Origin of the sequence: Sporobacter termitidis DSM 10068 (assembly GCF_900130065.1) — a bacterium.
Lineage (GTDB): Bacteria > Bacillota > Clostridia > Oscillospirales > Oscillospiraceae > Sporobacter > Sporobacter termitidis.
Genome location: NZ_FQXV01000001.1, coordinates 92,572 through 149,440, shown reverse-complemented (window position 1 = coordinate 149,440; position 56,869 = coordinate 92,572). Strand labels below are relative to the sequence as shown.

General features: G+C 57.0%; 59 protein-coding genes and 1 pseudogene (1 of these 60 cut by a window edge). 51 read left to right on the top strand and 9 right to left on the bottom strand.

Translation table 11 applies throughout. The annotated features are described in order from the left end of the window. Positions 1 to 773, top strand: partial view of an FtsW/RodA/SpoVE family cell cycle protein gene (locus tag BUB60_RS00695; protein ID WP_242941105.1) — the final stretch only. The gene continues 997 nt to the left of window position 1, outside the view; 773 of the gene's 1,770 nt are visible here — the last part of the coding sequence; its start codon lies off the left edge, out of view; it ends in the stop codon at positions 771 to 773. Between the two features lie 33 nt (positions 774 to 806). Continuing rightward, positions 807 to 2,153, top strand: a complete 1,347-nt coding sequence (locus BUB60_RS00690; RefSeq protein ID WP_073075726.1) for a penicillin-binding transpeptidase domain-containing protein — start codon at positions 807 to 809, stop codon at positions 2,151 to 2,153. A gap of 183 nt (positions 2,154 to 2,336) precedes the next feature. Here BUB60_RS00690 and BUB60_RS00685 read toward each other — a convergent pair whose 3' ends face one another. Both BUB60_RS00685 and BUB60_RS00680 read right to left on the bottom strand, forming a co-directional pair. Continuing rightward, positions 2,337 to 3,287, bottom strand: a complete 951-nt coding sequence (locus BUB60_RS00685) for an LCP family protein (protein WP_207650756.1) — start codon at positions 3,285 to 3,287, stop codon at positions 2,337 to 2,339. Between the two features lie 347 nt (positions 3,288 to 3,634). Continuing rightward, on the bottom strand, positions 3,635 to 4,516 hold the full coding sequence (locus BUB60_RS00680; protein ID WP_242941104.1) for a rhomboid family intramembrane serine protease: 882 nt from the start codon (positions 4,514 to 4,516) through the stop codon (positions 3,635 to 3,637). A gap of 294 nt (positions 4,517 to 4,810) precedes the next feature. Between BUB60_RS00680 and rplS the strand changes: the two genes are divergently transcribed. From rplS to thrC, 7 genes are all read left to right on the top strand, one after another. After that, positions 4,811 to 5,152 (top strand): 50S ribosomal protein L19, encoded by a 342-nt coding sequence (gene rplS, locus BUB60_RS00675; protein ID WP_073075724.1) that lies wholly within the window; start codon positions 4,811 to 4,813, stop codon positions 5,150 to 5,152. 112 nt (positions 5,153 to 5,264) lie between these two features. Continuing rightward, the gene (gene lepB, locus BUB60_RS00670; protein ID WP_073075723.1) at positions 5,265 to 5,876 is read left to right on the top strand and encodes a signal peptidase I; all 612 of its coding nucleotides are present in this window, start codon (positions 5,265 to 5,267) and stop codon (positions 5,874 to 5,876) included. Positions 5,877 to 5,998: 122 nt separating this feature from the next. Then, positions 5,999 to 6,709 carry a signal peptidase I gene (lepB, locus tag BUB60_RS00665; RefSeq protein WP_242941103.1) on the top strand — a complete coding sequence of 237 codons (711 nt, stop codon included), beginning with the start codon at positions 5,999 to 6,001 and terminating at the stop codon, positions 6,707 to 6,709. 2 nt (positions 6,710 to 6,711) lie between these two features. Beyond that, positions 6,712 to 7,593, top strand: a complete 882-nt coding sequence (gene ylqF, locus BUB60_RS00660) for a ribosome biogenesis GTPase YlqF (protein WP_073075722.1) — start codon at positions 6,712 to 6,714, stop codon at positions 7,591 to 7,593. 57 nt (positions 7,594 to 7,650) lie between these two features. Continuing rightward, positions 7,651 to 8,259: a ribonuclease HII gene (locus tag BUB60_RS00655; RefSeq protein WP_073075721.1), complete on the top strand. Its 609-nt coding sequence runs from the start codon at positions 7,651 to 7,653 to the stop codon at positions 8,257 to 8,259. 36 nt (positions 8,260 to 8,295) lie between these two features. Next, on the top strand, positions 8,296 to 8,655 hold the full coding sequence (locus BUB60_RS00650) for a YraN family protein (protein WP_073075720.1): 360 nt from the start codon (positions 8,296 to 8,298) through the stop codon (positions 8,653 to 8,655). Between the two features lie 23 nt (positions 8,656 to 8,678). Continuing rightward, positions 8,679 to 10,166, top strand: coding sequence for a threonine synthase (gene thrC / locus BUB60_RS00645; protein ID WP_073075719.1), 1,488 nt, complete (start codon positions 8,679 to 8,681; stop codon positions 10,164 to 10,166). 88 nt (positions 10,167 to 10,254) lie between these two features. Here the strand turns inward: thrC and BUB60_RS00640 are convergent, their stop codons facing one another. After that, positions 10,255 to 10,434 (bottom strand): DUF1540 domain-containing protein, encoded by a 180-nt coding sequence (locus BUB60_RS00640; RefSeq protein ID WP_073075718.1) that lies wholly within the window; start codon positions 10,432 to 10,434, stop codon positions 10,255 to 10,257. A 97-nt stretch (positions 10,435 to 10,531) separates the two neighbouring features. Between BUB60_RS00640 and BUB60_RS00635 the strand changes: the two genes are divergently transcribed. From BUB60_RS00635 to rsgA, 40 genes are all read left to right on the top strand, one after another. Next, positions 10,532 to 11,221: a metallophosphoesterase gene (locus tag BUB60_RS00635; RefSeq protein ID WP_073075717.1), complete on the top strand. Its 690-nt coding sequence runs from the start codon at positions 10,532 to 10,534 to the stop codon at positions 11,219 to 11,221. Between the two features lie 91 nt (positions 11,222 to 11,312). Then, on the top strand, positions 11,313 to 12,803 hold the full coding sequence (gene tig / locus BUB60_RS00630) for a trigger factor (protein WP_073075716.1): 1,491 nt from the start codon (positions 11,313 to 11,315) through the stop codon (positions 12,801 to 12,803). Between the two features lie 109 nt (positions 12,804 to 12,912). Beyond that, the gene (gene clpP / locus BUB60_RS00625; protein ID WP_073075715.1) at positions 12,913 to 13,494 is read left to right on the top strand and encodes an ATP-dependent Clp endopeptidase proteolytic subunit ClpP; all 582 of its coding nucleotides are present in this window, start codon (positions 12,913 to 12,915) and stop codon (positions 13,492 to 13,494) included. Positions 13,495 to 13,505: 11 nt separating this feature from the next. Continuing rightward, positions 13,506 to 14,792, top strand: coding sequence for an ATP-dependent Clp protease ATP-binding subunit ClpX (gene clpX, locus BUB60_RS00620; RefSeq protein ID WP_073075714.1), 1,287 nt, complete (start codon positions 13,506 to 13,508; stop codon positions 14,790 to 14,792). A 108-nt stretch (positions 14,793 to 14,900) separates the two neighbouring features. Then, complete coding sequence (lon, locus tag BUB60_RS00615; protein ID WP_073075713.1) at positions 14,901 to 17,330, top strand: endopeptidase La; 2,430 nt, start codon at positions 14,901 to 14,903, stop codon at positions 17,328 to 17,330. A 4-nt stretch (positions 17,331 to 17,334) separates the two neighbouring features. Next, positions 17,335 to 17,922, top strand: coding sequence for a ribosome biogenesis GTP-binding protein YihA/YsxC (gene yihA / locus BUB60_RS00610; RefSeq protein WP_073075712.1), 588 nt, complete (start codon positions 17,335 to 17,337; stop codon positions 17,920 to 17,922). Positions 17,923 to 17,953: 31 nt separating this feature from the next. Further along, a complete protein-coding gene (locus BUB60_RS00605) occupies positions 17,954 to 18,619 on the top strand; it encodes a site-2 protease family protein (RefSeq protein ID WP_084726137.1) in 666 nt (221 codons plus the stop codon). A 13-nt stretch (positions 18,620 to 18,632) separates the two neighbouring features. After that, positions 18,633 to 19,433 carry a segregation and condensation protein A gene (locus BUB60_RS00600; protein ID WP_073075711.1) on the top strand — a complete coding sequence of 267 codons (801 nt, stop codon included), beginning with the start codon at positions 18,633 to 18,635 and terminating at the stop codon, positions 19,431 to 19,433. Between the two features lie 70 nt (positions 19,434 to 19,503). Further along, complete coding sequence (gene scpB / locus BUB60_RS00595; protein WP_073075710.1) at positions 19,504 to 20,106, top strand: SMC-Scp complex subunit ScpB; 603 nt, start codon at positions 19,504 to 19,506, stop codon at positions 20,104 to 20,106. After that, on the top strand, positions 20,103 to 20,675 hold the full coding sequence (locus BUB60_RS00590) for a DUF2953 domain-containing protein (protein ID WP_073075709.1): 573 nt from the start codon (positions 20,103 to 20,105) through the stop codon (positions 20,673 to 20,675). The genes scpB and BUB60_RS00590 overlap by 4 nt, the downstream gene beginning before the upstream one ends. Positions 20,676 to 20,677: 2 nt before the next feature. After that, positions 20,678 to 21,058, top strand: coding sequence for a GerW family sporulation protein (ytfJ, locus tag BUB60_RS00585; RefSeq protein WP_073075708.1), 381 nt, complete (start codon positions 20,678 to 20,680; stop codon positions 21,056 to 21,058). A 135-nt stretch (positions 21,059 to 21,193) separates the two neighbouring features. Then, positions 21,194 to 22,393, top strand: a complete 1,200-nt coding sequence (locus BUB60_RS00580; RefSeq protein WP_159435316.1) for a D-alanyl-D-alanine carboxypeptidase family protein — start codon at positions 21,194 to 21,196, stop codon at positions 22,391 to 22,393. A 49-nt stretch (positions 22,394 to 22,442) separates the two neighbouring features. Further along, positions 22,443 to 23,168: a pseudouridine synthase gene (locus BUB60_RS00575; protein ID WP_073075707.1), complete on the top strand. Its 726-nt coding sequence runs from the start codon at positions 22,443 to 22,445 to the stop codon at positions 23,166 to 23,168. 88 nt (positions 23,169 to 23,256) lie between these two features. Next, positions 23,257 to 24,120, top strand: coding sequence for a MurR/RpiR family transcriptional regulator (locus tag BUB60_RS00570; RefSeq protein ID WP_073075706.1), 864 nt, complete (start codon positions 23,257 to 23,259; stop codon positions 24,118 to 24,120). Beyond that, a complete protein-coding gene (locus tag BUB60_RS00565; RefSeq protein ID WP_073075705.1) occupies positions 24,113 to 25,345 on the top strand; it encodes a BaiN/RdsA family NAD(P)/FAD-dependent oxidoreductase in 1,233 nt (410 codons plus the stop codon). The genes BUB60_RS00570 and BUB60_RS00565 overlap by 8 nt, the downstream gene beginning before the upstream one ends. A gap of 49 nt (positions 25,346 to 25,394) precedes the next feature. After that, positions 25,395 to 26,072, top strand: a complete 678-nt coding sequence (gene cmk, locus BUB60_RS00560; protein ID WP_073075704.1) for a (d)CMP kinase — start codon at positions 25,395 to 25,397, stop codon at positions 26,070 to 26,072. Next, complete coding sequence (locus tag BUB60_RS00555) at positions 26,069 to 26,677, top strand: lysophospholipid acyltransferase family protein (RefSeq protein ID WP_073075703.1); 609 nt, start codon at positions 26,069 to 26,071, stop codon at positions 26,675 to 26,677. The genes cmk and BUB60_RS00555 overlap by 4 nt, the downstream gene beginning before the upstream one ends. After that, the gene (locus tag BUB60_RS00550) at positions 26,674 to 28,719 is read left to right on the top strand and encodes a bifunctional 4-hydroxy-3-methylbut-2-enyl diphosphate reductase/30S ribosomal protein S1 (RefSeq protein ID WP_073075702.1); all 2,046 of its coding nucleotides are present in this window, start codon (positions 26,674 to 26,676) and stop codon (positions 28,717 to 28,719) included. Before BUB60_RS00555 ends, BUB60_RS00550 begins: the two co-directional genes overlap by 4 nt. A 263-nt stretch (positions 28,720 to 28,982) precedes the next feature. After that, a complete protein-coding gene (locus tag BUB60_RS00545) occupies positions 28,983 to 29,459 on the top strand; it encodes a CarD family transcriptional regulator (RefSeq protein WP_073075701.1) in 477 nt (158 codons plus the stop codon). Positions 29,460 to 29,525: 66 nt separating this feature from the next. Further along, on the top strand, positions 29,526 to 30,290 hold the full coding sequence (gene ispD, locus BUB60_RS00540) for a 2-C-methyl-D-erythritol 4-phosphate cytidylyltransferase (RefSeq protein ID WP_073075700.1): 765 nt from the start codon (positions 29,526 to 29,528) through the stop codon (positions 30,288 to 30,290). Then, complete coding sequence (ispF, locus tag BUB60_RS00535; protein WP_073075699.1) at positions 30,268 to 30,741, top strand: 2-C-methyl-D-erythritol 2,4-cyclodiphosphate synthase; 474 nt, start codon at positions 30,268 to 30,270, stop codon at positions 30,739 to 30,741. The genes ispD and ispF overlap by 23 nt, the downstream gene beginning before the upstream one ends. 217 nt (positions 30,742 to 30,958) lie before the next feature. After that, a complete protein-coding gene (locus BUB60_RS00530; RefSeq protein ID WP_073075698.1) occupies positions 30,959 to 31,213 on the top strand; it encodes a putative Se/S carrier protein in 255 nt (84 codons plus the stop codon). Continuing rightward, positions 31,210 to 32,334, top strand: a complete 1,125-nt coding sequence (locus BUB60_RS00525; protein WP_073075697.1) for an aminotransferase class V-fold PLP-dependent enzyme — start codon at positions 31,210 to 31,212, stop codon at positions 32,332 to 32,334. Before BUB60_RS00530 ends, BUB60_RS00525 begins: the two co-directional genes overlap by 4 nt. A gap of 219 nt (positions 32,335 to 32,553) precedes the next feature. Further along, on the top strand, positions 32,554 to 33,372 hold the full coding sequence (gene cdaA / locus BUB60_RS00520) for a diadenylate cyclase CdaA (RefSeq protein ID WP_242941102.1): 819 nt from the start codon (positions 32,554 to 32,556) through the stop codon (positions 33,370 to 33,372). After that, the gene (locus BUB60_RS00515) at positions 33,372 to 34,622 is read left to right on the top strand and encodes a CdaR family protein (protein WP_073075695.1); all 1,251 of its coding nucleotides are present in this window, start codon (positions 33,372 to 33,374) and stop codon (positions 34,620 to 34,622) included. Before cdaA ends, BUB60_RS00515 begins: the two co-directional genes overlap by 1 nt. A gap of 12 nt (positions 34,623 to 34,634) precedes the next feature. After that, entirely contained in the window at positions 34,635 to 35,543 is a 909-nt protein-coding gene (locus BUB60_RS00510; protein WP_073075694.1) for a DUF5685 family protein, read from the top strand. Continuing rightward, complete coding sequence (locus BUB60_RS00505) at positions 35,540 to 36,139, top strand: J domain-containing protein (RefSeq protein WP_073075693.1); 600 nt, start codon at positions 35,540 to 35,542, stop codon at positions 36,137 to 36,139. The genes BUB60_RS00510 and BUB60_RS00505 overlap by 4 nt, the downstream gene beginning before the upstream one ends. A 3-nt stretch (positions 36,140 to 36,142) precedes the next feature. Then, positions 36,143 to 36,664, top strand: coding sequence for a hypothetical protein (locus BUB60_RS00500; RefSeq protein ID WP_073075692.1), 522 nt, complete (start codon positions 36,143 to 36,145; stop codon positions 36,662 to 36,664). 10 nt (positions 36,665 to 36,674) lie between these two features. After that, positions 36,675 to 37,553, top strand: coding sequence for a YicC/YloC family endoribonuclease (locus BUB60_RS00495; protein ID WP_073075691.1), 879 nt, complete (start codon positions 36,675 to 36,677; stop codon positions 37,551 to 37,553). Between the two features lie 19 nt (positions 37,554 to 37,572). After that, complete coding sequence (gene remA / locus BUB60_RS00490) at positions 37,573 to 37,845, top strand: extracellular matrix/biofilm regulator RemA (protein WP_073075690.1); 273 nt, start codon at positions 37,573 to 37,575, stop codon at positions 37,843 to 37,845. Continuing rightward, positions 37,835 to 38,401: a guanylate kinase gene (gmk, locus tag BUB60_RS00485; protein WP_073075689.1), complete on the top strand. Its 567-nt coding sequence runs from the start codon at positions 37,835 to 37,837 to the stop codon at positions 38,399 to 38,401. Before remA ends, gmk begins: the two co-directional genes overlap by 11 nt. A gap of 42 nt (positions 38,402 to 38,443) precedes the next feature. Then, positions 38,444 to 38,647: a DNA-directed RNA polymerase subunit omega gene (gene rpoZ, locus BUB60_RS00480; RefSeq protein WP_073075688.1), complete on the top strand. Its 204-nt coding sequence runs from the start codon at positions 38,444 to 38,446 to the stop codon at positions 38,645 to 38,647. Between the two features lie 83 nt (positions 38,648 to 38,730). Then, the gene (gene priA / locus BUB60_RS00475; protein WP_341444116.1) at positions 38,731 to 41,037 is read left to right on the top strand and encodes a replication restart helicase PriA; all 2,307 of its coding nucleotides are present in this window, start codon (positions 38,731 to 38,733) and stop codon (positions 41,035 to 41,037) included. A 69-nt stretch (positions 41,038 to 41,106) separates the two neighbouring features. Next, on the top strand, positions 41,107 to 41,673 hold the full coding sequence (def, locus tag BUB60_RS00470; protein ID WP_073075686.1) for a peptide deformylase: 567 nt from the start codon (positions 41,107 to 41,109) through the stop codon (positions 41,671 to 41,673). Next, entirely contained in the window at positions 41,670 to 42,584 is a 915-nt protein-coding gene (gene fmt / locus BUB60_RS00465; protein WP_073075685.1) for a methionyl-tRNA formyltransferase, read from the top strand. The genes def and fmt overlap by 4 nt, the downstream gene beginning before the upstream one ends. Then, a complete protein-coding gene (rsmB, locus tag BUB60_RS00460; RefSeq protein WP_073075684.1) occupies positions 42,575 to 43,906 on the top strand; it encodes a 16S rRNA (cytosine(967)-C(5))-methyltransferase RsmB in 1,332 nt (443 codons plus the stop codon). Before fmt ends, rsmB begins: the two co-directional genes overlap by 10 nt. After that, positions 43,903 to 44,925 carry a dual-specificity RNA methyltransferase RlmN gene (rlmN, locus tag BUB60_RS00455; protein WP_073075683.1) on the top strand — a complete coding sequence of 341 codons (1,023 nt, stop codon included), beginning with the start codon at positions 43,903 to 43,905 and terminating at the stop codon, positions 44,923 to 44,925. The genes rsmB and rlmN overlap by 4 nt, the downstream gene beginning before the upstream one ends. 36 nt (positions 44,926 to 44,961) lie before the next feature. Then, on the top strand, positions 44,962 to 45,696 hold the full coding sequence (locus BUB60_RS00450; RefSeq protein WP_073075682.1) for a Stp1/IreP family PP2C-type Ser/Thr phosphatase: 735 nt from the start codon (positions 44,962 to 44,964) through the stop codon (positions 45,694 to 45,696). A gap of 31 nt (positions 45,697 to 45,727) precedes the next feature. Then, the gene (gene pknB, locus BUB60_RS00445) at positions 45,728 to 47,626 is read left to right on the top strand and encodes a Stk1 family PASTA domain-containing Ser/Thr kinase (RefSeq protein ID WP_073075681.1); all 1,899 of its coding nucleotides are present in this window, start codon (positions 45,728 to 45,730) and stop codon (positions 47,624 to 47,626) included. A gap of 1 nt (position 47,627) precedes the next feature. Beyond that, positions 47,628 to 48,515 (top strand): ribosome small subunit-dependent GTPase A, encoded by an 888-nt coding sequence (gene rsgA, locus BUB60_RS00440; protein WP_073075680.1) that lies wholly within the window; start codon positions 47,628 to 47,630, stop codon positions 48,513 to 48,515. An 86-nt stretch (positions 48,516 to 48,601) separates the two neighbouring features. Here the strand turns inward: rsgA and BUB60_RS00435 are convergent, their stop codons facing one another. Beyond that, on the bottom strand, positions 48,602 to 48,889 hold the full coding sequence (locus BUB60_RS00435) for a hypothetical protein (RefSeq protein ID WP_143162232.1): 288 nt from the start codon (positions 48,887 to 48,889) through the stop codon (positions 48,602 to 48,604). Between the two features lie 32 nt (positions 48,890 to 48,921). Between BUB60_RS00435 and BUB60_RS00430 the strand changes: the two genes are divergently transcribed. Then, a complete protein-coding gene (locus BUB60_RS00430; RefSeq protein WP_073075678.1) occupies positions 48,922 to 50,463 on the top strand; it encodes a DUF3794 and LysM peptidoglycan-binding domain-containing protein in 1,542 nt (513 codons plus the stop codon). A 75-nt stretch (positions 50,464 to 50,538) separates the two neighbouring features. Here BUB60_RS00430 and BUB60_RS00425 read toward each other — a convergent pair whose 3' ends face one another. From BUB60_RS00425 to BUB60_RS00405, 5 genes are all read right to left on the bottom strand, one after another. Beyond that, positions 50,539 to 51,540, bottom strand: a complete 1,002-nt coding sequence (locus BUB60_RS00425) for a tyrosine recombinase XerC (RefSeq protein WP_073075677.1) — start codon at positions 51,538 to 51,540, stop codon at positions 50,539 to 50,541. 268 nt (positions 51,541 to 51,808) lie between these two features. Beyond that, on the bottom strand, positions 51,809 to 52,153 hold the full coding sequence (locus BUB60_RS00420) for an SRPBCC family protein (RefSeq protein ID WP_143162231.1): 345 nt from the start codon (positions 52,151 to 52,153) through the stop codon (positions 51,809 to 51,811). A 141-nt stretch (positions 52,154 to 52,294) separates the two neighbouring features. Further along, positions 52,295 to 53,890: a phosphodiester glycosidase family protein gene (locus tag BUB60_RS00415; RefSeq protein ID WP_073075675.1), complete on the bottom strand. Its 1,596-nt coding sequence runs from the start codon at positions 53,888 to 53,890 to the stop codon at positions 52,295 to 52,297. 367 nt (positions 53,891 to 54,257) lie between these two features. Next, complete coding sequence (gene radA / locus BUB60_RS00410; protein ID WP_073075674.1) at positions 54,258 to 55,616, bottom strand: DNA repair protein RadA; 1,359 nt, start codon at positions 55,614 to 55,616, stop codon at positions 54,258 to 54,260. Then, positions 55,585 to 56,358, bottom strand: a complete 774-nt coding sequence (locus tag BUB60_RS00405; protein WP_073075673.1) for an N-acetylmuramoyl-L-alanine amidase — start codon at positions 56,356 to 56,358, stop codon at positions 55,585 to 55,587. The genes radA and BUB60_RS00405 overlap by 32 nt, the downstream gene beginning before the upstream one ends. 143 nt (positions 56,359 to 56,501) lie before the next feature. Between BUB60_RS00405 and BUB60_RS20015 the strand changes: the two are divergent. Further along, positions 56,502 to 56,869: pseudogene (locus BUB60_RS20015) on the top strand (hypothetical protein); the annotation flags it as partial.

Below are 56,869 nucleotides of genomic sequence, written 5' to 3'. Positions count from 1 at the left end.
TGTTCTTTGTGGCCTACCTCACCATTTCCTTTATCCGCTCCGGCGACCTGGCGACGGTTTTTCTCAGCATCGGGGGCGCCGGACTTGCCGGCTTTATGGCCATCACGCTGAAAGCGCATGTGGCGGAGCGATTTGCCACCTGGGGCCATGTCTGGCAGGAGGTCAACGGCAGCGGCTTTCAGCAGACGCGGACGATGATGGCATCCGCCAGCGGCGGCCTCTTCGGCGTTGGCGCCGGCAACGGCTGGTTTAAGCATATCTTTGCCGCCGACACGGACATGGTTTTCGGCATGGTCAGCGAGGAGCTCGGCCTCATTGTCGGCGTCGTCGTCATTTTCGCGCTGCTGGCGCTGGCGTTCAACGCCGTCCGGGCAGCGTCAACGGCGCGCAGCTCGTTTTATGTGATCGGCGCCGGCGCGTCGGCCGCCATACTCCTGTTCCAGATGATTCTCAATGTCTTCGGTTCCCTGGACATTTTGCCGTTTACCGGCGTTACGCTCCCGTTTGTCTCCAAAGGCGGGTCCAGTCTCATCGCCTGCTGGGGGCTGCTGGCGTTTATCAAGGCCATTGATACGCGCAAAAACGCCAGCTTCGTGGTCAGAACGCCGAACAACGTCAGCAAAAAGGAGCAGCGCCTGCAGGAAAAGCAGCGTCCGGAGGAAGACGATGACGACGGAGAGTTCGATGATTTCGAGCCGGAATTCGACGATGACGACTATGATTTCAGCCGGGACTTTGATTTCGGCGACGTCTTTGACAAAGACGATGAATAGACGTCCAAAACAGAGAAAGGCGGCGGCAGAAAAATGAAAAGGGTCGGCAACCGCTCCCGGGCGCTTTTGCTTCTTGTGCTTATCGTGCTGGCGGGGCTGTCGTTTTACATCTTCAGGCTGCTGGGGAGCGGCCGCACCTGGGCCTCCTATCCATCCAACCAGACGGTATACTCCGGCGGCGTCCTGAAGCTTGGCACCGTCCTGGACAGAAACGGGCTCGTCCTTTCCACGATGACGGACGGAAAGCGGACATACGCCGAGGACAAGACGGTGCGCGCCGCGACGCTGCACGCCGTCGGGGACCTCAGCGGCAATATCGGCACGGGGGCACTGTCCCAATTTGCGTCCAGGCTCATTGGCTATAATTTTCTGACGGGTGCCTATTCCAGGACCGGCGAGGGGAAGGACCTCCGCCTGTCGATCGACGCCGACCTCAATGTGGCGGCGTACAAGGCGCTGAACGGCAGAAAGGGCGCTGTCGGCGTTGTGAACTACAAGACGGGCGAGATCCTCAGCATGGTTTCGTCGCCGTCGTACGATCCGCTGAACGCGCCGGACTTCAGCGCCAATCCCGATAAATACGAGGGCGTTTTCATCAACAGATTCTTGTCCAGCGCCTACACGCCCGGTTCCACGTTCAAGCTCGTCACGCTGGCGGCGGCGATCGAAAACCTGCCCGATCTCTACGACAGGGTATTTGACTGCGAAGGCAGCCTGAAGGTCGGCGGCGACATTGTCAACGACACGGGCAAGCACGGCAAGATCGGCATCGAGGACGCGCTGGCTGTGTCCTGCAACGTCGCCTTCGCCCAACTGGCGCTGGACCTGGGGGCCGACACGCTGAACAAGTACGCGGACAGACTCGGCCTGACGTCCGGCATCGATATCGACGGGATCAAAACGGCTGCCGGCAACTTTACCAAGGCGGTAGCCGGGACGGCGGACCTGGCCTGGTCGGGCATCGGCCAGTATAACGACACGGTCTGCCCGGCCAACATGCTCCGCTACGTTTCCGCCATCGCCAACGGCGGCGTTGCCGTCAATATGAGCCTCATTCATGAGACGGGCCTCAAAGGCCTGCTGCCGGCCGGTTCCCAGCGGCTGCTCAGCAAGGACACGGCGGACAAGATCGCCACCATGATGAACTACGACGTCTACAAGACCTACGGCAAGGACAATTTTCCCGGTCTGGAGCTGTACGCCAAATCGGGCACGGCGGAGGTCGGCGGCGGACAGTCGCCGCACTCGTGGTTCGTCGGGTACATCACGAACAAGGATTACCCCCTGGCCTTTGTCGTCGTCGTGGAAAACGGCGGCTCCGGCGCGCAAAACGCCGGCAAGGTCGCCAACACGGTACTGCAGGCGGCCATCAAAAAGTAGGGCAAGGGCTCTGCCCTTGCCGCAATTGAATAGGGCGAACACAGTTCGCCCCTACGGCATTTTTACAGCGTAGGGGCGAACTGTGTTCGCCTCGTTGTTATGGAAACTCTGTTTTTAATGGTATGTGATCGGACACGGCGGGTCGTTCGGCTTCCCGGATGGGCTGGGTGAGCTACCGCCGCCTCAGCTCTTTTTGCCCGCGTTCGTGACGTAGAGCTTGCCGTTTTCGTCACGTGTCAGGATACTGAGGTCTTCGGCTTTAATATTACCGTCAAAGGGATAGAGCTTTGTGTTAATAACATTGAGCCAATCGCTGACTTTGATGGTGCAGTACGAGCGTCCGTTGAGCTTATCGTTGTAGTTCGCAGGTACGGTTTCAAAATTGATTTTGGCCGCGTCCATTTTGAAAAACTCCTGGGCGAACCATCCCAAATTCAAAGCTGTGAGATCGGTGTCGACGTCATTTATAAAGATATCGATAAGCGCCGATTTCCTAATGGAGGCCTTTTTCTCCAGAATCTGTCCGGCCGCGGCTTTTAAAAATGCCTGCTGCGTCTGGATACGGCCAATATCGCCGGTCGACCAGACGTCTTCGCGCGCGCGTACCAGCTGAAGCGCCTTGTTTCCGTCGAGAAGCTGTGGGCCGGCCTTCAGATCAATCAGGAGATTCTGCGAGGGGTCTTTGTAATACATATCCTTCGGCACATCGAAATAGACGCCGCCGATTCCGTTGACGAGCTTGGAAAACGCGTCAAGGTCTACCTTGACATAAAAATCTACCTCATAACCTAAAATATCCGTCAGGCCCTCGAGGACTCTGTCTATTCCGCCGTTTGCGTATAAGGTGTTTGCTTTCTTTGTAGGCCAGGAGACATTAACGAGCGTGTCGCGCGGTATGTTGACGACATTCAATGTATAGTTTTTATCATCGAAGGTGGCAACCATCATCGTATCCGAGTTGCCGTTGCCGTCGTCCATCCCCAGGATGACAAATGTGTATTTTGTCTTATCTCTGTTCGGTGCTTCCGCCGGATCACCGGAGGCGGCCGCCACCACATTTGGATTACCAGGCTTTGGCGCTGGGTTTACCGGAGGCGGCTTAATGCCAAGCCTGAGCACGACATAAATGATCATCAAAGCAACCCAGATGATAAATAATACCGCAAAAAATATTTTGAAGGTTCTTATCGATCTCTTTCTTTTTGCGGCCGTTCTCGTAGCACTTGGATCTTCATTTATTTCATTACTGCCGCAATTCGGAGAAGGCGTTTGGTTTCGCTGACTGCCCATGGCGTACCGTCCGTTTTTCCTATTGCCGGATATTTTCATATCTTAATCCCTTTTTACTGCGCACGGTAGCCGCGCCGGGTGGCGCGTAAAATCGAGCGTCAGCGAGATTTACGCCGAGGCGAAGTTTATTTGCCCGGCAGATTTAATCATAATTCGCCCCGCGCGGCCTGCGGCGTGGGGAAACGGGTGGGTCACTGAAAATGCACGTGGTTGTTGATGTGGTCGATGCAGAAGCAGTGGTAGCCGTTGCAGCGGGAGCAGTAGCGGAATTCGAGATTCGGGAACTCGGCGTCCGTTTTGCCGCAGACGGCGCATTTGTGCCGGTAGGGGTGCGCGGAGTCCTCCCGCCGCTTTTGCCGGGCGGCCTTCCTGAAATTGATGGCCTGCTTCGAGGACCGGGCCTTATAGGGCCGGATGAGCCGGATCAGATCGTCGCCGCAGAAGAGCAGGACGTTCAGGGTGGCGACGATCGGCAAAAGCGCGCTCCAGTAGCGGCCCGCTATTGCCATGGCGACGATCTGAATGGCAAAATAAGCCGCGTCGATGAGCGCCAGCCATTTGATTTTAATCGGAATAATAAAGAACAAAAGGACGCGCTGCTCTGGAAACAGCACGGCAAAGGCGAAGAACATGGACAGGTTCAGATAGCTTGCGTCCAGCATCGGAAATGTTCTCCCGCCGCTGATGAGCCAGACGGCGAAAGCGTAGACAATGCTGAGCAGGAAACCGAAAATATAAAAAATCGTAAATTTTGCCGTACCCCATTCGCGCTCCAGCGTCACGCCGATGAAATAATAGAAATACAGCATCAGCGCCGTGAAGAACAGCGACGACAGACCCAGGGAGCCTGTGGCCGAGGGTAAGAACAGCCAGGTGACGAGCCGCCAGACTTGTCCGCTCAGAATAGCGCTTGGATCAAAAACCAGAAAATATGCGAAGGTATGCGTCGTATCCAGCGCGGAAAGCAGGTAAACAGCGGCGTTGCCGATGATGATATAGAGCATCAGCCGCGGGATGCCGAAGCGGCGGTGCGTCAGACAAAATTTATCCACTGCTCTGATAAAAGCCCTCAAAATGATTCCTCCATGACGGAATTACAAAGAAATTATTCCCTGTAATTATTCCATTATATAGTATAACATGTTTTCGGCATTTATCGGTACCTGTTCATCAAAAATTTAAGAAAAAAAGTTATTTTAAAAAAGCTTGCAAATCGTGGTATCCCGTGTTAATATATCTAAGCGTCTATCGAAAAGGGGCCGGTTTGGGCCCATGCGTAGACATCTGTTGTATCATCTGGGCGGTCCGCTGCAGACGGAGCAGGAAGGCTCTTTGCAAGAACGTCTTATGTGAAGGGAGGATATAGAATGGATCTCGTCAAAATTCTCAGCGAGCGGTATATGAAGCCCGAGCTCCCCGAAATGAACGTCGGCGACACCGTGCGGGTAACTGTGCGCGTCAAGGAAGGCAACCGCGAGAGAAATCAGGCTTTTGAGGGCACCATCATTGCCAAAAAGCACGGCGGCATCAATGAGACGATCACCGTCCGCCGCATTTCCTATAACGTGGGCTGTGAAAAGGTTTTCCCCGTCCACTCGCCGTCCATCGTCTCTGTCGAAACAGTCCGAAAGGGCAAAGTTAGAAGAGCGAAGCTGTATTATATCAGAAATCGCGTCGGCAAGCAGGCCAAAGTCAAGGAAAGACTCTGAGCCAAAAATCAGAATTTGCAAAAAAAGAGGCTCAAGCCTCTTTTTTTATTTTTACGACAGTGTATAATCACGGGGGAGACCTCCGTAAAATCAGACGGGCGAGGTGAAAGCCATGGACGACGGAGAACTGAACAAAGACACCGGAAAACCAACCGGCGGCGGCGACGCTGTTGCATCGCGCATGGAGCTGTACGACTGGGTCCAGTGCATCGTCACGGCGGTGCTGTGCGGCATTTTGATTTTTGTTTTTATCGGCCGCATCGACGGCATCAAGGGGCCGTCCATGATGCAGACGCTCCAGGACGGCGACAGGGTTATCCTCTCGAACCTGTTCTTTACGCCCAAATACGGCGATATCGTCTTCGTCAAAACGGAGGCCTACGGCGACACGCCCATTGTCAAGCGCGTCATCGCCACCGGCGGACAGACTATCGATATCGATTTTACCCAGGGCGTCGTCTACGTGGACGGCAAGGCCCTGCAGGAGGACTACACAAATACCCCCACGACGCTCCGGGAGGATTTCAGCGGCCCTGTCACCATTCCGGACGGATACGTTTTCGTCATGGGCGACAACAGGAACGACTCTCTCGACAGCCGCAGCGGCGCGGTGGGCCTTGTGGACACGCGCCAGATCCTCGGCAAAGTTCTTTTTGTCCTGATCCCGGGAATAAATACTGACGGTACGCGCCATTGGGACCGGATAGGCTCCGTTTACAAATAGATATCCCCGGAGCGAAGAATGACAAATATTATAAAAAAGGGGCGCGCGTCTCTTTTTTTTGAGCCCAATTTGTGTATAATCATATAAAGGCCTATGGGCAGAGCGAAAAAGGGGTTTAGCGAATGGACGATAAAGACTTGGAAAAAGACCTTGACTATGACCTGTACGAGATGAAGTACGGCATCGATCTGAGGTCCGGGCCCGGGGAAGACGACTCGGAGGCCGACGGCAAGCAGCCGGCAGCGCCCTCGGAGAAGAAGGACAACAGCTCGGCCAGGATGGAGCTGTACGATTGGCTCCAGTGCATTGTCTCCGCCATTTTATGCGGCATACTGATATTCGTCTTCATCGGCAGGGTCATCGGCGTGGACGGCGAATCCATGCTCCAGACGCTGCAGGACAAGGACAAGGTCGTCATGTCGGATATTTTTTACAAGCCCCGGTACGGCGACATCGTCGTTATCAAGACGGAAGCCTTCGGCGGCACGCCGATCGTCAAGCGCGTTATCGCCACCGCCGGCCAGACCATCAATATCGACTTTCAGACAGGGGCCGTCAGCATCGACGGCAAGGTCATAAAGGAAGACTATATCAACGCCCTGACCCACGATCCCGAGGATTTTCAGGGGCCGCTCACCGTGCCGGACGGCTGCATCTTCGTCATGGGCGATAACCGCAACGCCTCCACGGACAGCCGCAGCAAAATGGTCTCGCTGGTGGACACCCGGCAGATTCTCGGCAAGGTTTTGTTCGTGCTGATTCCCGGCGTCAACCAGGACGGCACCCGCTCCTGGGACAGAATCGGCTCAGTCTACAGGACGAAAGCGTCGTAGCCATGCGGGAAGAAATCAACATTCAATGGTTTCCGGGCCACATGACAAAGGCCCGGCGTATGATCGCCGAGCAGGTGAAGCTCGTCGACGCCGTCTGCGAGATCATCGACGCGCGGATACCGATATCCAGCAGGAACCCGGACCTGGACGAGCTGACAGGGGACAAGCCCCGCCTCGTCATCATGAACAGGACGGACCAGGCCGACCCGGAAGCGACGAAACGCTGGTCGGCTTACTACAGGGCCCGGGGGCTCGCCGTTCTGGAGACGGACGCCAAAAGCGGCAAGGGCACCTCCGAATTCGTTTCGGCGGTCAGGACGCTGCTGAAAGAAAAAATCAAAGCCTACGAGGCCAAGGGACAGGCCGGCCGTGTCCTGCGCCTGATGGTCGTCGGAATACCGAACGTCGGCAAGTCGTCTTTTATCAACAGGATCGCCGGGCGCCGGGCGGCGGAGGCCTCCGACAGGCCGGGCGTCACCCGGGGCCGCCAGTGGATCACCATCGGCGCGGGGCTGGAGCTTCTGGATACGCCGGGCATTCTGTGGCCGAAGTTTGAAAGTCAGACCGTTGGGGAAAATCTGGCGTTTACGGGTGCCGTGAAGGACGATATTTTAGACAGGGAAGGCCTCGCCGCCAACCTGATGGCAATACTCCGGGAGACATCTCCCCAAAAGCTGGCCGAGCGGTATAAAATTGAGCTTCCGGCTGAAAAGAGCGGTTACGACCTTTTGGGCGCCGCCGCTAAAAAACGCGGGTTTTTACTGCCGGGCGGCGTACCGGACACGGAGCGCATGGCCGCCGTGCTGCTGGACGAGTTCCGGGGCGGAAAGCTGGGGCGGATCACGCTGGAAAGGCCGGGGACAGAGACGGCGGGCGGCGAATAGCCGCTCCTACGAAACAACTTGCGATTGCATGCGGTTTGAATGTAAGGGGCGAGGCACATGACACAAGAAATGGACTGGTGGGCATTTGAGAGAGTGTTCGCCGCGGACGGCTGGCGCGTTGTGTGCGGTGTGGACGAGGCCGGGCGGGGCTGTCTGGCCGGACCGGTTTTCGCGGCGGCGGTCGTTCTTCCCTTCGGGCTGGAGATCGACGGGCTCAACGATTCAAAGCTTCTGACACCTTTAAGGCGCGAAGCTCTTTTCGACGTCATCACTGAAAAGGCTGTTACATACGCCGTTGCGTCGGCCAGCGCGGCGGAGGTGGACGCGGTAAACGTATTAAACGCCACGTTCTTGGCCATGAACAGGGCCGTGGAAAAGCTCTCGCCCCAGGCGGAGCTTGTGCTGGTTGACGGAAACCAGGCCAAGGGCATACAATATCTCTGCCGGACGATCGTCGGCGGCGACGGCAAGTCGGCTTCCATCGCCGCGGCCTCCATTCTGGCCAAGGTCACAAGGGACAGATACATGCGGCGCCTTTCCGCGGAGTATCCGGAGTATATGTTCGAGCAGCACAAGGGCTACGGGACGGTGCTCCATTACGAAATGCTCCGGAAATACGGCCCGTCGTCCGTCCACAGGCAGACCTTTCTCAAGAAAATGCATTGACGCGCCGGCGAGAATGTATTAAAACGGAGGACCGCCGTGAATACGAAAATACAGGGGCGCTGGGGCGAGGCGCTTGCGCTCGATTATCTCCGGCGGAAAAAATACGAGGCCGTCGGCATGGGCTACAGAACACGGTACGGCGAAATAGACCTCATCGTGAAAAACAGGGAGTTCATTGTTTTTGCCGAGGTCAAGCTCCGGAAAAGCGATAAATTTGCCCAGGCGCGGGAATTTGTCGACAGAAGCAAGCAGGAGCGCCTGAGAAAGACGGCGGCGCTGTGGCTTTGCGAGCACGAGACGGCGCTTCAGCCGCGCTTTGACGTTATAGAGATTTACGCCCCCTACGGCACGGAAACAAGGCTGCCGACGATCAATCATATCGAGAACGCCTTTTAAAAACCGCGAAAGGACTTTTGCCAATGCAGTATCGGAGTACCAGAGACAAATCCATTAAAATGACGTCCGCCCAGGCCATCGCGCAGGGGCTGTCCAGGGACGGCGGCCTGTTCGTGCCGGAATCGTTCCCCTTTTTTCCGACGGGAATGCTGGAGCGTATGACCGTATTGCCCTACGTCGAGCGCGCCGTGACCATCATGAAGCTGTTCCTCGACGACTTCACTGAAAACGAATTGCGGGACTATGCCGCCAAGGCGTACGGCTATCCGAATTTCGACCATCGCGACGTGGCGCCCGTTGTCAAGACGGCCGAGCATACGTCTTTCCTGGAGCTCTGGCACGGGCCGACTTGCGCGTTCAAGGACGTTGCGCTCCAGATGCTGCCGCACCTTTTGTCCGCCTCGCTGGATAAGACGGGGGAGACGAAGGACGCCTGCGTTCTGGTGGCCACCTCGGGCGATACCGGAAAAGCGGCGCTGGAGGGCTTCTGCGACGTGCCGCGCACGAAGATCATGGTGTTCTATCCCGAGGACGGCGTCTCCGATGTGCAGAAGCTGCAGATGACGACGCAGCAGGGCGGCAACGTGGGGGTGGCTGCCGTCACCGGCAATTTTGACGATGCGCAGACCGGCGTCAAAAAGATTTTCTCCGACGAAAAAATGCGCGAGCGCCTGAACGCCCGCGGTTATTTTCTCTCCTCGGCAAACTCCATCAACTGGGGGCGCCTCCTGCCGCAGATGGCGTACTACGTGTCCGCCTACTGCGATATGGTCAAATCCGGGGACATCGCCATGGGGGATAACATCAATTTCTGCGTGCCCACCGGAAATTTCGGAAATATCCTGGCCGGCTATTATGCAAAAAAAATCGGGCTGCCGATCGGCAGGCTCATCTGCGCGTCCAACTGCAACGATGTGCTGACGGAATTTATTGAAACGGGCGTCTATAACAGGAACAGGGCCTTTATGACCACGATCTCGCCGTCTATGGACATCCTCGTCTCCAGCAATCTGGAGCGGCTGCTCTTTGACCTGTCCGGCGGCGACGACGCGCGCGTTGCCTCTTACATGAAAGCGCTGCCCGACGAGGGCCGGTATACTGTTTCCGGGGAGATCATGAACGGCGTCAAAAGCCATTTCAGCTGCGGAAGATGTTCCGACGCGGAGACGAAGGCCACAATCCGCGAGATGTATAAAAAGGAGCATTATCTGATCGACACGCATACGGCGGTGGCCTATAATGTCCTGCAAAGCTACAGAAGCAAAACGGGGGACATGACCAAAACGGTGGTGGTCTCCACGGCCAGCCCCTTTAAATTCTGCGACAGCGTCCTCGAGGCCCTTGGCGAGAACACGACGCTCAGCGGCCTGGACCTTATCGACCGGCTCGCCACGTTTACAGGCGTCCGGGCGCCGGAGCCGCTCAGGACGCTCCGAGGAAAGGCCGTGCGGTTCAGCGAAAGCTTTTCCAAAGATAAAATGCCTGACGTTGTCGAGCAGTTTCTGGCCTGAGGCTGCGCGCCGCCGCGGGCACCGACAAATTCGTCGGGGATGGCGCGCCGCCATCCCCGATTCAAGTCATTCCCTTTATAATATATCGTTAAAAAGCCGTGGGACGCGGCGCGAACGTGCCGCAGAAAGTCTCTGTCTTTTTCACCGCGCTGGGCGCTTCTACACTGATGCTGTCCGCAAAGCACCTGTTGTCGTGGCCGTGAAATTTGCAGTTCACAACCTCGCAGCCCACGCCGTAAAGGACGTCGCTTTTCTTACTGTCGGTCATGTGAATTCTCCTTTTTAGAAAATTTAAGCCGGTCGGCAGTGCGCAATTATAGTATCTTCCGGCCCACGGTCATTTATTATTGAAGGATTTGTTGAAAATGGCACTGTACGCTATTGGCGATCTGCACCTGTCGCTGAGCGCCGATAAACCGATGGACGTGTTCGGCGGCAACTGGGAAAATTACGTGCATAAAATAAAGGAAGGCTTTTCCGTTCTCGGCGCGGCCGACACCTGCGTTATCTGCGGCGATGTGACGTGGGGCATGACGCTGGAGGAAAGTCTGGAGGATTTCAAATACATTGATTCGCTGCCGGGGAAAAAGATCATACTAAAAGGCAACCACGATTACTGGTGGACGACGGTGACAAAGGCAAAGACTTTTTTCAACAAACACGGCATCACGTCGATTGATATACTGAACAACAACAGCTTTATCGTTGACGGCGCCGCGGTCTGCGGGACAAGAGGCTGGTTTTTCGAGGAGGAATCCGGCGCGCCCCATGACAAAAAGATCATGGCGCGGGAGGTTGGCCGTCTCGAAACCTCGCTGTCCTCCGCCGCCGGCCCGGAGGAGAAGATTTGTTTCCTCCATTACCCGCCCGTCTATAAAAATTATATATGCCGGGAGATCATTGACCTGATGAAAAGACATGGCGTCAAAAGCTGCTGGTACGGGCATATCCACGGCGCGGGCCACAGGCACGCCGTGACCGGTTTTTTTGACGGTATCGACTATCATATGATTTCGGCGGATTTCGTGAACTTTATCCCGGCAAAAGTTTGTTAAAAGCAAATGAAATCATTGCAAATTGTTAATCAACCTGATAAAATACCTAAAGTATGCCTATTATGCAACGTATTCGTAGGAGGAAATCATTTTGAACGTAACAAGCTGCGAAAAAAAAGACAACAAAACAGCGGAACTGACCGTCGCCGTCACCACCGAGGAATTTGACAAAGCGCTTGAGGAATCTTACAGAAAGAGTAAAAATCAGATCTCCGTTCCCGGTTTCAGGAAGGGCAAAGCCCCGCGCAAAATTATTGAAAGAATGTACGGCACTTCCGTTTTCTATAACGATGCTTTAGATATCATCCTGCCGTCAGTATGCGGCTTCGGCATTACCGAGTCAGAGCTGAAGACGGTGGGTTATCCGAAAATCCAGGACGTCAGCTTCGGCGACGACAAGTCCGCCACGGTGATATACACCGTCGAGCTGTATCCCGAGGTCACCGTCGAAAATTACAAGGGCATTTCCGCCGTCAAGCCCTCGGCTGTGGTTGAGGACAGCGCCGTCGACAGCGAAATCGCCTCCGTACAGCTCCGCAACGCCCGTATTCAGGCGGCGTCGCGCCCCGCCATTAACGGCGATACGACGATCATCGACTTCGAGGGCTTTGTGGACGGTAAGCCGTTCGAGGGCGGCAAGGGCGAAAATTACGAGCTTGTTCTGGGCTCCAACAGCTTTATCCCCGGCTTTGAAGAGAAAATGCAGGGCATGACGGTAGGCGAGGAGCGCGATCTGGACCTGGAGTTCCCGCAGGAATACCAAGCCAAGGAGCTTGCCGGCAAGGCCGCTGTCTTTAAGGTAAAGCTTAACGAGCTCAAAGAGAAGATTCTGCCGGAGCTGGACGACGAGTTTGCCAAGGACGTCTCAGAATTCGATACGCTGGAGGAATACAAAAACAGCATCAGAGAAAAGCTGACGGCGGAAAAGAAGGAAGAAGCCGAAAAAGGCTTTGAGGACGCCGTGCTGACCAAGCTTGCCGATACTATCACGACCGAGCTGCCCGAGTCCATGATTGAGGAGTTCGTCGACAACCAGGTGGACGGCTTTAAACGGCAGCTGTCCCAATACGGCATGGAAATCGGCATGTATCTCAACATGATGGGCACCAACGAGGAGGGCTTCCGCCAGAGCATGCGCCCCAACGCCGAAAAGCAGATTAAGATCACCCTGGCGCTGGAGAAGATCGCCGAGGTCGAGAAAATCGAGCCTTCGGACGACGAGATCGAGAAATATTACGAGGAAGCGTCCTCGAGATACGGCGTCGAGCTGACCGTTGCAAAGGAGTCCATCGCCAGGGAGTCCGTCGTCCACGAGCTGCGTTTACGCGCGGCGTCAAAGCTCGTTGTCGACAGCGCCGTCGCCGAGGAAGCGCCGGCCGAACCGGCACCCGAAGAAGCAGCCCCGGCGAAGGAGCCTGCCAAGGAGAAGAAAACAACAAAAAAAGCCAAGACAGAGGAGAAACCGGCCGCGGCTGAGGCGGAAGCCGGCGCGGCCCCGGCGGAAGAGGCGCCGGCGGAGAAGAAAACGGCAAAAAAGACCGCAGCCAAGAAGGCTCCGGCCGCCGAAAAGAAAGATGAATAAATTGTAAAACTATGTTTGCGCAGCCCAAGAGTTGGATATTATCATTGACATCACTACAAGATATTGTTATGATACGATTATATTATGTAAACAAAAGGAGTTGAACATCATGAGCTTAGTACCATATGTTGTCGAACAAACATCACGCGGTGAGCGTTCTTACGATATATTTTCGAGACTGCTCAACGACAGAATCGTCTTTCTCGGCGAGGAGGTCAATGACACGACGGCAAGTCTTGTCGTGGCGCAGCTTTTGTATCTCGAAGCGCAGGACCCGGACAAAGACATCCAGTTTTATATCAACAGCCCCGGCGGCTCCGTCTCGTCGGGTCTGGCCATCTACGACACCATGCAGTATATCAAGGCGGATGTTTCGACGATCTGTATCGGTCTGGCCGCAAGCATGGGCGCGTTCCTGCTGGCGGCGGGGGCGAAGGGCAAGCGCATCGCACTTCCCAATTCCGAAATTATGATTCATCAGCCGTCCGGCGGCTTCAGAGGCCAGGCGACCGATATCCAGATCCATGCCGAAAACATTCTGCGCACAAAGGAAAGACTCAATAAGATTCTCGCCGACAATACCGGCAAACCGATCGACGTCATCCGCGACGCCACGGAGCGCGACAAGTTCATGACAGCCGACGAAGCAAAGGAATTCGGCCTCATCGACAACGTGATTTTTAAGCGTTAGGAGTTAAACCCATGGCAAAATATGACGATAACAAGATCGTTCGCTGCAGCTTTTGCGGCAAGCGGCAGGATCAGGTGAACCGCATCATCGCCGGTCAGGGCGCGTCCTATATCTGTAACGAATGTATCGCGCTCTGCACGAGCATCCTCGGAGACGAGTTCGTCCCGATGAAAATCGTCCGTTCGGGCGAATCCGGAGACACCGTGGAGCGCCTGCCGCGCCCGCAGGAAATCCGTGCTGTGCTGGACGATTACGTCATCGGTCAGGAATTGGCAAAAATATCACTGTCCGTCGCCGTCTATAACCACTACAAACGGATCTATTACGGCGGCAACAGCGAAACCGAGCTGCAGAAGTCGAACATTCTGATGATCGGCCCCACGGGCGTCGGCAAGACCTTTCTCGCGCAGACGCTGGCCAAGTTTTTGCAGGTCCCGTTCGCCATTGCGGACGCCACGACGCTGACGGAAGCCGGCTATGTGGGCGACGACGTTGAGAATATCCTGCTGCGGCTCCTGCAGGCGGCGGATTTCGATGTGGAGCGCGCCCAGCGCGGTATCATCTATATCGACGAAATCGACAAGATCGCGCGCAAGAGCGAAAACACCTCCATCACGCGCGATGTCTCCGGGGAGGGCGTGCAGCAGGCACTTTTAAAGATTCTGGAGGGCACGGTTGCCAACGTCCCGCCCCAGGGCGGCCGGAAGCATCCCCACCAGGAGTTCATCAGCATTGACACGACAAATATCCTGTTCATCTGCGGCGGCGCGTTCGACGGTATCGAGCGCATCATCGAAAACAGGATGGATAAGAAGACCATCGGCTTCGGCGCGGAGATCAAAAGCAAAAAAGAGAAGAACGTGGGCGAGATACTCAAAAACGTTCAGTCTCACGACCTGCTGAAATTCGGCCTCATTCCCGAGCTTGTGGGCCGGCTGCCCATTATTACGACGCTGCAGTCCCTGGACCGGGCGGATCTGATCCGGATACTCAAGGAGCCCAAGAACTCTCTGACCAAGCAGTATACCGTTCTTTTAAGCTACGACAACGTCACGCTTGAATTCAATGACGACGCGCTGGGCGCCATCGCCGACAAGGCGCTGGAAATGGAAATCGGCGCGCGCGGCCTGCGCAGTGTGATGGAGGGCATTATGATGAACATCATGTACGAGGTGCCCTCGGACGGCAAGATCGAGCGCGTCGTCATCACGAGCGAAAGCGTGCTGGGTCTAGAACCGCCCCGGATCGTCCACCGGCCCAAGCCCCAGATCGATCCGGACGTCAACACCGCATCTTAACGACACTATCAGAGCCGCACATCAGTGCGGCTCTAAAATCATCGCTATTGACAGTATTTAAATTTACGCAGCAACGCGGCCTGTCCTGCGGAAAAGGAGGCTTATACCATGAGCGACAACGATAACGAAATCGTCACCACAGAAAATCTGCCGATGCTCGCCCTGCGCGGGCTGTCGGTTTTTCCAAACATGCTTTTAAATTTTGACGTCGAACGGGCCATGTCCGTGGCGGCGCTCAACGTCGCCGCCGAGGGCGAGAGGAGAATCTTCCTTCTGGCGCAGAAGGACATCTCAAAGGAATCGCCGGCGGAGGCGGACCTTTACAAGGTCGGCACCATCTGCTATGTCAAGCAGCTTCTGCGGATTCCGGGCGGGGGCATCAAGGTGCTCGTCGAGGGCCATCAGCGGGCGGCGCTGAAAAAGGTTTTGAGCGACAGAAAATTCTTTTTCGCAGAGGTCGAACCGATCCTGGAAGAAGTCCCGGAAAAAATTACGCCCCGGACAGAGGCGCTCATCCGCAAAAGCGTGAGCCTCTTTGATTCCTACTCATCGCTTACCGGCAACGTGACGAAAGAGGCCGTCATCGCCATCTATTCGTCGACGGAGCCCGGTTACATCGCCGATTATATCGCGCAGAACATGTACATGAAGCCGGAAAAGAAACAGCTCATTCTGGAGACGGTGTCGCCGACCAAGCGGCTGGAGCTCATCTGCGATATGCTGCTTCGTGAAATCGAGGTCGTCGAGATCGAGCAGCAGATCGACGAGCGCCTGCGCGGCAGGCTTGAGCGGCAGCAGCGCGATCACGTGCTCCGGGAGCAGCTGCGGGTTATCCAGTCCGAGCTGGGGGAGTCTTCCGACGTGGGCTCGGAGACGGACGACTACAGAAGCAAAATTCTGGCGCTGAAGCTGGACGGGGAGATCGAGAAAAAGCTTCTCCGGGAGGTCGACCGGCTGGAAAGGCAGCAGTTCGGTTCCAGTGAGTCCGCTGTTATACGCAATTATCTCGACATCTGCATCGAGCTGCCGTGGAAGACGCTCTCCAAGGAGCGTCTGGACGTAAAGGCGGCCCGCAGGATTCTCGATGAGGACCACTTCGGCCTTATGAAGGTCAAGGACAGGATCATCGATTTTCTGTCCGTCAAGCAGCTGACCCATCAGCACAACGGCACGATTTTGTGCCTGGTGGGCCCGCCGGGTGTCGGAAAGACGTCGGTGGCCATCAGCATTGCCAAAGCGCTGAACAGAAAGCTCGCCCGGCTGGCGCTGGGCGGCATCCACGACGAGGCCGAAATCCGCGGCCACCGGAAGACCTACGTCGGCGCCATGCCGGGCCGGATCATATCGGCCATCAGCCAGGCCGGCACCAGAAATCCGCTCCTGCTGCTGGACGAAATCGACAAGCTGGGCAGCGACTACAGGGGAGACCCGTCGTCGGCGCTTCTGGAGGCGCTGGACCCGGAGCAGAACGCCACCTTCCGCGACCACTATCTTGAGCTGCCTTTCGACCTGTCGGACGTAATGTTCATCACCACGGCGAACACGACCTCCACGATCCCGCGGCCACTTCTGGACCGTATGGAGGTCATCGAGCTGTCCAGCTACACCGATATGGAAAAGCTGGAGATCGCGAAAAGCCACCTGATCCCGAAGCAGCGCAAAAAGCACGGACTCAATCTCCGCCAGTTTAAAATCACCGACGACGCTGTTCTGGAGATCATCGCCGGCTATACGAGAGAGTCCGGCGTGCGCCTTCTGGAGCGCGAGGTCGCCGCAGCCTGCAGAAAAACGGCGTCCAAGATCGTGGCCGGCGATATAAAGAGCGTCATCATCAAGACGGGCATGCTGGAGGAATTCCTCGGCGTGCGTAAATATAAGCCCGAAACCATCGCGGGCAAGGATGAAATCGGCCTTGTCAAGGGACTCGCGTGGACCTCCATGGGCGGCGAGACGCTGGATGTGGAAGTCAATGTCCTCGACGGGTCGGGCAAGCTCGAGCTCACCGGCAATCTGGGCGACGTGATGAAAGAGTCGGCCCACGCGGCCGTGTCCTACATCAGGAGCCGCGCCGTCAAGCTGGGCATCGATCCCGATTTCTATAAAAACCGCGACATCCATATCCATTTCCCGGAGGGCGCCGTCCCGAAGGACGGGCCGTCCGCCGGCATTACCATCGCCATCGCCGTCATCTCCGCGCTGACCGGCGCCCCGGTACGCCGCGACCTGGCGATGACGGGAGAGATCACGCTGCGCGGCAGGATTCTCGCCATCGGCGGCCTGAAGGAAAAGACGATGGCCGCGCTCCGCACCGGCGTCAAGACCGTGATCATCCCGGCCGAGAACGAGCCGGACCTGGAGGACATCGACCAGACGGTGCGGCGCGCTCTGAACTTCGTCACGGCGGCCCACGTGGACAATGTGCTCGACGTCGCCCTCGACTTCACGTCGGTAAAGCTGCCGGTGAAGCCGGACGACGGGGTGCTCCCCATCATCGGAGACGGAGACAGGGCCGACGCCGGCCCGTCTATCCGGCAGTAGCGCCATGAACGTACAGAACGCAAAATTCATCAAATCAGCGGCAGCGCCGAAGGATTTTATATCCAACGGCCTGCCGCAGGTCGCGTTTGCCGGAAAATCGAATGTGGGCAAATCGTCGGTCATCAACAGGCTTGTGAACCGCAGAAATTTCGCCCGCGTAGGTGCTACGCCGGGGAAGACGGCGCATGTCAATTATTTCCTCATCGACGAGCGCGCCTATTTCGTCGACCTGCCCGGGTACGGCTATGCCAAGGTATCCCTTACGGAAAAACAGCGCTGGGCAAAGCTGATGGAAACGTATTTCCAGGACAGCGGCAGGATCGACTGCGGGGTGCTCATCGTCGACGCGCGCCATGACCCGACGGCCGACGACAAACTGATGGCGGGGTGGTTTAAGGGAACAGGCCGCCCGCTGCTGATCGTGGCGAACAAGGTCGACAAGCTTAACGCCACGGGGCTGAAAGGCTGCGGCGAGAAAATCCGGGAAGGCCTTGAGCTCGGGGCGGAGACGCCCGTGATTCTTTTTTCCGCGGAAAAGGGGACAGGCCGAGAGGCGCTGCTGAAAGAGATTGAAAATATTGCTAATTGCTGATATAATAGTCAAATAAGGAGGCGGGCGATTTTTGGCGAATATCTTAAATAATCTGAACTGGGCGACGCTGATCGACATGGCGATCTCGCTCGTCGCCGCACTTGCCTGCATCATTTTTCACGAGCTGTCGCACGGCTACATTGCCTACCGGCTCGGCGACAAAACGGCGAAGGAAATGGGCAGGCTCACGCTCAATCCGCTCAAGCATATCGACCCTATCGGCCTGCTGGCCTTTGTGCTGCTGAAATTCGGCTGGGCCAAGCCGGTCCAGGTGGACCCGAGAAATTTCAAAAATCCGAAGCGGGGCATGGCGATCACGGCGCTGGCCGGGCCGGCGTCCAATTTTGTGCTGGCTGTGCTGATGATGTTTATCCTGGGCTTCGTCCTGCCGTTTCTCAAGCCGGATTCCATAATTTTGGAGCTGCTGTTTCGCGTCGCATCCTTCAGCATCGTCCTCGGCATCTTCAATCTCGTTCCGCTGCCGCCGCTGGACGGCTCGAAAATCCTGTTTGCGGCAGCTTCGGACGAGCTGTGGATGAAGCTGATGCGTTACGAGCGGTACGGCTTTATTGTCCTGCTCGTGCTGGTGATGCTTCCTGCCACGAGCAACCTGCTGGGAAAAGCCACAAATGCCGTGTTCTACTGGCTTTTTGAACACGTTACACTATTTTCCGCGCATCTCGTCGGCTTTTATTAATAGGGTGCGGGTGATGGAAAATCCGATTTTTACGCTGAAAAGCGTCGTCAAGTCAAAGGGCGAGATGGAGGATTTTACGGGGCCGCTGGCTCTGATCCTACAGCTGCTCAGCAAAAACAAGATCGAAATCAAGGACATCAGCATCTCCCTGATTCTTGAGCAATATCTGGCATACCTGGACACCATGGCGGAAATGGACCTGGAGGTCGCCAGCGAATTTGTGGCCATGGCCTCGCATCTTGTCTATATCAAGACGAAAATGCTGCTTTCCGGGGAAGAAGACGTCGAGGAGCTCAATGAGCTCATCAACTCGCTGGAGGACCTGCGTCGGCGCGACGCTTATATCCAGATCAAATCCGTCACCGGCCAGCTGTTGGACATGTTCAGGAGCAGCTATGGCCTGATGGTCAAGCAGCCGGAATATCTTCCGCCGGACAACACGTACAAATACATGCACAGCATCAACGACCTCGCGAGAGCTTTCTTCCAGCTCATCGACAGGGAAGAGCCCGGCGGCGGGAACACGCCAAAGGCCGTTTTGTATCCCAAGCGCATTACGTATTCCGTGACGGAAAAAGCCGCCGAGATACTCGGCGTCGTCAAATCCCACGGCGCCACCCGCGTCAGTCTTTTGATCGGCGACGCGAAAAGCCGGTCCGAGATGGTGGCCGTTTTTATCGCGGTGCTGGAGCTGTGCCGGACAGGCTCTATTTACCTCGTCGGCTGCGACGAGGAGCTGACGATCGTGAGTTCCGGGCCGGACGCCGTCAACGCCGAGGTCCCCGCCGATTTTGACGGGAGCTTTGCGGAATAAAAAGTTCAGGCGCTTAACATCGAAAGCGATCACTTCAGCCGCGCACCCAGCGGCGGGACGGACGAAATAAATGGAAATTCGTGACATAGAAAGCATTATTGAGGGCATACTATTTGCGTCGGGCGAGCCTGTGGGAATCGGCCGGATCGCCACCTGCCTCGGTATTGACGAGACCATCGTGTCGGATGCGGCGGTGAAGCTGCGGGACCGTTACGTTTTTGAACGGCGGGGCATACGGCTTGTCTTTCTGGACAAGGCCATTCAGCTCTGCTCGGCCCCGGAATACGCCGACTATATCCGGCTGACGCTGGAGACGCGCAAGCAGCCGCAGCTGTCGCAGCAGGCGCTGGAGGTGCTCGGCATTATCGCCTATTTCCAACCCGTGACGAAGCTGTACGTCGAGCAGGTGCGCGGGGTCGACAGCTCCTATACCGTCGGGCTCCTGCAGGAGCGCGGTCTTATCGAAACGTGCGGCAGACTTGCCGTGCCCGGCCGGCCGCTTCTTTTCAGGACAACGCCCTCATTTCTCCGGACCTTCGGCATCACCTCGCTGGACGAGCTGCCGGAGCTGCCGGACGGGGAGAACTCGGTCAGTCCGGAAAACCTCATGATTTCGGGCTTTCAGGCCCTCGGAGCATCGGAACCGAAAGGAGTTTCGGAGGCGCAGCCATGATTGCTCTTGCAATAGTGCTCGCAATAGTGCTTCTCGTTTGCCTCCTGCGTGTCGGCGTCGTTGTCGAATACGGCGAGGACGGCTTTACGGCCGACGGGACGGTCGGTCCTGTTTCTTTCCGCCTGGCGCCGCGGAAAGAAAAAAATAAAGGCAAGCGGAAGCAGAATAAAAAAGCGGCGGAGGCAACTGTCAAATTGGGCCGGCTGACCGGCCTGAAGAACCAGCTGCCGTCCATCAGACAGGCGCTGTCCCGCCTCAGACGGAAGCTGCGCGTCAACGAGCTGACGATTTATTATATGGCGGCCGGCAGTGATCCTGCCGCGGCGGCGATGTATTTCGGCGCGGCGTCCGCTGGCTACGGTTTCCTTCTTCCAATTTTGGAGAACAGCTTCAAAATCAAAAAGCGCGACCTGCGCGCTTCGGTGAATTTTGAAGAGACGGAACCGTACATCTACCTCAGGGCAAAGCTTTCTCTCGCTGTCTGGGAAGCGTTTTACGTGGGCTTCGGACTGTTTAAAAATATAATCAAAAGTGAAAACATGAGAGCTAAAATCAGAAAGGCGGTTTAATTATGGATAAACATCCTATTGGCGATTTGATGGAGACAACGATGCAGAAGATCCGCGAGATGGTCGACGTCAATACGATTGTCGGCTCGCCGATCATCACCGCCGACGGCATCACGCTGATCCCCGTGTCGAAGGTCAGCTTCGGATTTGCCAGCGGCGGATCGGATTTCCAGACGAAGCATCAGCAGGCCAATCAGAACAACGCGTTCGGCGGCGGCAGCGGCGCCGGCGTCAACATCGTTCCCGTCGCTTTCCTTGTGGTCAAGGGGACAAATATCAAGCTCCTGAATATCGCGCCGCCGGCGTCGTCAACGGTCGACAGGATCATCGAGATGGTCCCGGAGGTCATCGACAAGGTCAATGAGCTCATGAATAAGGAATAATTCGGCCTGAAAATACAGCTTTTCGGCCTTTTACCGCCGTTTGCCCGGACGGAATTGCGATAATCCGGCGGATAAATGACAGGCACATGTTCATAATAAGCACTGCCTTAACTTAAAATGGGGTGGTGCTTATTTGTGACAAAGAGATCGGTTTCTCTTTTCGGTTATAAAGATTTGAGCGGCGCGGCTTTGCGCGTACACCGCAAAAGACTGACCGTCCTTTTGCTTTTGATATCGCTTTTGACAGCCAATGCCGCGCTTCTTCAGGCGTCGGCGGCGCCCGGTCCTTCGGCCAATGCCGCGATCCTTATGGAGTCCGCCAGCGGCGCGGTGCTCTACGAGAAAAACCCGGACAAGCGGATGCTGATCGCCAGCACGACGAAAATTTTGACGGCCCTCGTCGTCCTCGATAAGGGCGGCGCGGACGAAAAGGTCAAAATCGGCGCCGATTTTCCGGCTGTCGAGGGCTCGTCGATCTATTTGAAGCCCGGGGACGAGCTGACGGTCAAGGAGCTGCTCTACGGTCTTCTGCTGGAATCCGGAAACGACGCCGCGGTGGCTCTGGCCAGGCATGTCGCCGGCGACACCGGCCGGTTTGCGGAGCTGATGAACGCGCGGGCGCAGGCGCTTGGCTGCAAGAACTCTCATTTCGTCAACCCTCACGGGCTCGACGCCAAGGAGCATTATTCCTCGGCACGGGACCTGGCCCTCATCGCGCGGGAGGCGATGAACAACGAGACCTTCCGCGAGATCGTGTCCACGAAACGCCTGAACGCCGCCGGGCGGTATTTCAGGAACCACAACAAGCTCCTCTGGACGTGCCCCGGCGCCATCGGCGTCAAAACGGGCTTCACGGAGAGCGCGGGGCGAAGCCTCGTCTCCTGCGTCGAACGGGAGGGCATGCGCCTCATCTGCGTGACGCTCTCCGCGCCCAACGACTGGAACGACCACACGTCGCTCTATGACTGGGCTTACGGCGCCTACAGATGCGTCAGAATCGCCCGGAGCGAGGCAAGCTTCGGCAGCGTGCACGTGGTTTCCGGCGTCAGTGACGCGGCCGCCGTCCATCCGGAGACGGATTACGCGGCGGTGTTTCCGAAAAAAGACAATGTCGACGTCGTCTGGGAGCTCCCCAGGTTTGTCTACGCACCCGTTAAGGCCGGGAGCCGGGCCGGCGTCGTCAGGATCATGCAAAACGGACAGGCCGTTCAGGAAATCCCGCTCATCTATGACGGGGCGGTAAAGCTTGATACGTCTGTACCGCTGTCATTGTGGGAAAAATTGAAGTGGTCGCTGTCCTCCGGCGACAAGCAGACCTTCGTCCGCAGCGCGTAGCGGCCAAAATGCGGCGGCGCCTTTCCGCCCGCCCGGGAGTATCTGAATTATGCAGGAACGCCTTCAAAAAATACTGTCGGCTCACGGTGTGGCTTCACGCCGTGAGTCGGAAAAGCTGATCGGGGACGGCCGGGTCCGCGTTAACGGCGTGACGGCCGTCCTGGGCCAGAGCGCCGACGAGAGCACCGACCGCATCGAGGTGGACAGGCGGCCGCTGCGCACCGCGCCCGATAAAGTCTACATAATGCTCAACAAACCACGCGGCTATGTAACAACGATGAAGGACGAGCAGGGGCGGAAAAACGTCTCCGAGCTTGTACGGGGCTGCAAGGCGCGTGTTTACCCTGTGGGCCGGCTCGACCTGAACTCAGAGGGGCTTCTCATCATGACAAACGACGGGGCGCTGACGAATCTGCTGACGCACCCATCTCACGAAAAATCGAAAACGTATCTCGTGCGCGTCAGGGGAGACGCGGCGGACGCCGCCGAACGGCTCTCCGCGCCCATGACGCTGGACGGCGTCCAGCTGCGGCCCGCCAGCGTCCGCCTGCTTCGCGAGGCGCCGGACGGCGCCCTTTTATCGATAACCATCCACGAGGGGAAAAACAGGCAGATACGGCGGATGTGCGCCGAGCTCGGTCTTGAGGTGATATCGCTCAAGCGCGTCGGCGAGGGCGGCCTTCAGCTGGGCGAGCTCAGGTCCGGCTGCTGGCGGTATCTGACCGAGGCGGAAATCACGCTGCTTAAAAACAAAAATGCAGGAATACAGGGATAAAATTGCAATATTTTCTTGATTTATCCGCATTTCATCGGTATGATAGTTACAGAGCTTACAAATACCGTACATTACCGGAGGCATACGTATGGACAAGGATATTCTGAGCGTCATTGAGGCGGCGTCGCCCGGTTTTTCCAAGGGGCAGCGCAGCATCGCCAAATATATACTGGAGAACTACGAAAAGGCGGCCTTCATGACGGCCAGCCGGCTCGGACAGGTTGTGGACGTCAGCGAATCGACGGTCGTCCGCTTTGCCGCGGAGCTGGGCTACGACGGTTACCCGGAGATGCGGCGGGCACTGCAGGATATGATCCGCAACTGCCTGACCTCGGTGCAGCGCATCCAGGTCGCCAAGGAGCTCATGGAGAGCGAGGATATCGTATCGCTCGTATTATCCTCTGATATCGATCAGATCCGCCAGACAATGGAGGAAATGAACCGGCGGGATTTCGAGTCCGCCGTGGACAGGATCGTCAAGGCAAAAAACATTTATATTTTCGGGCTGCGCTCCTCGTCGGCGCTGGCCAATTTCATGGGCTTTTACTTCAATCTGATCTTTGACAACGTCCGCGTCATCAACGGCACGTCGGCCAGCGAGGTTTTCGAGCAGATCCTGCGCGTGTCCGAGGGCGACGTGTTCCTGGCGCTGTCCTTCCCGCGATATTCCCGGCGGACGATCAAGGCGATGCGCTATGCCCGGGACATGGGGGCCGATGTGATCGGTATCACGGACACCCCGGCCTCGCCGATCGCCAAGCTGGCCGATATCGCGCTCTTCGCCCGCAGCGACATGGTGTCCTTTATCGACACGCTGGTGGCGCCCTTAAGCCTCGTCAACGCGCTGATCGTGGCGACCTCCGCCAAGGCGCAGGGCGATCTGTATTCCAATTTTGAAAAGCTCGAGCGCATCTGGGACGAATACGAGGTCTACGAGAAAACGGATGTATGATGTCGTCGTCATCGGCGCCGGCGCGGCCGGCATGCTGGCGTCGGGGCTTGCCGCAGCCCGGGGGCTCCGTGTCCTGCTCCTTGAAAAAAATGACCGGCCCGGCCTGAAGCTCCGCATTACGGGGAAGGGTCGCTGCAACGTCACAAACGACTGCCCCGTGCGGGAAGCGCTCGACAATATCCCCACGGGCGGCAAGTTTCTTTACAGCGCTTTTAACGGCTTTACGCCCAGGGCTGCGATGGACTTTTTTGAAAAGCTCGGCGTGCCGCTGAAGACAGAGCGCGGTAACAGGGTTTTTCCGGCCTCTGACAGCGCGCAGGACGTTGTTTCCGCCTTGCGCCGGTATGCGGAAGGGGCCGGCGCGGAGCTCCGTAAAGGGACGGCAAGGGCCCTCCTGACTGAAGACGGCACCGTTTCCGGCGTCAAAACGGCGGATGAGGAGATCGCCTGCCGGGCCGTCATACTGTGCACGGGCGGCAAGTCGTACCCGCTGACGGGCTCCACCGGCGACGGATACAAAATGGCGGAGGCCGCCGGACACAGGATCGCGGCGCCGAAGCCGTCGCTGGTGCCGCTGGAAGCGTCGCCCGAGGTCTGCGCCAGGATGCAGGGCCTGTCGCTGAAAAATATCCGACTCACCGTGCGCGACGGCGGAAAAAAGCCGGTATACGAGGACTTCGGGGAAATGCTGTTCACGCATTTCGGCGTCTCGGGGCCTCTTATTTTATCGGCCAGCGCCCATATGCGGGATTTTGCCAATAAAAAATATGCGCTGTCCATTGATCTGAAGCCGGCCCTGGATGAGCATAAGCTTGACGCGCGGCTTCTGCGTGATTTTGAAAAGTACGCCAACAAAGATTTTGCCAACGCGCTCGCCGATCTGGCAAGCCGCACGATGATCCCCGTGCTTATCGACCTGTCCGGCATCCCGCCGGAGACGAAGGTGCACTCGATCACCCGGGAGCAGCGGCGGCGACTGCTGGCCCTCTTTAAGGATTTCAGACTTACCGTCACCGGCCCGCGCCCCATCGAGGAGGCCATCATCACGTCGGGCGGCGTGGATACGAGGGAACTCAATCCCACGACGATGGCGTCAAAGCTTGTTCAAAACCTGCACTTCGCCGGCGAGATCATTGACGCCGACGCGTACACCGGCGGCTTTAACCTGCAGATCGCCTGGAGCACGGCATACGCCGCCGCCACGCATGTATTGAAAAACGAATGAAGGGCAAGGGCGCCTCTTCGCGGCGCGGGGCCCCGAAAGGAAATAGCGAATGGAAGAAAGAAGCATCGCCATTGACGGCCCCAGCGGGGCGGGGAAATCAACGCTCGCGCGCCTGACGGCAAAGAAATACGGTCTCATTTACGTAGACACCGGCGCGCTGTACAGAAGCGTCGGCCTTTTTGCACTTCAGAGGGGCGTGTCGTCAAAGGACGAGGAAAACGTTGTAAAGCTTCTGCCCGATATTCGTATCGAGCTGCGGTACGACGGGGGCGGGCTGCAGCGGATGTTCCTGAACGGGAAGGATGTGACGGAGAATATCCGCGTCCCGGAGGCGTCCATTTACGCTTCCGACGTTTCGTCCATGGTGCCGGTCCGGGATTTCCTGCTGGCCATGCAGAGGGAGATGGCGGTAAAATACGACGTTGTCATGGACGGGCGCGATATCGGCACGGTCGTCCTCCCGGACGCCGGCTTGAAGATTTTTCTGACGGCCAGGCCCGAGGTGCGCGCCGAACGCCGATATGCCGAGCTGAAAGCAAAAAGCATCTCGACGACATATGATGAGGTGCTCAGAGACATCCTGTACCGCGACAAGAACGACAGCGAGCGCAGCGCCGCGCCCTTAAAGGCGGCGGAGGACGCGATTTTGGTCGACACGTCGGAGATGGATCTGGAGCAGTGCCTCAAGGCCATATGCGCTCTGGCGGAGGAAAAATTGGGGCTATGAATAAAGAATACCGCGCCTTCCGGCGGCTTTATCATTTTCTATATGTCGTCCTGTTCCCGGTGTATAGGGTCAAATGCATCGGCGGGGAGAATATCCCGGCCGGGCCGGCGGTGTTCTGTGCCAACCACTCCAGCAATTTTGACCCGATTCTTTTGTGCATGGGGATCGGGATAGAGCACCATCCGCATTTCATGGCGAAAATCGAGCTGTTCAGGATGCCTGTTCTATCCTCCGTCATCCGGGCCATCGGCTCGTTCCCCGTGGACCGCGACCGCAGTGATATCGGCGCCATCAAAACGGCGATGAAATATCTGAAGGCCGGGGAAAAGGTCGGGATTTTCCCGGAGGGGCGGCGCAATCTGACGGAAGACGGGGATGCAAAGCGCGGCGCCGTCCAGATCGCCGACCAGATGTCCGTACCCGTCATACCGGTGTACATCCCCAGAAATAAAAAACCGTTTCATACGTATACTATTGTCGTCGGTGCACCGTATCTCGTCAATCCAGAGCGCAAAAAGCTCTCCCGCGCCGAATACGACGGCCTGGCGGGGGTTCTGATGGACAAGATCGCGGCGCTCAAGGCTGCGGGGGAGGCCGGGCAATGAAAATCATTCTCGCGAAATCCGCCGGGTTCTGCTTTGGCGTCCGGCGGGCCGTCAATATCTGTGAGGACACCGCGAAAAGCGGCGCCCGCTGCGCGACGCTGGGGCCGATCATTCACAACACAAGCGTCACCCGCGCCCTGGCTGAAAAGGGCGTCCGGGAGCTTGGCGACGTGGGCGACGCGCAGCCCGGGGAGACGGTTATCATCCGATCTCACGGCGCAAAAAGGGGAGAAATCGAGGCGCTCAAGGCGCTTGGCGCCGATATCCTCGATGCCACCTGCCCAGACGTGGCCAAAATCCACGGCATTGTGCGGCGCGAGTCCGACGAGGGGCGCACAGTCCTGATTGTCGGGGAGAAAAACCATCCCGAGGTCGAAGCCATATCCAGTTGGTGCGGCGACTGCAGGATTGTGGAAACGCCGGAAGAAGTCAGGGAATGGCTCCGGCAGTCGCCCAACGCAAAAAGCGCGCCGATTTCCGTTGTTTCCCAGACAACAAACACGCGCGACGTGTTTGAATTGTGCTGTTTGGAAGTAAAAAAAGAGTGTACAAATCTCAAAATATTTGATACAATATGCAACGCCACGTGCAGACGCCAGGAAGAGGCCAAAGAAATCTCTCGTCGAGTTGACGCCATGATTGTCATCGGCGGCAAATCGAGTGCCAACAGCATTAAGCTTGCGGAAATCTGCAGAGCTCACTGCAACAGAGTGTATTTCATTGAATCAGCCGACGATCTTGACATTTCGTATTTCAGTGACTCCGACACTGTCGGTATTACTGCGGGCGCTTCCACACCGGCGTGGATAATTAAGGAGGTCAGTCAGATGTTGAGTGAAGAAATGAATATCGAAGAGTCAGGCGGACAAGCAGGCGAAACAGAAGTCAAGGAGGCGGCGCAGGAAGCTGTCGAATCCTTTGAGGAAATGCTGGAAAAATCAATTAAAACTTTAAATACTGGGGAAAAAGTGACCGGCATTATCGCCGCTATTACGCCGACAGAGATTTCTGTGGATCTCGGCACGAAGCAGTCAGGTTACATACCTCTGGCTGAGCTGACCGATGATCCGTCGGTGAAAGTGGAAGACATCGTCAAAATCGGCGATTCAATTGAGACTTTTGTTCTGCGCGTCAACGACGTGGAGGGCACCGTCATGCTGTCGAAAAAGCGTCTTGACTCCGTCAAGAGCTGGGACGATATCGAAGTGGCAAAAAATGAAAAAACCACTGTTGAGGGTGTCGTTACGGAAGAGAACAAGGGCGGCGTTGTCGTCTCTGTGCGGGGCGTCCGCGTTTTTGTGCCGGCTTCCCAGACGGGCCTGGCGAAGGACGTGCCCATGTCGACGCTTGTGAAAACGAAGGTCAAGCTGCGCATCACGGAGGTCAACCAGTCGCGCCGCCGTGTCGTGGGCTCCATAAGGGCCGTTGCCAACGAGGAGCGCCGCGAAAAGATGGAGCAGATCTGGAATGAGATCGAAGTCGGCAAAAAATACGAGGGCGTCGTGAAATCCATGACGTCGTACGGCGCTTTCGTCGATATCGGCGGCATCGACGGGATGGTGCACGTTTCCGAGCTCAGCTGGACCAGAATCCACCAGCCGTCCGACGTGCTGAATATCGGCGACAAGATCGAGGTCTTCGTCATCTCCTTCGACAAGGAAAAGAAAAAGATTTCACTCGGCTATAAGACGAAGGAAGACAATCCGTGGGAGAAGTTTATCACCGCCTATAAGATCGGCGATACGATCAACGTCAAGATCGTCAAACTCATGCCCTTCGGCGCGTTCGCGGAGATCATCCCCGGCGTGGACGGCCTGATCCACATTTCGCAGATCACCGACCACAGGATTGGTCTGCCCTCCGAGGTCCTGAAGGAAGGCATGGACACCGATGTCAGAATCACGGATATCGATCTGGAGAAGCACAAGGTCTCTCTGAGTATCAGGGCACTGATGACGCCCGATTCCGCGCCCGTCTCCGATAAGGCGCCCACCATCGTTTACGACACGGACTTCCCGCCGGCCGAAATCCCGGAAGAGTAAAAATCATTCCGTGTCGGATCGGGAATAAAATAAGGTAGTTTTGTATACCGGAAACGAGAAAGTATCGTTTCCGGTATATTTTTCTTTAAAACTGCAAAATAATAGAATATCGGCATGTCCCATGGGTTTTCGCTGCGGATTTATCCGGCCGTCGGGAAAAATTTGATGAAAATACTTGCTATACCAAGTAAATTTGGTATATAATTAACTTTGCACTCAAAATGGATCAATCATTTGGGACTTGAATTTAAGGTGAGGAATCTATGTTCAGAGTTGGCGATATGATCGCTCACCCCATGCACGGGGCCGGCATCATTGACAGTATCGAAGAGCGGAAAATCAACGGATGTACCCGCCAGTATTATATTCTCAAAATGCCCGCCGGGGGGATGGTCGTGATGATTCCCACCGAGAGCAGCGAAGCCATCGGCGTACGTCCGATTGTGGACTCCGCCGCCGCCGAGTCTCTTTTGAATTCGATTTCAAAAATTGAGGCCGACATGACGTCCAACTGGAACAGGCGTTACCGCGAGAATATGCAGCGTCTGAAGAGCGGAGACCTTTTGGAGGTCGCGCGGGTCGTCAAGGGCCTCATGGCACGCGACGTTGAAAAGGGGCTGTCTACCGGCGAGCGCAAGATGCTCCATTCGGCCAAGCAGATTTTGATTTCAGAGATCGTCCTGTCGCAGCAGTCGAGTTACGAAGAAGTCGAAATGCGTATCAACAAGGTTCTGGTATAACAGCGGCGGAGGAAAAACCTCCGCTTTTGCATGAGCGCGTTCCGATCATACCGGGAGGGAAATCCAATGGCGCTGAAGCTGTCCGGTCTCGCGAGAAGAGAAAAGGCGCATGAAAACCAGAAAGGCTGCTGCTCCGCTGTCGTCGCCGCCGGCGGGGCATCTTCACGCATGGAAGGGCAGGATAAGCTCTTTTTGGACATTGGCGGCGTCCCCGTTCTGGCGCACACGCTCCTGGCGCTCAACAAGTGCCCGGAGGTCGGCGAAATCGTCGTTGTTACGCGGCAGGACAGGATGGATGACGTGGCGCGGCTTGTCTCCGAATATGGGGTGTCCAAGGCCGCCAAGCTCGTACCCGGCGGTCAGACCCGCCTGGAATCCGTTATGAACGGCGTCCTGCAGGTGTCTCCGCACGCGCGGCTCATTGCCGTCCACGATGGGGCGCGCCCTTTTGTGACGGGAGAAACCGTTTCTCTCGCCGTTGCCGCGGCGCTGAAATTCTCCGCCGCGGCGCCGGCCGTCCCGGTGACATCGACGGTCAAAATGGCCAAAAACAACATGGTCGTCAAAACAGTAGACAGGGACGGGCTGTTTGAGATACAGACGCCCCAGATATTCGCCGCGGAGCTTTTGAAAGGGGCCTTGCAGAATGCCGCTGACAAAAAGCTTTACATAACCGACGACTGCATGGCGGTGGAGGCGCTGGGCTGTTCCGTCTGCCTGACGGCCGGGACAAGAGAGAACATCAAGCTGACGACGGCAATCGATGTTGCGTTTGCCGAAGCTATTCTACAGATGCGGAGGAAAGAAGATGAGGATCGGACACGGTTATGACGTCCATCGCCTGAAGACCGGCCGTCCCTGTATCCTGTGCGGTGTGCTGATTCCAAGCGACTTCGGGCCGGACGGACACTCGGACGCGGACGTCCCGGTTCACGCGCTGATGGACGCGCTCCTGGGCGCGCTGGCATTGGGCGATATCGGCAAGTATTTCCCCGATTCCGATGAAAAATACAAGGATGCGGACAGCGTGGGGCTGTTAAAAATTGTTTACGGGGATATACAAGCAAAGGGGTATAAGCTTTCAAACGCCGATATGACGATTGTCGCGCAGAATCCGAAGCTCTCGCCGCATATCGCCGATATGCGGCGCAATATCGCCGCGGCGCTTGGCTGCGGCGTCGAGCAGATCAGCGTCAAGGCGACGACGGAGGAAAAAATGGGCTTTACCGGCGAGGGTCTGGGCATATCCGCCCACGCCGTCGTGCTACTCGAGAAAATTTAACAAATGACGGCAAGGGCAGAGCCCTTGCCCTACAGAAGATGGAATACAATATCCGTTTCCTTGTAGGGCAGGGGCTCTGCCCTTGCCGCTTCCGCAAAACACGCGGACGGATTTCACAACAAAACCGCACTTACCGAAAATCACTGGGCGGCATATTATGGTTTGAACGGCAGCAGTCTGGATGCCGGATCAATACCAACCGAGAGGAGAGCCGTCAGTGGTCTATTATCTCTTGATCTGCAGGTCGCTTACGTATGCCCAACGCACAGCAAAGGCACTGGAGCGTGTGGGGATCACCGCCATCGTCACCAAGGTGCCTCAGGTCATTTCGTCCGACGGGTGCGGATATTGCGTAAAGGTGTCGGCCAAACATATTTCAAACGCGCTCGTCGCCCTGAAAAACGCGGAGCTTTATCCCATAAAGGTCTTCGTTTTATATGCCGACGGTAATTATAACGAGGTAACCCTATGATATACCTCGACAACGCCGCCACAACGATGATAAAACCGGCGAGTGTCGCCAGAAACGCCGCGTGGGCCGTCGGCCATCTCAGCAGCCCGGGCAGGGGCGGCTACACCGCCGCCATGGACGCTTCCGAAATCGCCTTTGAGTGCCGTGAAAAGGTCTCAAAGCTCTTCAGCGTCGGGGACCCGGAAAGCATCGTTTTTACATTCAACGCCACGCACGCTTTAAACATTGCCATCAAAAGTCTCGTCCGCCGCGGCGACAAGGTGCTCATATCCGGATATGAGCACAACGCCGTCACACGCCCGCTGCATGCCATTGGAGCCCGTGTCATTGTCGCGGCGTCCGAGCTTTTCGAGCCGGAGATGGCGCTGCTTGCTTTTGAGCGGCGCCTTTCCGAAGACACGGCCCTCGTCATCTGCAACCATGTCTCAAACGTCTTTGGGTACATCCTGCCGGTCGAGAGGATCGCAGCGGCCTGCCGGGAAAAGCATGTGCCGTTCATTCTGGATGCGTCCCAGTCCGCCGGCGCGCTCGACATCGATTTTGCAAAGCTCAGCGCGGACTATATCTGTATGCCGGGCCACAAGGGGCTGTATGGGCCCCAGGGCACAGGGCTGCTTCTCTGCGCGCGCCGTCCCGAGGGCATCCTGCAGGGCGGAACCGGCAGCAATTCGCTGTCACAGGATATGCCCGATATGCTGCCGGACCGCCTGGAGGCCGGCACGCACAACATGCCGGGCATCGCGGGGCTCTCCGCGGGACTGGACTATATTGCGAAAAAGGGCCTGAAGAATATCCTGTCGCACGAGCGCGCACTGGTCGCCGAGGCTGCAGACGGGCTTGTCAAAATAGAAAAGGTGCGCGTTTATAAAAGCGAATACGAATACTGCCAGGCCGGCGTCCTCTCGTTCGTGGTGGACGGTGTCCCGTGCGAGACGGTCGGCGAGGAGCTGTCCGCCCGGGGGATCTGCGTGCGCGCCGGGCTGCACTGCGCGCCGCTGGCCCACAAGACGGCCGGGACACTTCCAAACGGGACGGTGCGGATGAGTGTCTCCAGCTTCAACACGAAGCGGGACATATCGGCGCTGGTGAGCGCGGTGGAGGAAATCGTCCGCCGGGGATGAACAGCTCCGGCTTTCCATTACCGAAAGGTTTTTGGATTTGATACAAAATGTTCATAGATATGACATTGCCATTTTTCCATAAATATAATATAATACTTAAATAATGCTCAAATACTACATATGTTTTATATTCATATGCTGGTAATTCATGCGTCAGATAAAACTGTGAGTTAGGATGTATATGCGATGGCCTCTGTGAGGGAAGTTCTTCATATTTTATTGAACTTTATACAGACCGTAAGTATATGGGATATACTGGATATACTCATTGTCGCATATCTGATTTACCGCATCATTACCGTCGTGCGCAAGACAAGCTCCGCCAGCGTCATCAAGGGCATTATTCTCCTCCTGGCGGTCATGTGGCTGTCGAGCCTTTTGAATCTCAATGTTATCAATTACCTGCTGGGGCAGACGATGAAGCTGGGCGTGCTCGTTTTGATCGTCCTTTTCCAGCCGGAGCTCCGGCGCTTCCTTGAGCAGATGGGCAGCAGCAATTTCAGGATGGTTTTTGCCCGGAAGGTCAAGATCGGCTACATGGAAGCCTGCATTTCGAACACGGTGGCCGCCTGCATGGAAATGTCCCGGAAGCGGATGGGCGCGCTGATCGTTTTCGAGAGGGAAATCGCCCTTGTCGATCATATCAAAACCGGCACGAAGCTGGACGCGATCCTGACCGCCGAGCTTTTAAAGAGCATCTTTTTCCCAAAAGCGCCGCTCCATGACGGCGCCGTGATCGTTCGGGACGGACGGATATCGGCGGCGGCCTGTATGCTGCCGATGTCTTCAAACATCAATATCAGCCGCGACCTGGGCATGCGCCACAGGTCCGGCATCGGCATGAGCGAGGTTTCCGACGCCGTCGTCGTCATCGTCTCGGAGGAGACAGGCTCTATCAGCGTCGCCATCGACGGGATGCTCAAAAGGCACCTGGCCCACGAAACTTTCGAAAAGCTCCTGCGCAACGAACTCCTGGCGGAAGAGAGCCGCCCGGATACGAGAACGAAGCTGCGCAACAGGTTTAAGGTGAAGAAATGATGCTGAAGGAAAGAATGCGTAAAATTTTCGGAAGCAAGGTATTTTATATCGTCTTTTCGCTGCTTGCCTCCATGACGATCTGGCTGTATGTGGCTTATGTGGAAAATCCCAACGTCACCGTCAGCGTCCGGGGCATCAAAGTTGAATTCATCAACGAGGACTATCTGACGGACAGGTCTCTTGTCATCACCAAGACAAATTACGACACCGTGTCGCTCAATCTTCTGGGCAGGCGCAATACCGTATCGCAGCTTACAAACTCCAATATCAAGATAACGGCGGACCTCTCGGTCATCAAATCCGCGGGGGTTTACAGGGTTCCGTATACCGTCACATATCCCATCGATATCAATCCGGCGTCCGTTACCATTACGGGCCGCTCCAGCGATAATATCTCCGTCACCGCGGACTCCCTCGTTACGAAGGACATCCAGGTCCGCGCCACCTATGACGGCGGCGTGGCGGAGGGCTACCAGGCCGAGCCCATCGAGGTGAAACCGGACACGATCTCCGTGTCGGGGCCGAAGGAGGTCGTCTCAAAGATATCCAACGCCACTGTCACGGTATTGAGAGAGAATATCTCCAAGACGGTGGAGGATGACCTGCCGGTGATGCTCGTCGATGAAAACGGGCGGCAGGTCACATCGGACAAGCTCGTTTTGAGTCAGAAAACGGTCACCGTTAAAATCCCCGTCCTCAAGGTCAAGACCGTACCGCTGACCGTCAACCTGACGCCGGGCGCCGGCGCGGACAATACGAACACGGTCTGCTCCATCACGCCGTCGGATATCTCCATCTCCGGAGACTCCGAAACGCTGGACAGCCTCAACCAGATCGTCCTCGGGACGATTGACCTGAGCCAGTTCTTGACCTCCACGACCCAGACCTTCAAGATCGCGCTGCCCAACGGCACCACGAATCTGACAGGTACGACGGAAGCGACGGTGAGCGTCACCATCAACGGGCTCGATTCAAAGCATGTGAACGCCACAAACATCCAGGTGTCAAACGTCACCGACGGTTATACCGCCACTGTCGTCACAACGAGTATGGACGTCGTGCTGCGCGGAAAGACGGCGGCGCTGACCAATATCGCGCCGGACAATATCCGCATCGTCGCCGATTTGACCGAGCTCGGCGCGACGACTGGAATATATTCGGTGCTCGCCAAAGTTTACGTCGACGGAGATTCCACCGGCATCGGCGCCGTCGGCGAATATAAGATCACTGTGGCGATGGCGAAAAGTTAACGGGAAGGCACTATGTTTGGATACGTCAGACCCCTGAAGGACGAGCTGAAAGTCCGTGAATACGACCAGTTCAAGGCTTGCTACTGCGCGCTGTGCCATACGCTGAAGTCCCGGTACGGCGCGTTTTCGAGGAATATCCTCAATTTTGACTTCACTTTCCTTACCATGCTGCTCTGGGACGGTACGGACCGGCCGGCTTACCAATGCGCCAGATGCGTGGCCAGCCCGCTGCGGAAGAAGACGTATTGCGCGCCGTCGCCCGCTCTGGACCTTTGCGCCGGCTACAGCGTCATCCTGGCATGGTGGAAGCTGCGGGACTCGGTGAAGGACGAGACTTTTTTCGTCTCGCTCGGGGACAGGCTCCTATCGCTGCTGTTGCGCCGCGCGTACAAAAAGGCGTCCCGCGCCTATCCGGCGTTTGACGAGACGGTCCGGTCCAATCTGGAGGCGCTGGGCCGTCTTGAGTCGGCGGGAGACGCTTCGCTCGACGCGTGCGCCGACAAATTTGCCGCTATCACGGAGGCGCTGGCCGCGCCGCCCGGCGGGGAAGCCGGCAGCGCCGATAAGGCCCGGCCGCTGCGGCAGCTTTTGTATCATACCGGCCGGTATATTTACATCACCGACGCGTGCGACGATCTTGAGGACGACCTCAAAAAGCGCCGCTTCAATCCCGTGGCAAACCGTTTCGGGCTGACGTCCGGGGTCGTGCCGGAGGAGGACAGGACGGTCCTCCGAACGACGCTGATGCACTCCTGCGCTCTGATCGGCGCGGCCTATGAGCTGCTGCCGAAAAATTACTGGGCGCCGGTACTGAGCAATATCATCTACCTCGGCATGCCGGAAACCTGCTTTCGTGTGCTTGACGGCACATGGAGAAAAGGGAAAGGCGCCGCAAATAAAGGAATGGACAGAACAATATGAACGATCCGTACAGCGTCCTGGGCGTGTCCCCGGGCGCGACTGAAGAAGAGATTAAGAAAGCGTACAGGGAGCTTGTCCGCAAATACCATCCGGACAACTATCACAATAATCCGCTGGCGGATCTCGCCCAGGAAAAAATGAAAGAGATCAACGAGGCGTACGATCAGGTGACGAAATCCCGGTCGGGCGGCGGGCAAAGCGGGTCTTATAACGCCGGCGGGGGTTACGCGGGTCCGACAGGCGCAACGGGCGGCAGCGCCGAATTCACACAGGTCAGGGCGGCGATCAACTCCGGGAATCTGGCACTGGCCGAACAGCTGCTGAACGCGTCGCAGAGCAGGAACGCAGAGTGGCATTTCCTGATGGGGAGCCTCTGCTACAGAAAGGGCTGGCTGGACGACGCGCGCCGGTACTTTCAGACGGCGGCCGACATGGAGCCGGGCAACCAGGAATACCTGCAGGCCCTGAGCTTTATCAGCAGGGGCGGACAGCCCTATAACCCTTACGGCTATAACTATAACGCCGGGACCGGAGGCTGCAGCGCCTGCGACGTCTGTACCGCGATGCTCTGCGTCGACGCCTGCTGCCAGTGCTGACGGATGCGTAGGACGACGAGAAACATCACGATATCCGCCGTAATGACGGCCTTCGCCGTCGCGCTTCTCTATCTCGCCTCCATACTTCCGGCCGAGCGAATGGGCATCGTCGCCGTATCCTCGCTGTTCGGTATCGCGGCGGTGATCGAGGCGGGTATTCCCGCCGGCGTTTTTGTGTTTCTGGGCGGCAGCCTGATCGGCTGGCTGCTCGTGCCCTACAAACCCGTGATTTTACTATACGCTCTGTTTTTGGGGTATTATCCCGTTGTGAAAAGCCTGGCGGAAAAGCTGAAAAACAAGGTGCTTCAGTGGGCCGTAAAGCTCGCTGTCTTTAATCTGGCGTTTACCGCTTTATGGTTTTTATTCAGCGCCCTCGTCTTCGGCCCGGCGATACTGAAGCTGGGAACAGGGCTCGTCTATCCGGTCGGAAATCTTGTTTTTATTCTCTACGATATCGGCCTGACACGGCTGATCGGCGTCTATATCGTGCGGATTTCGAAGAATCTCCGAAAAAATAAAGAGTAGCAGGTGTACCATGATCAAAAGCATGACAGGATACGGCACCGCCAAGGGCGCGTCCGGCGCCGTTGATATCACCGCCGAGCTTAAAAGCGTCAACAACAGATATCTCGACTGCAACATCAGGCTGCCCCGTGTCTATGCGGCCATGGAGGATACGCTGAAGGCGGCCGTCACGCGCGTCATTTCCCGGGGAAAGGTGGACGTCTACATCAACGTGGATACCTCCAAGGCCGATACGGTGACCATCCGGCTCAACAAGCCGCTGGCCGACGCCTATATGGAAGCGCTCCGGACGCTGTCGGACGCGTACGGCCTGAAGGACGGCGTCAGCGCCGTGGACCTGACGCGTTTTCCCGACGTTCTGCAGCCTGAAAAAACGGAGGCCGACGTGGAACAGCTGACGGCCGACGTCACCGCCGTCCTGGAGGAGGCGCTCCGCGATTTTGACGGCATGCGGTCCAGGGAAGGCGAGCATCTTGCCGCCGATATCGAGGCGCGGCTTTTTGAAATCGAGCGCCTGACAACAAGGGCGGAGGAGTGCTCCCCGAAAAGCGTGGCGGAGTACAGGGCAAAGTTGGAGGCCAGGATGGCCGAGATATTGCAAAGCCGCGATATCGACGAAGCACGCATTCTCATGGAGGCGGCGATCTTTGCCGACCGCGTGGCCATCAACGAGGAGACGGTGCGGCTGAAAAGCCATGTCTCCCAGCTGCGCGCCATGCTGCAAAGCGGGGAGCCTGTCGGCCGCAAGCTCGACTTTCTGATTCAGGAGCTCAACAGGGAGGCGAACACCATCGGCTCAAAAGGCAACGACGCGGAAATGGCGCGCATCGTGGTGGACCTGAAGGCGGAAATCGAGAAGATCAGGGAGCAGGCACAGAACATCGAATAAGAGTGGGGAGGAAAAAAGGATGAAGCTGATAAACATCGGATTCGGCAACATGGTGTCGTCGAGCCGGCTTATCGCTATCGTCAGCCCCGAGTCCGCGCCGATCAAGAGAATCATCTCCGACGCGCGCGAAAAGGGGCAGCTGATCGACGCCACCTACGGGCGGCGTACGCGGGCCGTGATCATCACGGACTGCGGCTATATCATTTTGTCGGCGATCCAGCCGGAGACCGTGGCCGGGCGGCTGTCCGTCAAGGGCGAGCAGGAAACAACGGAGGCGCTGGATGATGAATGACAACCGGCGCGGCAGATTGTTTATCATTTCCGCGCCGTCGGGCACGGGCAAAAGCACCGTGATCAAGCGCCTGATGGAGCTGCGTGACGACCTGTATTTTTCCGTATCGGCGACGACGCGGGCGGCGAGAGCAGGCGAGGAGGAGGGCGTGGCGTATCACTTCCTGTCGCACGACGCGTTTGACACGCATGTCAGGAACAACGAGTTTCTCGAATACGCCGAATATATCGGCGATTTCTACGGTACACTGAAAAAGCCCGTCCTGGATCATCTGGACAGCGGCAACGACATTATTCTCGATATCGACGTGCAGGGCTGCAAGCAGGTCAAGAACGCGATGCCCGAGGCCGTAACGATATTTCTTGTCCCCCCGAGCCTGGAGGAACTGGAGCGGCGCCTTAGGAACCGCGGCACCGACTCGGAGGAGAAAATGCTCAAGCGGCTGGCGCGCGCACGGACGGAACTGACGGAAAAGACCGCGTACGACCACACGATCGTCAATGACGACGTGCACAGAGCCGCAACAGAGATATTGGACATCATGAAGCATGAATAGAATAAAACTGAAAGACCGACTGATAAAGGAAGTGCAAGTTGTATGTTATACCCGTCATTGACAGATCTCCTCAAACAGGTGAACAGCCGTTATATGCTCGTCAATATCATCGCCCAGCGGGCGCGGGAGATTGCTGTGAAGAGTGAGGAATCCGGCGAACCGCTTGACAAAAAGCCTGTTTCCAGCGCCATCGAGGAAATCGCCTCCGGCAGTATCCAGATCCACCACGACAGCGACCTCTGCTGACAAACCTGTCACGAACCGCGCAGTGTGAGCTTTTTGTCTCGCACTGCTTTTAGTTACCGCCAACGGCTGCCGGTTGCTGCCGGCTGAGTTCTAGACCAAAGGGGGAGGGAGGGACCCTGCCTGAAAATAAATATATCGCGAAGCTCGCCGTCGCCGTCGAGACGTATCACATCGACAGGCCGTACGACTACAGGGTTCCCGACGCGCTTGCCGATAAGATAGCGCCGGGTGTCCGCGTGCTGGTCCCCTTTGGGCGCGGGAACAGGAAGAACGAGGGGTTGGTGCTTTCCGTCACGCCGGACGACGGGACGAAGCCTCCGGATGACGCGCGCGTACTGAAATATATCGACGCGGCCCTGGACGCTTCGCCGGTGCTCGGCGCAGAGCAGCTGAAGCTGGCGCTCTGGATGAGCGACAGGTTCTTCTGCACGGTGTACGACGCGGCCAAGGCCATGCTGCCCGCAGGCATGTGGTTCAAGGACGGCGTCCGCCGGTCCCGCGACAAGACCGTGACGATGGCCGTCCTGGATATCCCGGCGGAGGAGGCGCTTATACTCGCCGGGCAAAAAAAGAAAAAAGCACCCCAGCAAGCCCATATCCTTGAGCTTTTGTCGCAGATCGGCGCCGCCGACGTCAAGGAGATCACTTATTTTACCGGGGCATCCCGCCGAAGCGTCAAGGCGCTGGCGGACCTTGGCGCCGTTGCCCTGGAGGAACGCGAGGTATTCCGCCGGCCTGAGGTCAAGTCGTCGACGGCCGACGGCCCGATCGTGCTGAGCCCCGCGCAGCAGGCCGTCTTCGACAGTCTCAAACAGTTCGTCAAAGCCGGCGCGCCGGAAGCGGCGCTCCTGTACGGCGTGACGGGCAGCGGCAAAACCTCCGTTTATATCCGGCTCATCGAGGAGGCGCTGAAATCAGGCCGCGACGCCGTCGTGCTCGTACCGGAGATCGCGCTGACGCCGCAGATGATCGCCACCTTCGGCGCTTACTTCGGCGATAATATCGCGGTGCTGCACTCGGCGCTTGGCATCGGCGAGCGGTACGACGAGTGGAGGCGGATCAATTCGGGGCTTGTCCACGTGGTTGTCGGCACGCGCTCGGCTGTTTTTGCACCCGTTAAAAACCTCGGACTGCTGATCATCGACGAGGAGCAGGAGCACACCTACAAGTCGGAAAACACCCCGCGCTACCACGCCCGCGACATTGCCAAATTCCGGTGCGTCAGCGCCGGCGCGCTTTTGCTCCTGGGTTCCGCGACGCCGTCCGTGGAGAGCATGTACAGCGCGTCGTCGGGCAAGTATAGGCTCTTTCGGCTGGATAACCGGTATAATGCCCGGGAGCTGCCGCCGGTGCTCATCGCCGACATGAAGAAGGAACTGAAAAACGGCAACGGCGGCTCCATCAGCACCCTCCTGCTCAATGAGCTCCGGGACAACATCGAGCGCGGCGAACAGAGCATTTTATTTCTCAACAGGCGCGGCGCCTCGACGCTCATCGCCTGCGGCGAGTGCGGATACACCTTCACCTGCCCGCGGTGCAGCGTCTCCGTCACGTACCACTCGGCCAACAGGCGGCTCATGTGCCATTACTGCGGTTACTCCGAACCGGCACGCGACAGCTGTCCCGACTGCGGCGGCAAGCTGAAATATATCGGCACCGGCACGCAGAAGGTGGAGGAGGAGCTGGAGGCGCTTCTGCCGGGCGTCGGCGTCATCCGCATGGACACGGATACCGTGTCTCTGTCGAACACCCACGAGGAGCACTTGACGCGCTTTCGGGAGAAGAAGGTTCCGATCCTTCTTGGCACCCAGATGGTGGCCAAGGGGCTGGATTTTGAAAATGTCACGCTGGTGGGCGTCCTTTCCGCGGACCAGATGCTGTATATCAGCGATTACAGAGCCCATGAGCGGACCTTCTCGCTCATCACGCAGGTGGTCGGACGTTCCGGCCGGGGGATGAAGCCAGGCCGGGCCGTTATCCAGACGTTCACACCTGAAAACGAGGTCATCCGGCTGGCGGCGCGGCAGGACTACGACAGCTTTTACATACGGGAAATCGAACTCCGGCGTCTGGCTGGCAGCCCCCCGGTCTTTGATCTGATTTCCCTGACGGCTTCCGGCGCCGACGAGATCGGTGTGATGCGCGGTTGCATGAAGCTCCGCGCGGCCCTGGAAAATTATTTTCGCGGGCTCGGCGACGTCAGGCTCCTGGGGCCGGCCCCGGCGGCCGTGGCGAAGGTCAACAACAGGTACAGGTACAGGCTGTCTGTCTGCTGCCGCAACAGCAGGCAGGTCCGCGATACCGTGGCCCATGTTGTGCGGGAATTTGCCAAGGACAAGGAGTGCCGGGGCGTTCATGTTTACGCCGACGCCGATCCGTATGAGCTCTAAACCGAATGTGACAAAATATACGCGAATTTTGATGCTAAAATAGATAATACCAAAGAATAGGATGGTAATATGGCTCTCAGAAACATACTGCGCGACGGTGACCCGACCCTTAATAAAAAAAGCAGGCCCGTCACCGATTTCAACAGCCGGCTTCACGAGCTCATCGACGATATGCGCGAGACGCTCCTGGACGCGGACGGCGTCGGATTGGCCGCCCCGCAGGTGGGCGTGCTGCGCCGGGTAGTGCTCGTTATCGATACCAACAAGGAGGACCTGCCGCCGGAGGAACAGATCATCGAGCTGATAAATCCGGAGATCGTCGCCGAGTCCGGCGAGCAGATCGGCCCGGAGGGCTGTCTCAGCGTCCCCGGCCTCTACGGCATCGTCAAGCGGCCCGATCTTGTCAAGGTCCGGGCGCAGGACAGATTCGGCAAGGAGTTCGAGGTCTGGGGCAAGATGCTCACAGCCCGGGCCTTCTGCCATGAGATCGATCACCTCAACGGCATTCTTTTCACCTCTCTGGCAGACGAGCTTCTGACGCCGGAGCAGCTGGAGGAAATGCGGGCGCAGGACGAGGCGGAAGAAGAAGTATACAAAGGCGGGAGCGCGGAAGGGGACAGCGGAGAAGGCGCATGAGAATCGTATTCATGGGGACGCCCGGATTTGCCGCCGTTTCCCTGCGGCGGCTCTATGAGGACGGGCATGATATCCTGGCTGTCTTCACCCAGCCGGATAAGCCGCAGGGCCGCGGTATGAAGCTCGCGTGCTGTCCCGTCAAGGAACTGGCCCTGGCGCACGGTACGCCTGTTCTGCAGCCCACGACGCTGAGGGACGGTGAAACGCTGTACCTGCTTCACGCGCTGCGGCCGGACGTTATCGCCGTTGTGGCCTACGGGCGGCTCCTGCCGGAGGAGATCCTCCGCCTGCCGCCGTACGGCTGCATCAATATACACGGCTCGATCCTGCCTAAATACCGCGGCGCCGCGCCCATTCAGCGGGCAGTCCTCAACGGCGAGACGGAAACCGGGGTCACATCGATGTACATGGCGCCCGAAATGGACGCCGGGGACATCATTATGATCAAAAAAACGCCCATCGGTGACGATGAGACCTCCGGCGAGCTCTTCGAGCGGCTCAGTGTTCTCGGCGCGGAGCTCCTCAGCGAAACGGTCGCCGCCCTGGAAAACGGGACCGCGGCGCGCACAAAGCAAAACGACGGCGAGGCCACCTTCGCCCCGCCGCTGACAAAGGAACTGGCCCCCCTCGATTGGACGAAGCGCGCCCGGGAGATCACCGCGCAGGTGCGCGGCCTCAACCCCTGGCCGGTCGCGACGGCATGCATCGGCGGCGCGGCCTTCAAGGTATTCAAGGCACGGGGCCGGGAGTGCCCATCCGGCAAGGCGCCGGGCACGGTCATCTCCGCCGAGGCGGACGGCATCGAGATTGCCTGCGCCGACGGTACCGTGACGATCCTGGAGCTGCAGGCGCCGGGCGGAAAGCGGATGGCGGCCGCCGATTATCTGCGAGGCCACCCCATATGCCCGTAAGCGCGCGTGAAGCGGCGCTGAAGGCGCTGACAAGGTACAGAAGGGCCGGGGCCTATACGGATGCCGCGCTGGACGCCGTCCTGCTGAAGGAACGGCCAGACAGCCGTGACGCCGCGCTCTGCACCAGGATATTTTACGGCGTCGTCCAGAATTCGGCGCTCATCGATCACTACATCGCCTCTTTTTCAACGGTCAGGCCGTCCAGAATGGAGCCGCAGGTGCTGGACATTCTGAGGCTTTCCGTTTACCAGCTTGTCTTTTTGTCGAAAATACCTGTAAATGCCGCCGTCAGCGAAGGCGTCGAGCTTGTCAAAAAGCACGCCAATCCGCGCGCCGCCGGCCTTGTCAACGCCGTGCTGCGGAAGATCGCACAGAATCTTGAGCAGCTGCCGGAGGTCACCGGCGCGGATACCGCTGAAAAGCTGGCGCTTCAGTACAGCCATCCCGAATGGCTCGTGCGCGCCTTCATCGACAGGCTGGGCCCGGACGGGGCGGAAGCGCTTTTAAAGGCCGATAACAGTGATGCCGGCGTCACGGCGCTGGTCAATACGCTGAAAGCAGATACGGAGAGCGTCCTCGGGTCTCTCCGGCTGAACGGCGTCGAGGCCGCGGCGCATCCGTGGCTCCCCAATTGCGTTGTGCTCCGCAATACGCGGAATATTGAACGCCTTGACGCTTTCAGGAACGGTCGCATCTACGTCCAGGACGCGGCGGCGGCCCTTGCCGTCCAGGCGGCCGCACCGGCACCGGGGATGTTTGTGCTCGACGGCTGTGCGGCCCCCGGAGGGAAGTCCTTTACCGCCGCTGCGGCAATGCATAACAGCGGCCGCATCTTATCCTGCGATATCCATGAGAAAAAGCTCGCCCGGGTTTCGGAGGGCGCCGCGCGCCTGGGCTTTGGCATTATCGAGACGCGCGTTTTGGACGCGACGGCGCCGGAGGCGGCGCTTTATGACAGCGCTGACGTTGTGATCGCCGACGTGCCTTGCTCCGGCTTCGGCGTGATCCGTAAAAAGCCGGAGATCCGATATAAGAAGGAAGAGGATACAGCGGGGCTCCCGGAGCTCCAGCGGCGCATCGCGGACAATCTGTCAAAATACGTGAAACCCGGCGGCCTTCTTGTCTATTCCACCTGCACGCTCCTCCGGCGCGAAAACGAGGACGTGGCGGCGGCGTTTTTATCGGACCATGATGATTTTTATCTGGAGCCCTTCGCGCTGCCGGGCCCTGTGGGCGACGTTCCGTCCGGGATGACCACGCTCTGGCCGCAGGAGACCGGCACGGACGGGTTTTTCATCTGCAAGCTCAGGAGGCGCCCGTGAAAGAGGACATCAAATCATATCTGCCCGGAGAGCTCAGGGAAGCCCTTAACGATATGGGTGAGCCGGCTTACCGGGCCGAGCAGGTCTTCAAATGGCTGCACCGGGGCGTGAAGTCTTTTTCAGAAATGACGGATTTGTCAAAGGCACTGCGGGAAAAGCTGGGCGACCGCTTTTTCATCACGGTGCCCGAAGTGGTCCGGAAGCAGGTATCCGCGGAGGACGGGACGGTAAAATATCTCTGGCGCCTTTACGACGGCAATACGGTGGAAAGCGTTGTGATGCGCTATCACCACGGCAGCACCGTCTGCATCTCCTCCCAGGTCGGCTGCCGTATGGGCTGCCGGTTCTGCGCATCGACGATCGGCGGCCTTGTCCGGAACCTCATGCCCTCGGAGCTTCTCGATCAGGTCTTGTTTTCGCAGCTGGATTCCGGCGAGAAGATTTCGAATATCGTCCTGATGGGCATCGGAGAGCCGCTGGACAATTACGACAACGTGCTCAGGTTTTTAAAGCTCGTCTCCGATCCGCTTGGCGTCAACATCGGGGTGCGGCATATCTCTGTCTCCACCTGCGGCCTTGTAGAAAAAGTTGACAAACTGGGCGAGGATAAATTACAATTTACGTTGTCGGTTTCTCTGCACGCCCCCGACGACGACACGAGATCGCGCCTGATGCCGGTCAATAAGTCGTACGGCGTCGATCGGCTTTTAAAGGCCTGCCGCGCGTATTTTGACAAAACGGGCCGGCGGATATCTTTTGAATACGCGATGATCGACGGCGTGAACGATACGCCCCGCCATGCGCGGCTGCTTGCCGACAAGTTGAAAAACACGGGCAGCCATGTTAATCTGATTCCACTCAACGACGTGACCGAAAGCGCGCTTCATCCCAGCACGCGGGAAAACCTGAAAACCTTTATTCAGATATTGCAGCAAAGGGGAATCAACGTCACGGTCCGGCGCAAGCTCGGCGGCGACATCGACGCGTCCTGCGGCCAGCTGCGCAGAAAAACTGTATAAATAAGATATACAGGAAACCGGGAGAAGAGATATTCAATGGAATTTTACGGAATAAGCGACAGGGGAAAGGTCCGGCCACTCAATCAGGATGTCTGTCAGACGTTCTATGATGCCGTAAAGAACTCGGCCCTCCTCGTCGTCTGCGACGGTATGGGCGGGGCGAAAGCCGGCAATATCGCCAGCGAAATGGCGGCGGAGGCCTTTACGGCATCCATGAAGTCGCATCTGGCGGAGGACACCAATATCATCGACATCATGCAGCACATGGGTGAAGCCGTAAAACTCGCCAACACCCAGGTTTATGATCGGAGCATGTCCGATATCGACTGCGCCGGCATGGGCACCACGCTTGTGGCCGCCGTGGTAACGCCCGGCGGGACCGTCGTCGCCAATGTGGGCGACAGCCGCGCGTACCACGTGACCGCCAATCAGGTCACGCAGGTGACAAAGGACCACTCCGTCGTCGAGGATATGATCGACAGGGGAGACCTGACGCGCTCGGAGGCGTCAAGCCATCCCAACAGAAATCTTATCACGCGGGCGCTCGGCACAGCCCTGGACGCGGAGCCGGACTTCTTTTTCCTGAATCTCCAAAGCGGAGAATATCTCCTGCTGTGTTCCGACGGCCTGTCCAATATGCTCAGCGAGCAGGTCCTGCTGAACGAAATCTCCGGCGGAGCCAACGTGCAGGAGACCTGTGAAAAGCTGGTCAGGCTTGCCAATATGAAAGGAGCGCCCGACAACGTGACGGCGGTCCTGATTCAAAAGTAATCGATCTTACCTTCAGATGGGAGGATAACACATGGATAGTACCGATAAATACATTGGCCAGCTTCTCGACAACAGGTATGAGATTCTGGAGAAAATCGGGTCGGGCGGTATGGCCGTCGTCTATAAAGCCCGTTGCCACCGCCTTAACAGGCTTGTGGCGGTTAAAATACTTAAAGAAGAGCTTGCGGAGGACGCTGATTTCCGGCGCCGGTTCAGGACGGAATCTCAGGCCGTGGCGATGCTGTCGCACCCGAATATTGTCGCCGTCTATGACGTCAGCCGTTCTGGCAACATCGAGTACATCGTCATGGAGCTCATCGAGGGGATCACGCTCAAGCAATATATCAACAGAAAAGGCCTCCTCAACTGGAAGGAAGCCCTGCATTTCTCCACACAGGTGGCCAAGGCCCTGAGCCACGCGCACTCCAGGGGCATCATCCACCGGGACATCAAGCCCCACAACATCATGATCCTGAAGGACGGCAGCGTCAAGGTGGCCGACTTCGGCATCGCCCGCCTCCAGTCGACGCAGAACACGCTCACACAGGAGGCGCTTGGCTCCGTCCATTATATTTCGCCGGAGCAGGCAAAGGGCAGCCATGTGGACGCGCGGAGCGACATTTATTCTCTCGGCGTCGTGATGTATGAGATGCTGACAAGCCATCTGCCCTTTGAGGGAGATTCCGCCGTCTCCATCGCCATACAGCATATCAGCGCCATTCCGCTGATGCCGCGGGAGATCAACCCCGACATCCCCCTCGGGCTGGAGAGCATCACCATGCACGCCATGGAGCCCGATCTGAATCTCCGGTACGCCAGCACCGACGAAATGCTCGCCGACCTGGAGGAATTCCGGAAAAACCCGGCCATCAACTTTACCTACTATGTCAACGACAATGAAACGGCAAGCCGCCGTGTCAGCGACCAGGCGACCCGCGAGGTGCCGACGTCCGCCATCATCAAGGCGGAAAACGCGCTGCCGAAAGCGGTGCGCACACCGTCCAGAAGCGCCGAGCTTTCAAGGGCCGAATATCGCAAAAGCTCGAAAAGATCTTCCAAGACATCGACGCTTGTCGGGATTTTCCTGATCATTGTTTTCCTTGTGGGCATTTTTGTCTTCATGTACATCAAATTTATCGGCCCGATGCTCAACCCGACGGTGACGACCGTGGATATCCCGAACTTTGCCGGCCAGAAATACAGCGATATACAAAACAATCCTGATAATCAGACATTTGCATTCAAAGTTGAGGAGCAATACGACGACACGGTGGAAGAGGGCTATGTCATATCCCAGGACCCGACAGCGCGCCAGGTGATACTCCCGGCCAGCGGGAAATACCCCGTCTCGCTCGTTGTCTCGCAGGGCAAAAAGCCCGACGTTCTAATGCCGGACTGCACCAAAAAGAATTATATGCAGGCACGGATCGACCTGGAGCAAATCGCGCATGATCAGGGCTGGACGCTGAATATCGAAACACAGGCGCAAACCAGCGAAGACGTCACGGCGGACTATGTGATCAGCACGGTCCCGGCGGCCGATATAGCGCTCTTCAACAATGAGACTATCACGATTATTTACAGCACCGGTCCGGCGGAAAAGAAAGAGAAGGTGCCCAACGTTGTCGGCCTCCCGATTGAGACGGCGCAGGATGTGCTCTTCAATGCCGGCTTTGTTCCCAAAAACAGTGGTCACCGGAATCACGCCGATGTGCCGAAAGGCTATGTCATTTCTCAAGATCCCGAGTCGCCTGACGGCCAGACCCTGGCGGTGTATAAATCGAATGTTAATTTGATTGTATCCGACGGCCCCGAGGAGACGTCGCCGTCCCCGCCGCCATCCACATCCCCGTCGCCGTCGCCATCACCGGAAACGAGCGTCTCGCCGCCAACACCGAGCGAGCCTGTGACGCCGCCGCCGGCCTTTTAGCATGCCGACAGGGATCATATTCAAAGCCATCAGCGGTTTCTACTATGTCGAAGCCGGTACGGAAACGATCGAGTGCAAGGCACGCGGTCGTTTCCGTCGTGATAACGTGACGCCGTTGGTCGGCGACCGGGCCGAGATCAGCCTCACAGGGGAGGGGAAGGGCGTCCTTGAAGACATCCTCCCAAGAAGAAACGCCTTTGTGCGGCCGCCGATTGCCAATATCGATCAGCTGGTGATCATTGCCTCCGCCGTCATTCCTGTAACGGACCCTTTTCTGATCGACCGGATGACCGCGATCGCCGCCCAGAACGATTGCGCCTGTGTCATCTGTGTCAATAAATACGATCTCGACAGGGGAGACGACCTGTACGCCATCTATAAAAGCGCCGGCTTTACGACCATACGGACCAGCGCCGAGACGGGCGAGGGGATCGAGGCGCTGGCCGACGCCATCCGCGGAAAGGTGAGCGCCTTTACCGGCAATTCCGGCGTCGGCAAATCGAGCATTTTAAACGTCCTGGAGCCGGACTTCAACATTACGGTGGGCGACGTCAGCCAGAAGCTGGGGCGCGGCCGGCATACGACGCGGCATGTGGAGCTGTATCGACTGAAGAGCGGCGCCGTTGTCGCCGACACGCCGGGCTTTTCATCCTTTGACGCGGAGCAGATGGCGCTTGCCGGCAAAGAGCAGCTGCAGTTTCTCTTCCCGGATTTTGAACCGTATATCGGCTTGTGCCGCTTCAAGGATTGCGCGCACGTCAAGGAGGCCGGCTGCGCCGTCCTGCAAGCTGCCGAAAACGGCCAGATACAGAAATCGCGTCACGCGAGTTACGCCCGTTTATACGAGCAGGCAAAGCAGCACAACGATTGGGAACTCAAAAAAACATAATAAAACCGGTCAAATGAATTAAAATGCCGAGACTGCAGGCGCGCCCTGCGTCCCGGCATTTTTTACGGTCAGCAGAAAAAGTCACGTTAAGGCCGCCTTTCGCGTATACTTATAATAATGTCGACCATACCGACATTATTTTGAAAGGCGGTGTTTTTATGCGGTGGCGACCAGGCAGGCCCATCGGACTTTGCATAGCGGGTGTCGGAGCGCTGATCGTTCTCGTCATAGTTCTGCCAAGCGAATTGTGGTGGCTCTTTCTGGGCGCGGCGCTTATCTTCATCGGCATCCTGATCTGCCGGCGATGAAAATTCTTGTTTGCCGTCGTCCTCCGGCAAACAAGCTGTCATAAAAATATGGGTGATTTCATACATTTTAGAAGAAATCATTTAAGGAGAGGACATTTATGGACATATATCTCAACAAGGAAAAAGTCAACTACGTTAAGAGCGTTCTCAGTACAAGCCTGGCGCACGAGGAGACAATGGAGATGATCGTCCCTGATGCTCTCCCCGACATTCTGCGGATCGTCGACACTGACGCCACGGTGTTTTTGAGGAGCAAATCCACCGATAACGGCCGCGTGTCGGTTTCGGGCGTTGCCGCGACAACCGTTATCTATTGTCCGGAAGGCGAGAGCGGCGTTCGTAAAATGGAACTGGAGATTCCGTTTACGGCGTCCGCCAACGAGGGCGAAATCAATCAGAATACAAAAGTGGCGGCCAATGTTTCCGTCTCATCGGCGGACGCCTCCATGATCAATCCGCGGAAAATCGTCGCCCGTGTGGACCTTCTGACAGAACTGACCTGCTATAACGATGCGGAGCTTTTTATTTCCTCCGGCCTTGAAGAGGACGGCGACGCCGGCATCGAGCTTTTAACGGACAGCTTCGATATCTTCACGACAACGGGTATCAAGGAAAAAACCTTCGTCATTTCCGATGAGCTGACCGTCCCGGCCGCAAATCCGCCTGTGGGCGAGATTTTAAAATACCGGGTCGCTGTTACGCCTGAGGATACAAAAGTCGTGGGCAGCAAGCTTATTCTGCGGGGCACGCTGAATATTTCGCTCCTGTACAATCCGCAGGGCGGGGGCGAGCTGGCGAAGTCGGACTTCTCCTCGGAGTTTTCGCAGATCATCGAACTGGATAACGCCATGGGCGACAGCGGCTTCGGCATCACGCTCATGCTGACCAACGCTTATTTTGACTGCGAGCAGTCGCCGCACAACCCAGAGGGCCGGACGATCATCATGGAAATTCACGCCGTTGCGCAGTGCATCACCTCGGAACGGAAAACTATCTCCTATATCTCCGATATGTACAGCACGAAGTTCAAGCTGGAGCAGGAAACGACAGACTATTTCTTCGACAGCAAAAACATCTCCAAAACAGGCGCTGTCTTTCACGGCGTCATGGAGACACCGACGCCCGTTGCCCGTGTCATCGCGCTCAATACCCACTCCGGCGCCGTGATGAGCACACCCCAGCCCAACGGCGCGCTCCTCCGGGCCCCGATTTTTGTCAGCGCCCTCTATGTCAGCGACGACGGCCGCGCCATGTCGTGCACGCGTCAGTACGACGTGGAGGCAAACGCTGAGATGAACCCGAACGCGAAATGCTCAGCCAACGCCAGCTGCGGTAAGGATGTCTACGGCGTGGGCGTCGGCAACGGCATCGAGCTGCGCATCCCTGTCGACATCACGGTCACGGAGTCGGCGCAGAAGCAGGTCAAATCGCTCTCCGGGCTCTCCTACGACGATACCACGCCGCTGGACAATACAAAGGCGCCGTCTCTTGTGGTTTACCGCGCCGCCAAAGGAGACTCCCTCTGGAAGCTGGCGAAAAAGCACAGCTCCACCTCCAGGCTCATCCTTGCCGCCAACGGTATCGAAAAAGAAGAAAATGTGAACGCTGGGCAATTACTGATTATCCCTAAAAAGCGGTAGTACATATTGAAAAAATTAAGCAAAAAGCTCCTCAGCTTTGGGCCGGGGAGCTTTTCTTTACAGCTTTGCGCAGACCTATTTTTCTTTTTTTTTGATTTTAGACAGGGGAGAGAGGGCGGCCGCCTCGCGTAAGCTGTCGTTTTCCACATGGGTATAGATCTGCGTGGTGTTCAGATGCTCGTGTCCGAGAAGCTCCTGAAGCGTGCGGACGTCGACGCCGTTGCGGAGCAGGAGGGTGGCGGCGGTATGGCGGAGCTTGTGGGAAGAATATTTGCTGGCGTCAAGGCCGGCTGAGGCCAAATGCGTCTTGACGAGATGGTGTATCGTCGATTTGGTGATGCGCGTCTTGCGTGACGACAGAAACAGCGCGCGGCTGTCCAGGGCTTTGATGTCCCGGCGGAGCTTCAGGTAGTCGTTGATCGCTTCGGCGCAGGCATCGTTAAGATAGACGATGCGCTCTTTTCCGCCTTTGCCGAAAACGCGCAGGGAATCGGCGTGGATGTCTGTCAGGTCAAGCCCGGCCAGCTCCGAGATGCGCAGGCCGCAGTTTAAAAACAGCGTGATGATGCAGTAGTCGCGTTCCTTGTGGCTGCCGTCCACTGCGGACAAAAGCTGCGTGCTCTCGTCCAGGCTCAGGTAGCGGGGCAGCGTCTTGGCTGTTTTCGGCGAATCCAGATCGGCCACCGGGTTTTTTTCAAGCTGCTTTGTCTTGACCGTCAGATATTTGAAATACGAGCGGATCGTCGCGACCTTGCGGGCGCGGGAGGTCGCCGTAAGGCCGTGGCCGGGCCGGACGCTGCGGCTGTTCTTTTCGCGGTCGCGCGCCAGATATGCGAGATACCCGTAGATATCGGACAGCGTGATATTCCGTACAAACTCCAGGTCAACGTCGTCGATGGGAATATCCTCGAATTCCGTCCCGCGCGGCACCAGGCCTTTTTGCTGCTTCAAAAATCGGAACATCGTCCGAAGGTCGAGAAAATATTCGTCGGTCGTTTTTTTTGAATGACCCTTGATCGTCTCATGATAAACAAGAAATTCCCGGAGTATCTCCGGCGCTTCTTTAATATAATCCATACAAAACCTCGATTGCTCCAGAATGGCAGGTTTATCCGAATAGCATCATACTATTTTTTCTCGGGGAGGTCTATTGGCAACTTTACCAATAATTGAACAAAATAAAAATTTTGTTCAATTGAGTGGAGGTTTTTAACCTGAATCAGCGTATATAAAGCTATAAATCAAAACGCCCCGGTTTGGGGCGTTTTATATATGACCGCTGTGATAACGGCACGCATTATTTATGAAGTGTTTTATCATAAGTTGTCGAATACTGCGCATACTTTCAGCAGCATCCATAGTTTGATTCGGCGTATTTCTTAAACTGGTCCAGAATGCTCTGACAAATATCTCGCTGCTTTTCGGGATTGACATCCGCAAGCTCGAATGTCCCTGTGACGACGGTATTGCAGTTGTTTCCGGAGAAACTGATAAAGACGGTTTTGTCGTCGGAGAGCTTAAAGCTGAGCTTTTTAAGAAACTCGATTTCAGAAAAAATTCCGGCGGCGTTCAGCGGACGCCGGCTGTTCTGTGCGGAATACCAGCTGACGATATGCTCCGGCTTGTTCCAATAATCCCATACGCTGACGATCGGCGCCTCAACCATTGTCGTAACTGTCAATGAGCTCATATGATCACCTTCTGACAAGAGAGTTATAATAACTATATATTATTATATTCTTTTGTTTCAAATGTGTCAATCGTTACGAACATGTCATTTGTTACGAATATACCCTCTCCTCCCTGCCGAATACGCCAACAGGGGACCGGGTCATGATAAATTGGCGTCGGCGGTCACGGGCGGAGCCTCGCTTGGGACAATATCTGCTGAGGGGCTGCTGTCCGGGGATACGTCAGGTGAGGCTGACGCCGACGGCGGCGGACTGTCGCTGGGCTCCGTGTCCGGCGTTACTGACGGCGATGGGCTCTCTGAGGGCGCTTCCGCCGATGGACTGGGGGTCGTGACCTTGTCGGGCGTCGGCGATGGGCTGGGCTTGCCGCTGTCCGTCTTGGTACCGGAGGAACCGCTGCCGGCGGCACTCTTGCTCCCGCCGCTTGAAACACGGACGTCCGGCCTGTTCAGTACGCCCTCGGCAGACATGACGATAATAGCGTCGGGTACGGGCCTGCCGTAATCCGTGCTGTCGGCGGGATCGGTGATTTCCTTTCCCCTGAAGACCATCACGGTGCTGCTGCCGCCGTCCAGGTTCGAGGCCTGCACGGCGTTGTACCTCAACAGAATATCGGCGCAGTCTTCCACGGTGCAGCCAAGGCTGTAGCCGGGCTTTCTGCCATCGATAGCCAGCAGCAGAACGGTACCGTCGGCGGCTTGTCCGATGGCCGTGCGGGGCTGGATGCCGAACGCCGTGGTCCCCTTTTTGAAGGTTTTATCCTCAATGACGTTATCGCCGTTGACCACGAGCGCCGGGAGAAACTGCACAGCGTCTCTGTACGTCATATCCTTTGTGGATACGCCGATATAAAGCCTGTTATTAAGGCCGAAACCAATATTCATGAAAGTGCCGCTGAGCGCGTCGCTGTATTTTTTTCCATTGGAGATCAGCAGTCCCATGACCTTGCCGCCGTTGCCGGTGCCCTGAAAGTCCGCAAAGCCGCTGGCATTGATGGCGAGAATGGCGTCGTTGGCTTTGGCGATCTGCGCTACCGACTGTCCGCTGGACCCGAGCGTCTGCGCGACGCCGACGCCGACACGCGACGGGTCTTCGACGATGGCCATTTTACCCGCATAGCCGTCGCCTGTGATTTTAACGATGATAATGCCGTTTTCTGCGTCCACCGCCAGGACCTGGTCCCCCTGCGTCGTTTTGATGGTTGTTCCCTTGTCCTTGAGGCCCGCCTCATTGATCAAAAGATGGGCATATCCATTGTCGAGAACCTCTGGGTGCGTGTCGATATAAGCGTTGAACGACACTTGATCCAGCTGCTTAAACTCCTCGAAGAAGGCTGCCGTCGTATCGTCGCTGTCGCTGAGAACGTCGGAAAATTCCGACGCGTCCCCCCAGGCGCTCTTCAGATTTTGCTGCTCCGCGATGATCCTGTTCTGCTCGTCCATAACCGCGTCGATAACGGACGCCGGAATAAAGGCCGTTGCCAGCCATTTGTGATTGAGCGTTTCCATTGCCGTTTCTATGTAGATATCGCGCCATTTCTTAATAAAAGGAATGTTGGAGAAAACGGCTGTACAGTAGATGCCGGCCAGGACGGCCAGTACGCACGCTGAAACAATGAGCCGCTTCTTTGCTTTCCCGGAACGCCGCTTTGCCGACTTCTCAGCCGCCGGCTCGATTTTATGTATCTGCTTGGTTTTTCCGCCGAAGAGAACGGTTTTTGATATTGCCCTTGCCATTCGATCTTTCCTTGCTGCTTTTGATTTAATGCATGACGCTTTATTATAACGCATACGTACGAAAAATAAAGCCGCTAAATTTTAATTTTTTGTCAAAAATTTAGCGGACCTGTGACATCCTGGACACAGGCCGCATATTTTGCAGAAATTTCCGCAGGCTGAAAGCCGCCCCTCATAATTGTGATTATAATTTTATGTCATCTGCGCAAACTAGCCCTGGAGGTAACATAATATGAGTTTGATCCCATGTACAGGCGATTGCGTTTATCAAAAAGAAGGTTACTGCAGCTTGGAGCGCGCAGCCTCGCGCGGCAAGCCGGAACCGGCGTCCGACAACTGCGTGCACTACATCAAACGGCAGAAATAATCAGCCGAGCGCCAGTCCGACGGCTTCGGAAATCGACTTTGCCGTCACAACGCGAAGGCCATCCGGTACGGCGATTTTTCCGGCGGAGTTTTTCGGGACGAGGCATCGCTTGAAGCCGAGCCGCGCGATTTCCGAAAGCCGCTGGCTCATCTGAGTCACCGGGCGCAGCTCCCCTGTCAGCCCGACCTCGCCGATGGCTACCAGATCGTCCCCTACGGGCATGTCCTTAAAGCTGGAGGCCAGCGCCAGAACTGCCGCCAAATCGGCGGAGGGCTCGTCCAGCGTCAGCCCGCCGATGACGTTGATGTACGCGTCGCAGCCGGAAACGCGCAGACCACTGCGCTTTTCCAGCACGGCCAGCAGCATCATTGCCCTGTTGTAGTCAATGCCGTTTGAATTCCGCCGGGGTACGTTATAACAGCTTGGCGCCACAAGGGCCTGGACCTCCGCGAGGATGGGGCGCGTCCCTTCCATGACGCAGGTGACGCATGTTCCCGGCGCAGCCAGAGGCCGGCCAGAAAGCAGCAGCTCCGAGGGGTTGGCCACCTCCACAAGGCCCGTCTCCCGCATTTCAAAGACGCCCAGCTCGTTTGTGGAGCCGAAACGGTTTTTGGCGGCGCGCAGCATCCTGTAGTTTGCCGACTGCTCACCCTCAAAATAAAGTACGCAGTCCACCATATGCTCCAGGACCTTCGGGCCGGCGATGGCGCCTTCCTTATTGACATGGCCGATAAGAAATATCGTGATGCCGCGGCTTTTCGACAGCTGCAGGAGCGACATCGTGCACTCCTTGACCTGCCCCACCGAGCCCGGTGAGGAGCTCATCTCCGGATTATAGAGCGTCTGTATCGAGTCGATGATCATAACGTCGGGCGAGAGTGTTTCGGCCGCCGTCAAAATTTCATTGAGCTCCGTCTCGGCGTATACATAAAATTCGCCGCTCTTGACATGCAGGCGCTCGGCGCGCATCTTCAGCTGCCGCTCCGACTCCTCGCCTGTCACATAGAGTATTTTATATTTTTGGCCGAGATGACCGCATATCTGCAGGAGCAGCGTCGATTTCCCGATACCAGGCGCGCCGCCCACCAGCACAAGCGATCCCGTTACTGCCCCGCCGCCCAAAACTCGATCGAGCTCGCCAAGGCCCGTGTCAAAGCGCAGTTCCTTCGAACCGTCCAGCTCTCCCAGGAGCTTTGGCTGGCTCCTGCTCTGCGCCGCCGGTACTGCCGACGACTTTGTTTTTACCGCGACCGGCTGCTCGACAATGGTGTTCCAGCTGCCGCAGGCGGCGCATTTCCCCTGCCATTTCGGCGTCTCATTGCCGCACTCAGTACAAAAGTATGCTGTCTTTCCCTTCATTTGTTCCTCCGGAATTTATGTCTACCAAGTTCTCTCTGTTGGCCAGGTATCCCGCCGCGATAACCGCGGCGATTTTCGTTCTGTATGTATCCGTCATCAGGAGTTTTTCCTCCTCCGGGTTTGAGAGAAAACCGCACTCGATGAGGAGCGCCGGACAGGTGATGTGGTTCATGAGCAGGATATTGTCCGGAGCCTCGTCCGCCGTACGCTTGTTTTTGGGGTTCAGCGCGTCGATGAGAAGCTGCTGCATTGCCGCGCCGAATTCCTTGCTGCCGTTTGTGGGCGCGTACAGCACCTGTGCGCCGAATGGCCCGCTGCTGGGATAGATGTTTTGGTGGATGCTGATAAGCACGGCGTTCTGGGCAGAATTGATCTGCTTGAGCCGCCTGCTTTGATCCTCGGCTTTTTTCTGACGGATCGTGTCGGATTTCTCCGAATATTCCAAATTTTCCGATGTGCGCGTCATCTCGACGTGTGTCCCGAAAAATCCGAGGATCAGGTCCAGCCGTGTGGCGATATCAATGTTGACGGCGCTCTCCTTCACACCGGAAAGAGAGACGGCGCCGCCGTCGGCCCCGCCGTGCCCGGCGTCGACAATAACGGTCAGATCACCCTTTACTGCCGAAGCTTTTATGGCCGTGCCGTCGTGCGCGCCGCCTCTTATAAAGAAATAAATTCCTGCGGCCATAAAAACGATGACGATAACAAGCGTCGGCAGGGCTTTTTTAAATAATCTCCGCACATGTCCTCTCCCCTTTCATTCAATGTTATGAAAAGGGGGAAACGCTTATGTTTTAACATCGAAAAAACAGTCTCATATAATGGTTCGGGAGATATTATCCCAAAAAACGCACCCTAGGAGGAACACACTTGGAGGAGAGATATATGCAGCCGATCAGCGCCGGTCGTCCCAATAGCGCTGCCGGCTCAAACCGTCCGGTTAACACGGGGAACGCCTCGGGCGCAGCCGGTATGCCCAATATGACGGGTATGCCGAACAACGGTATGATAAACAACGCGGGCAACACATCAAATATGAATGCCGGCGCCATGCCATACATGAATAGAACGAACGCCCAAGCCATGCCTGAAATGCCGGCGAAGCCGAACGCAGGCGCGATGCCTAATATGGCTAACCGATCCAACACCGGCACAATGCCTTACGTGGCAAAACCGAACACCGGCATAATGCCTGAGATGCCGGCGAAACCGAATACAGGTACAATGCCTAATACGGCGAACCAGTCCAACAC

Bases quoted from the DNA above. Each gene is read 5' to 3' on its own strand.
- BUB60_RS00690 (WP_073075726.1), top strand. From the start codon at position 807: ATGAAAAGGGTCGGCAACCGCTCCCGGGCGCTTTTGCTTCTTGTGCTT.
- BUB60_RS00685 (WP_207650756.1), bottom strand. From the start codon at position 3,287: ATGATCATTTATGTCGTGCTCAGGCTTGGCATTAAGCCGCCTCCGGTA.
- rplS (WP_073075724.1), top strand. From the start codon at position 4,811: ATGGATCTCGTCAAAATTCTCAGCGAGCGGTATATGAAGCCCGAGCTC.
- lepB (WP_073075723.1), top strand. From the start codon at position 5,265: ATGGACGACGGAGAACTGAACAAAGACACCGGAAAACCAACCGGCGGC.
- lepB (WP_242941103.1), top strand. From the start codon at position 5,999: ATGGACGATAAAGACTTGGAAAAAGACCTTGACTATGACCTGTACGAG.
- ylqF (WP_073075722.1), top strand. From the start codon at position 6,712: ATGCGGGAAGAAATCAACATTCAATGGTTTCCGGGCCACATGACAAAG.
- BUB60_RS00655 (WP_073075721.1), top strand. From the start codon at position 7,651: ATGACACAAGAAATGGACTGGTGGGCATTTGAGAGAGTGTTCGCCGCG.
- thrC (WP_073075719.1), top strand. From the start codon at position 8,679: ATGCAGTATCGGAGTACCAGAGACAAATCCATTAAAATGACGTCCGCC.
- BUB60_RS00640 (WP_073075718.1), bottom strand. From the start codon at position 10,434: ATGACCGACAGTAAGAAAAGCGACGTCCTTTACGGCGTGGGCTGCGAG.
- BUB60_RS00635 (WP_073075717.1), top strand. From the start codon at position 10,532: ATGGCACTGTACGCTATTGGCGATCTGCACCTGTCGCTGAGCGCCGAT.
- clpP (WP_073075715.1), top strand. From the start codon at position 12,913: ATGAGCTTAGTACCATATGTTGTCGAACAAACATCACGCGGTGAGCGT.
- clpX (WP_073075714.1), top strand. From the start codon at position 13,506: ATGGCAAAATATGACGATAACAAGATCGTTCGCTGCAGCTTTTGCGGC.
- lon (WP_073075713.1), top strand. From the start codon at position 14,901: ATGAGCGACAACGATAACGAAATCGTCACCACAGAAAATCTGCCGATG.
- yihA (WP_073075712.1), top strand. From the start codon at position 17,335: ATGAACGTACAGAACGCAAAATTCATCAAATCAGCGGCAGCGCCGAAG.
- BUB60_RS00600 (WP_073075711.1), top strand. From the start codon at position 18,633: ATGGAAAATCCGATTTTTACGCTGAAAAGCGTCGTCAAGTCAAAGGGC.
- scpB (WP_073075710.1), top strand. From the start codon at position 19,504: ATGGAAATTCGTGACATAGAAAGCATTATTGAGGGCATACTATTTGCG.
- BUB60_RS00590 (WP_073075709.1), top strand. From the start codon at position 20,103: ATGATTGCTCTTGCAATAGTGCTCGCAATAGTGCTTCTCGTTTGCCTC.
- ytfJ (WP_073075708.1), top strand. From the start codon at position 20,678: ATGGATAAACATCCTATTGGCGATTTGATGGAGACAACGATGCAGAAG.
- BUB60_RS00575 (WP_073075707.1), top strand. From the start codon at position 22,443: ATGCAGGAACGCCTTCAAAAAATACTGTCGGCTCACGGTGTGGCTTCA.
- BUB60_RS00570 (WP_073075706.1), top strand. From the start codon at position 23,257: ATGGACAAGGATATTCTGAGCGTCATTGAGGCGGCGTCGCCCGGTTTT.
- BUB60_RS00565 (WP_073075705.1), top strand. From the start codon at position 24,113: ATGTATGATGTCGTCGTCATCGGCGCCGGCGCGGCCGGCATGCTGGCG.
- cmk (WP_073075704.1), top strand. From the start codon at position 25,395: ATGGAAGAAAGAAGCATCGCCATTGACGGCCCCAGCGGGGCGGGGAAA.
- BUB60_RS00555 (WP_073075703.1), top strand. From the start codon at position 26,069: ATGAATAAAGAATACCGCGCCTTCCGGCGGCTTTATCATTTTCTATAT.
- BUB60_RS00550 (WP_073075702.1), top strand. From the start codon at position 26,674: ATGAAAATCATTCTCGCGAAATCCGCCGGGTTCTGCTTTGGCGTCCGG.
- BUB60_RS00545 (WP_073075701.1), top strand. From the start codon at position 28,983: ATGTTCAGAGTTGGCGATATGATCGCTCACCCCATGCACGGGGCCGGC.
- ispD (WP_073075700.1), top strand. From the start codon at position 29,526: ATGGCGCTGAAGCTGTCCGGTCTCGCGAGAAGAGAAAAGGCGCATGAA.
- ispF (WP_073075699.1), top strand. From the start codon at position 30,268: ATGAGGATCGGACACGGTTATGACGTCCATCGCCTGAAGACCGGCCGT.
- BUB60_RS00525 (WP_073075697.1), top strand. From the start codon at position 31,210: ATGATATACCTCGACAACGCCGCCACAACGATGATAAAACCGGCGAGT.
- BUB60_RS00515 (WP_073075695.1), top strand. From the start codon at position 33,372: ATGCTGAAGGAAAGAATGCGTAAAATTTTCGGAAGCAAGGTATTTTAT.
- BUB60_RS00510 (WP_073075694.1), top strand. From the start codon at position 34,635: ATGTTTGGATACGTCAGACCCCTGAAGGACGAGCTGAAAGTCCGTGAA.
- BUB60_RS00505 (WP_073075693.1), top strand. From the start codon at position 35,540: ATGAACGATCCGTACAGCGTCCTGGGCGTGTCCCCGGGCGCGACTGAA.
- BUB60_RS00500 (WP_073075692.1), top strand. From the start codon at position 36,143: ATGCGTAGGACGACGAGAAACATCACGATATCCGCCGTAATGACGGCC.
- BUB60_RS00495 (WP_073075691.1), top strand. From the start codon at position 36,675: ATGATCAAAAGCATGACAGGATACGGCACCGCCAAGGGCGCGTCCGGC.
- remA (WP_073075690.1), top strand. From the start codon at position 37,573: ATGAAGCTGATAAACATCGGATTCGGCAACATGGTGTCGTCGAGCCGG.
- gmk (WP_073075689.1), top strand. From the start codon at position 37,835: ATGATGAATGACAACCGGCGCGGCAGATTGTTTATCATTTCCGCGCCG.
- rpoZ (WP_073075688.1), top strand. From the start codon at position 38,444: ATGTTATACCCGTCATTGACAGATCTCCTCAAACAGGTGAACAGCCGT.
- def (WP_073075686.1), top strand. From the start codon at position 41,107: ATGGCTCTCAGAAACATACTGCGCGACGGTGACCCGACCCTTAATAAA.
- fmt (WP_073075685.1), top strand. From the start codon at position 41,670: ATGAGAATCGTATTCATGGGGACGCCCGGATTTGCCGCCGTTTCCCTG.
- rsmB (WP_073075684.1), top strand. From the start codon at position 42,575: ATGCCCGTAAGCGCGCGTGAAGCGGCGCTGAAGGCGCTGACAAGGTAC.
- BUB60_RS00450 (WP_073075682.1), top strand. From the start codon at position 44,962: ATGGAATTTTACGGAATAAGCGACAGGGGAAAGGTCCGGCCACTCAAT.
- pknB (WP_073075681.1), top strand. From the start codon at position 45,728: ATGGATAGTACCGATAAATACATTGGCCAGCTTCTCGACAACAGGTAT.
- rsgA (WP_073075680.1), top strand. From the start codon at position 47,628: ATGCCGACAGGGATCATATTCAAAGCCATCAGCGGTTTCTACTATGTC.
- BUB60_RS00435 (WP_143162232.1), bottom strand. From the start codon at position 48,889: ATGTATGAAATCACCCATATTTTTATGACAGCTTGTTTGCCGGAGGAC.
- BUB60_RS00430 (WP_073075678.1), top strand. From the start codon at position 48,922: ATGGACATATATCTCAACAAGGAAAAAGTCAACTACGTTAAGAGCGTT.
- BUB60_RS00425 (WP_073075677.1), bottom strand. From the start codon at position 51,540: ATGGATTATATTAAAGAAGCGCCGGAGATACTCCGGGAATTTCTTGTT.
- BUB60_RS00420 (WP_143162231.1), bottom strand. From the start codon at position 52,153: ATGAGCTCATTGACAGTTACGACAATGGTTGAGGCGCCGATCGTCAGC.
- BUB60_RS00415 (WP_073075675.1), bottom strand. From the start codon at position 53,890: ATGGCAAGGGCAATATCAAAAACCGTTCTCTTCGGCGGAAAAACCAAG.
- radA (WP_073075674.1), bottom strand. From the start codon at position 55,616: ATGAAGGGAAAGACAGCATACTTTTGTACTGAGTGCGGCAATGAGACG.